The following is a 55,277-nucleotide window of genomic DNA, read 5'->3' on the forward strand; positions in this document are numbered from 1 at the left end:
TTAATCGGTAAACGTGATGTGAATTTCTTTGAAGTTCCATATACAGGATAATATAGACTGGGAACCGCCCAGTCTACACTATCCAGCACGGGGGCAAGCCCCCGAGATTTTCGCTCCGCTCGTTAAATATTCATAAAAGTACTTTGCCTTGAATTGGCTAATCGAAATAACGGAAAACACGAGATTGATTGTAAGCACACTAAAGACTGCGATCATGATTGTTTGCCAATCAATATTAATAAGATGCAGCATTTCAATATTGTTGCCACTAATATCTGGCAGTAATCGAATTAGCCAAGCGGTGCTGATTAAACCAATAACAGCAGAAAGCAAAAATAGCGGGGTATTTTCACAAAATGCCATTGCCACCAGTTTTACTTTACTACTGCCAAGGCTAACTTGAGTCGCCAACTCTTGAGTTCGTTGTTGGTAATGACTCACAAACAGATTTAACAGATTTAAACTTGCCATAAACAGCAAAATAACAACCGTAGCAAGTAAAAAAAGCAGCATATTTTTTTGTTCGAGTAACAAAGTATCACGATAGTTATCAATACCTTGTTCTCGTTGCATGGTTTTCATCATGGCTGCTGGAAACACAAACTTACCTTGTTTTCGAGTCAGCATATAGTCATTCCAAAAGGCAGTCATATCTGCATCAGTGAACATCTTATTTTTTCTTACAAATAAGGTGCTCCATTCGTTCATAAATGAATTATCTTCAACTTGATGAATATGATCGGATAAATGAAAGAATTGCCAGACTTGCTGTTGGTGCTTTTGGTGTTTTTTAAAGCTAAAAAAATTACTGATCACACCTTTGATCAAAAAAGTTTTTTTGTCCTTTCCAAGCTTTATGCTTTCTCCAATAACGCTTTTACGCCCGTTTAACACACCTTGCCATAAACGCTGCGAAATCCATACACCACCAGCCGAATTATCTTTATTTGGCAGTTCACCTAGCAATAATCGACCACCAACATCAGCGATAAAATTATCCGTGGCTTCAAGGTGAGTCACTGGATAATCAGTGCCGAATAGATTTACGTTCGATTCTGCTGCTTTAAATGAAGCAAAGCTGCCATAACCTTGATATTTTTCTGCTAAATTGGCAAAAGCCACATTACTCATAAAATTTAATGAAAATCCAGCATTCGCTTTTAGCCGAAAATGTAATTTGTATGTGTCTTTCTCATTATGAAGATCCGGCAACGGTTTAAATATCAAATTAGTGCTAATGGCAACTACAGTTAGCATTGCTGCTAGAGTTAGACTCAATGTTAGTAACACTGGCAGCGTTAATCTTGGCAAACTGAATAGACGAATAATGCCAAGACGAATAGCTCTCAAATAAAAACTCATGCTACCGCCTCCTGATGTTCGACAATGATCTCGCCATCAAACAAGCGAACTTGGCGTTTTGCCATGCGACTGTAGCGTTCATCATGAGTCACCATCACGATGGTAACTCCTTGGTTATTCAGCTCAATCAACTCCTGCATCACCAAGTCGCCATTATGGCTGTCTAAGTTCCCTGTTGGTTCATCTACCAGTAATAATTGCGGCTCACCTACTAAGGCTCTTGCTATGGCGACTCTTTGTTGCTGCCCACCAGACAGTTGATTGGGTTTATGATGCATATAGTTATGCATATTGACTGCCGTCAGTTGCTTTTCAACCTCAGCTTTAATCGCTTTAGAAGAGTCTCCTCTGTGCTCCAAAGGCAACGCCACATTTTCAAATACGGTAAGGTGGTCGATAAGATTAAAAGACTGGAAAACGTAACCCACGTATTGATTTCGAACTTTTGAGCGTTGATCAACGTTTAGACTACCAGCGTCTATATTCGCTAATTGATAATGACCTGAAGTTGGTGCGTCGAGCAAACCAAGAATACTAAGTAAAGTCGATTTACCGCAGCCTGAAGGACCTGAAATAGAAACAAACTCACCTTCATTAATCTTCAAATTGATATTTTTTAGTGCGTGGGTTTGGATTTGGCCTTTAGTATGGGTTTTATTTAAATCCCTTAATTCAACTAATGTTTTCATCTTTTATCCTTTTTATTCGATGATTATTCTAGAAAATTTTTGCGCATGAGATAAGTCATTAATGGCAATTCGATCACCTTTTTTTACACCCGATTTAATGACCAATCGATTTTTTGAAAGCTCGCCAAAGTGAATATCGCTTTTATTTAACTCTGACGAGTTATCACTCATTACAAACACCGTTTGATTACTTAACGGAATCATTCCGGGCTGCTGCTTTACAAAAAGTACATTAGGCAGTTTTTCGACAAACACATGACCATCTATTGCTTGTGCTGGACGAATATTGTTAGGTAGAGAGGAAGTGATTATGGCTTCAGCTTCTATAAAACCATTTTCAATAATGGCACTGAGTTGACTAATTTCAGCTTGAATACTTCCTGATGAGTGACGCAGTTCAACAGCTGCACCTAGATTCACTTTGCCTGATAATCGTTGTGGGATTTTAAGATTCACCATAAGCTCATCATTGGAACCAACTTTGGCAATATTGCCGTTTTGCGCTAACTGCTGTCCTAAGTCGATATAGAGATGCTGTAGCTTGCCAGATATGCCCGCTTTGATTTGTAATTGATTGATCTTATCTTTTAGTAAGGAAATGTTGCTTTGCTGCAACTTCACTAAAGCTAATTTTTGTTCAAGTTCTTTTTGATTAATTTCCCTTTGTGTATTAACTCGATAAATATGGAACTGCTTTTGATTTAAAAGCTGCTCATGCTTGAGCTGACTTTTTTCTAAATCTATTTTGGCAACAATACCATGCTGAGCAAGACGTTTATTGGCACTGAGCTCAAGTTCAGCCGCTTTTATCTGATTTTCAAATTCAGATAATCGGGCTTCACCTTCCAATTGCTTATTTTGCTGGCTAAGTTCAAAAATTTGATATTCCGATTGAATACGCTGTAGATCTGATTTTGCTTGAAGTAACTCTTGTAGTAAATCTGTGTTTTCTAGTCTAGCAATGACACTGTTTGGCTCTACATCAGCACCTGCTTTTAAAAACAATTCAACCACTTTTCCATTAGAAGGTGCACTGATCAAACGTTCATATCGAGAAGCAAACTCACCATGAATCGGCACCATCAAATTAACATTACCTTGCTCAACTTTCGTCGTTTTTAATTCTTGCTTTGAAATGGAAACTTGAGGTTGATATACCAATAAAACTAAAACGGCTAATAAAGCAAAACAAAGAACTGTTGCTTGCTTCCAATAGTGTTTTAAAAAAAAGGAATTTGATGATTCAATGTCGATTTTCATGGTTTCTTAATTTTTGGATTTTGAAACCATATAGAAAGAAATGTGCCAAGTGATATTTTATTTGATAATCATAACGTTACAGCCAATCCAAATTTTAATAAAAGAGAAAGTGTTCGAATTTGAAATGCTGCTGTTCGGTTTTAGAAGAAAGGGTTGAAGTAGTGACAGTTTCTGGATTTATCGTAACCCCTGCTAATTCTTCAATTGAACTAGAGGCCATAACGAGTTCCAATATATTCTGGATTCATTCGAAATAATTATTGTGAATCCCAAGTTTTTATATTGATAGTCAAGATAAAAAAATGGAAAGATACAGGATCTACATCTTAATGGGGGTTGAGGCTTAGATTGTGGTGGGCAAAGTAATGACAACTTTTACTCATAACTTTCCAAGTTCAGCCCCAAAATAAGGTTAAGTAATATTTTATCGGGCTACAGCTATCTGGGCTTAACAAAAAATTTATAGGTCTTCATTCCCAATTTCATAAGCCGCACAGTCTGCGCCGCCAAATGAATTAGGAATTTGGTCATTTTTTTGCTGTGTTTTTCTTTCACGCAGCAGTTCTGCAGCTGTGTTTACTCTAGACGAAGTCCTCTCTCCTAATTTTTGAGCATTCCAATCACGTTCATCTTGTTTGGCTTGCGTTACATCATCTTCATTCAATTCTTCAAATACTTCTGTACCTGCTACCAGACCTAATTTGACTTCATTTGCAAGCTCAGGTGGTTTAGCAAATAATGCTTGTATTTTTCGACCATTTTGGGTTGAACTAACACTGCTTTGAATCGTTAAGTCAAATAACAAATTTGGAATTTTTAAAGTTGGCTTTGCACCAAATCTATATAACAATTGGCACATATCGAAGTCATCATTACACACGGCCAAATACAGAGGTAATGTGGTTGGCAGTTCATTTCTATTAGCCTCAGCGCCTCCAATTAACAGAGCTTTCGCCATATCGATATTACCATTTTGACTAGCAAGGCTAAGAGGGGTATGCCCATCATTAGTCATTACACTGTTTATGGCTTCCAATCTTACTTTTAAGTCTTTGTTAAAATCTTCATATACAGCATTTGCCGTACAGCCTATACCAACACTCAACATCTGCTCCACGACTGCGGTCTTATTTAAACGGCAGGCAAGAGAAAATGCGGAATCACCATCTTTGTTTTTAACAAAAGGGTTCGCGTTATGCAGCTGTATCATTTCTAACAAAAGTTCATCTGATATTTTTTCACCTTTTAATGCAGCCGTTAACGCAGTATCCCCATGCTTATTTCTCCATGCTAAATTAATGCCTGTTTGAAGAAACTCACGTAGTTGTACATTATCACCAAGATAAGCTGATTCAATTGCCTCGGCACTCAGTTGATATCTTTCTCCAATGGCATCTACCAGCTCTTTAACCCATTCGTTTCCGGTTGCATCCAACATAGGCGCTGCAACTAACTTCTGTTGAGAGTCGTCCACACTTAGAAATTCATGAATTTTACCAGTTTCAGATACTCTACATATATATTCGACTGTTTTTGAAGGTTCATAGCTTTCAAAGTCCGCAGAAACTTTCGGTTCAGATTCAAAGGTTACAATGAAGTCCCTTCCATCAGTATCATGCATTCTGGTAAGCGTATACGTATTCAAGTTATCTGTTTTTATTGTAACTCTTTCCAATGTTCCAATTTGGCTTGAAGCAACTGCCATAACGGACTCCAAAAATATTTAATAGGCTCAATTAGTTAAATGTTAGACCAGTTGTACCCTGAATATCTCATACATTGAAAACCTTTAATCTATTGATAATCTTTAGAAAATAATCACCCCAACACATCAAAACAAATTGACATATATACTCGTGATACTTGAAGATGCAATTTTCAGGTATCACGAGTATACAGTTGAAAATAAAACTGATATCGCTATGACTGGTTTTTACACTCAAGATTCAATAAACTGCCCGCGATTCAACTTTAGAGAAGCTGTATGAAACTTTTCACCTACCAACCACCAGCCGTTCCTTGGTTGGATATTCGCTATCAAGATAATGATATAGTTGTGATTAATAAGCCTTCAGGCTTACTGTCTAACCCAGGGAAAGCATCGCATACCTTTGATAGCGCGATTACTCGTCTACAGCTGGTGTTTCCAAGTGCGATTTTAGTTCATCGGCTGGATTGTGATACTTCAGGGGTAATGGTATTTGCTCTAACCAAGCAAGCTGAATCTCATTTGAAAACTCAATTTCAAAATAAAACAACAGCAAAAGAATATATTGCAGAAATTACTGGAAAGTTGGTTAAAAAGTCAGGTGCAATTGATGCAAAGCTCGGTGCAGATAAAAACAACCCGCCGTACCAAAAAGTTAGCAAAGACGGAAAATCAGCGGTTACTCATTATGAAATTTTATCAGAACAAGAAAGGTCTTCTTTAATCAAACTCAAACCCGAAACAGGCCGTACTCATCAACTTAGAGTCCATATGCTGGCAATCGGACATCCGATTTTAGGTGATGAGTTTTATGCTGATGACAAAGTAAAATCGGAAAGAAATCGTTTAAGTCTTCATGCTCAACGCTTAACCTTTACTCACCCTGTATCAAATAAAGTGATGAGCTTTTACAGTAAACATCCGTTTTAGGGGCTTATGCTTGTATAGCTTTGAACGGAGCACTCTTTATAAAAAGGTCGATATAACATCGATAGATCTATACACAGCCGCAACACCAAATGGTTTTAAGATCTCTACAGCTCTAGAGGAAATGGGCTTAGATTATCAGGTGCATCATCTTGATTTAATGGCTAATGAGCAAAAGCAGCCTGAGTTTTTAGCCATTAATCCTAATGGTCGAATTCCAGCCATTATTGATAGAAATAATGATGATTATGCAATATTCGAATCAGGTGCAATTTTAATTTACTTAGCTGAAAAAACTGGAAAGTTTTATCCTAAAGATCCTAAAAAGCGTTCACAAGTCATACAGTGGTTGATGTTTCAAATGGGTGGTGTGGGTCCCATGATGGGGCAAGCCAATGTCTTTTATCGCTATTTTCCTGAAAAGATTCCAGCCGCTATTGAACGATACCAAAACGAAGGACGACGTTTATTTGAAGTAATGAACAGCCAACTTGCTAATAATCAATATCTAGCGGGTGATGAATATACCATTGCAGATATGGCAACATGGCCTTGGGTTCGTATTCATGAGTGGAGTGGCGTAGATATTCAAGGGCTAAATCATCTCCAACGTTGGCTAGATGAGTTAGCACAACGACCAGCTTGTCAAAAAGGGATCGTAACTCCTCCACCATCAGAGCTTTCAGATGAAGAGCGTGCCAAGCAAATCCAAAAGATGGTAACGAAATAGTTACCATCTTTTGGGGACACTTCTTATTTTGCCTAGCCTGCTTGAAGCGCTTTGATATAAGCAGGTCGATTTTGAACCTTTTCTAAATAAGCAAGAGTGTGGTGCTTTTCAACTAAAAGCCCTATTTGCTTAGCCACTTTTAAAACAAACGTCATCATGATATCTGCTGCAGTAAAATCATTACCGGCAAAATAAGGCGATGCTTTTAATGTCTCTTCAATATAAGAAAAGTCTAGCGCCACTTCTTTGGCAATATACCCGTCCATAGGTTGATTACCGTCTCGCGTTTCCATTTGCATAAATAGCGTAGAAATTACAGGTAAGCTCAACGAGCCTTCTGCAAAATGCAACCACTCTAAATAGCGATAATATTCACAAAATCCAGCGGCAGGACGAAGCATATCATCAGTATCCTTATCAAGGATGTACTCCATAATAGCCCCTGATTCACAAAGTGTTATTTCACCATCTACAATAACTGGAGCTTTTGCTAGAGGGTGGACTTTACGCAAACTTTCTGGCGCAAGTCGAGTGTTTGGATCACGTTGATGCTTTACAAGTTCGTAAGGCATATTGAGTTCTTCTAGTAACCAAATAACACGACTTGAGCGTGATTTATTAAGATGATGAACGGTAATCATGTTGTCACCTTTTATTGAGAAATGTGTTTGATAAGTTTGCTGGCCACCAACTCAGAACTTGCAGGATTCTGACCTGTTATCAGTAGACCATCTTGTACCGCGAATGGATGCCAATCGTCTACTTTCTGGAAGTCTCCACCACGCTTAATCAATTCATCTTCTAAAAGAAAAGGCACAACTTCTGTCAACTGAACAGCTTCTTCCTCAGTATTGGTAAATCCTGATACAGCCTTGCCTGCAACCACAAACTCTGTCGAGTCATTTTTTACATTTAATAATGCTGCTGTGGCATGGCATACCGCTGCAACTGGCTTATCTGTTGCTAGAAATTGCTCAATAAATAATCCCCGCAGCAAGCTGTCTTCGCTTCGCTCAGACTTTCGCAAGCGAAAGCGGGGTATTAACATTACCTCTTTTGGTTACAAACCGCAGCGAGCTGCGGGGAATTGAACCCTAAGAGATTAAATTTCAAAATCAAAACTCTGTACGTTCAGCCATTTTAGATCTCAATTTGAGCCCAACCCTTTGAGCTAGGATTTATCCATGATGAAGAAAAGAAACTCTTTTCTTGCGCTATAGTTATCACAAAGAGAATACCCTCTCAAAGAATTGTGGATAATATAAGGTGTCGTCCAGATAGAATATGTTGTTGAAAGTAAACCCCTTTTAACTTCATAAGCCTCTTTGCCACTTAGAAACCATACAAAATTTTTAAGATCTTCTTGCGTATATTTAAGAACTGTATTTGTTGAGGCTGAAGTTGAAGCTTGTGTTGCTGCGGCCATAATTTCTCCGATATTTGTTGAATAAGGCAATAATCATTCGTCACGTTCTCACCTCATACACAAGCGATAGTTTCATCCCTCACTAATTAAAACAACCGTATGCTACGATTAAAAACCATATTTAATGTTTAAGTCAGACAAACTTCATAATTCTACTGCTAAGTGAGGGTTTATAATCAACATTCCATGGCTTGATTGTAGAGTTACTTGCTTATTTGGTAGAATCCGCCCTCCAATTATATTGACCTGTGACTTGCTATGACCTCCTCTGCTTTAATTGCTGACTCTGGCATTCAGAAACGTGCATTAAGTTATGCCATAACCATTCATAAATTATTTTTTGATGTAATGGAGAGCAAGCAACCTGCGGATAATATTCTGGCCAATTATTTTCGTGAAAATAAGAAGCATGGCTCTAAAGATCGCCGCATTATTCGAGAAACGTTTTTCGGATTATTTCGATGGTGGGGTTGGATACATCAACTGCAACCGACATCTCAACAAGAGGTTGATTCTAATTGGCTAAAAGCATTGGTGCAAACTGCATCATTTGAGCAGCATGCTTGGCTGCCTATTATTAATGCTTGGGCCGAAGTGTCAGCCTTGCCTGATTCCACGCTAGAAAAAGCTCGCATTCAAGACTCTCCCTTAAGCTGCGCTAACGTATTTGCAGACAACAACGAGTTACACCTCAATCAATTACTTCCAGAATCATTTTGGCAGCACCTTGAGTATAGTACTGAACAAAGTGAATTATTGGCTAATATAATGCAAACACGGCCTCCTATCTGGGCTCGTTCACAGGGCATAAATCATCAGCAAGCCGTTGACTCACTTATTTCTGAAGGCGTGGATATAATTGATTGTCAATACTTTGCAAATGCGCTCAGCTTAGGTGAAAAGAGCTTGAACTTGACTCAGTTGACCACCTACAAACAAGGAAAACTTGAAATTCAAGATCTTGCCTCGCAAGTAATTGGCGAGATTTGCCAACCAAAACCTAATGAATTGTGGTGGGATACATGCTCTGGCGCTGGGGGCAAAGCATTACAGTTACAATCACTTCGTAATGATAAGGGCAAACTAGTTGCATCAGATATTCGTCTTAATGCTCTATCGGAACTGAAAAAGCGAGCGAATAAAGCTAAGTTTAAAAATATCAAAGTAATGCCTTGGGTAAGCGAGACTCTGCCAGTTTCATCACGATCTTTTGATGGCGTGCTTGTTGATGCTCCCTGCTCTTGCACAGGCACATGGAGACGTAACCCTGATATGCGTTGGACAGATGATTTAAGTAATTTAGATGAAATTACAGGGTTACAATTGGATATACTCACTCGTAGCGCGGAAGCCGTTAAACAAGGTGGTAAATTAGTCTATGCAACTTGCTCTTTACTTCCACAAGAAAATGAGCAAGTCATAAAAGCTTTCCTTGAGCAAAGCCCCGAATTTGAACTCATCCCCATTGTTCATCCATTTACTCAAGCCGAGCAGGATATGGTGACAATCATGCCTTACGAGGCTAACTCTGACGGAATGTTTGTGGTGGTAATGAAACGCCAAACCGAAAAAGCGTGATCCTTGTCACGCTAAACTTTTTTATAAGCCTTATACTAGAGGCGTTATAACCGATCAAAACTAAGGGAAAAACAAACTTAACATGATGTGAGTGATTATACAGACCAGTTCAAAAACTAAGGTGAATGTATATGACTTCAAAGCGTAACCAATTAGCCAAGTTTATTATTGCACTTGGCTTTGTCTCAGTATCCGTTTGGGCAAGCCCAAATACATTGCAATCAACCACCCTTCAATCAGGTGAGGGCTACCAACTCAAATCCATCACCTTTGCAACATCACTACAGAGCCAACCTCAAACTAACGAGTTTTACTTTATTACTTCACCTCAAGGTGCAATAAACGCTAGCATTCAAGCTGGTCTTCCGGCAGAAGAACGTGATGAAGTAATTCAAGAACTTAAACAGGGTTCACTATCAACTTGTAACGGTAAGCAACTTTGCCAATCACAAACAAAAGATCCATATAAACTAATAGTCATTGATAAAGGATTAGCTCAATTTGATCCCAATGCTTCTGATGAACAAATCAGCCAATACTTAAGTCAACGAGGTCTACTTCATTACCGACAACAGGGACTCGCTGTAGGCAACGCGCAATACAGTTGCAATCATACCACTCATGATCATAAGTCTTTTAAAAAGCATTTATACTTCCCTATTAGCCACTCGGACTCAGCGAACAAAGGCCCTTTCAAATTTTCGTACGATATTGATGGTAATGCAGATGTCAGTGCAAATGCTACTGTAGGTTATGACTTCAAAAGCAAACTTTGTGTGCCATACAAGGTACAAATTACTAACCTTGATGCCCAAGCTGACTTCTTGGTAAACGGTAACATTCAGTTGACTGGCCAAGCAGGAGGTTCATTACCTGGAAAAAGTCTAACTATCTTTGACGGAACCATTGCAAACGGTGTGTTTTCTGTCGGCCCTATCCCTGTTCAATACGATTTCCACCTCCCTTTCACAGCCTCTACAGGTGATCTTGATTACAACCTAACTGGTAAAGTTAGCTTTAAGAAAGATCTTAATATCACCGGAGACTACCAGTTCACTTGTACGAACTCTTCTTGCAAAAAAATAAAAGGTAATTATTCTGACCATGGTACTTTTGCTTCAAACAATATTGCTTACCAACTAAAAGCGACGGCTCAAGCAGAGCCAAATTTAGCTATTTCCGTTAAAGCGGGGATTTATGCTGACGCTATTTGGGCTAAAGTAGGTGCCAAAGGAAAAACGCCTTTAGGTTTTGAAGGTTATATAGGCAATGATTGCGGTAAAGATTCGAATTCTAACTTTGCTCACAAGCTTGGTGACTCACAATTAGTTAAGCTAGCTGTTGTGAGTGCCAAGGCGAAAGCAAGCGCCTACGCTGAGGGGCATGGATTCAATCACATGGATTGGAACTTATTAGATACACCAACCCTTTACTTTGATTTACTAAACCCTAGCAATGCGTTTTCGCCACTTCTGACCGTATCTTCATCAACTCAAGATGCCACTGTCGATGTAGGTATTCGTTCATGTGTAACTGATATCGATACAAGTTATCAAAACTTCACATATAACTGGGGGGACGGCTCAACAGGAAAAATCAGTAACGTAGATCAACATCAGATCATTAAACACACATACGATAAGCCCGGAACATATACAATGACGGTCACTCATCAAAATGGTGCTGCGACAAGTACTGCAATTACAATTAATTAATCGTATTTAAACGTTACTGCGTATAAACTAGCTCAGTCTATTTTCAATGAGCTAGTTTATTTTATGAAATCATCTATTTATCAATTCTCAGCTCCAGATATTACCGGAAAAGAAGTATCGCTTTCAGATTATTCAAATCAAGTTGTTCTAATCGTTAATACCGCCAGCAAATGTGGGTTTACCTCGCAATATCAAGGTTTGGAATCTCTCTATAAACAATTTAAGTCCCAAGGTTTTACTGTGTTAGGGTTTCCATGCAACCAGTTTGCCCAGCAAGAAAAAGGTTCAGAATCTGAAATCGCAGAATTTTGCGAACTGAACTTTGGAGTAACCTTTCCGCTTTTTTCGAAAGTTGACGTCAACGGAGAAAATGCACACCCTCTGTTCCAATTTATAAAAAAAGAAGCGAAAGGTTTGTTGGGTACAGAGAAAATAAAATGGAATTTCACTAAATTTTTAGTGAACAAGCAAGGCAAAGTAATTAAGCGTTATGCTCCTGCAACCAAGCCAGATCAGCTCATTGATGACATAAAAGCATTACTGTAGAACCCAAGACAAAATAAATTAATTTTTTTTACTTTTTTTGGGAACCTTTCTAAAAAGGTCCGGTCTTATTTAGTGAACAGATTATTTACACTGGTTAAATGCATTGTTTGTTCATCATCATTCTCCCTTTATTGATATTATTTATCAAAATCCGAATTTGGATAGGCGACCTAAATAGGTCGCTTTTTTTATGTCCATTTAAAAGTTGCAAGATCAAAAAAAGCCTCACAAGGAGGCTTTTTAATCATTTGACAGCTTGGTTTTATTTGATACCCAGTTTCTTTAGATCTTGCATAACAACAGCATTTGGAACAGAAACATAACCATCTTTATCTACTACTTTCTGACCTTGCTTAGAAAGGATGTAACGTAAAAACTCACGCTGCATTGGTTCTAATGGCTTATTTGGGTGCTTATTTACATAAAGATATAGGTAACGTGATAGTGGGTAAGTACCGTTTCCTGCATTTTCAGAAGTCGCTGCAACATAACGGTTACCACGCTTAGAAATCGCTACCGCTTTAACACCAGCAGTCTTATAACCGATACCGGAATAGCCAACAGCATTAAGTGATTGTGATACAGATTGAACAACTGAAGCTGAACCAGGTTGCTCGTTCACATTTGGCTTAAAGTCACCACGGCACAATGCTTTTTTCTTAAAGTAACCGTACGTACCTGATACTGAGTTACGACCGTACAGCTGAATGTCTTTACCAGCCCATGAACCTTTTAATCCTAGGTCCCCCCAACGTTTAACATCAGAGCCACCGCAACGGTGAGTGCTGGAGAAAATACCATCTAATTGCTCAATGCTTAATCCTTTAATTGGATTATCTTTATGAACAAATACCGCTAATGCATCGATAGCTACACGAACAGGTGTTGGCTTATAACCATATTTTTTCTCAAAAGATTCTTCTTCGTTTGGACGCATTTTACGGCTCATTGGACCAAATTGAGAAGTTCCTTCAGTCAAAGCTGGTGGTGCAGTAGAAGAACCAGCAGCTTGAATTTGAATATTTACGTTAGGGTAAACCTCTTGGAACTCTTCAGCCCAAAGAGTCATCATATTCGCCAAGGTATCAGAACCAACAGAAGATAGGTTGCCTGAAACACCACTGGTTTTTTGATACGTAGGTAATTTTGGATCGATAGCTGCAGTAGCAGCAACAGAGAATAGTCCAGCGGCAGTTAAAGTCATTGCGCCGACAAGCCTTGTCAGTTTCATGTTTTGCTCCAATTTAATCTAGCTTGTTGTCTAAAACAGTGTCAGTATCTGTTGAAAGCGTGACAAATATATTACTCGTATATTACAGATGCATTACAATCTTTCAGATTTAAGACATTAATGTTTCAATTCAATAAGATGTTGAGGGATCACAAAACTGAAGCGACTCCCCTTACCTCTTTCGCTTTCAACTTTTAGCTCACTATGATGGTGACTAAGCGCATGTTTTACTATCGACAATCCTAACCCTGTTCCACCAGTTTGCCTTGAGCGGGCATCATCAACACGATAAAAGCGCTCTGTTAGTCTCGCAATATGTTGTGGTTCTATCCCCAAACCAGTATCAGTAACGCTAAACTCCGCACCTGTTGGTACTTTCTTCCAACTAACATGAACACTCCCGCCAGGCTCGGTATATCGAATTGCATTAGATATTAAGTTAATGCAAGCACTTCTAAGCTGTAATTCATTACCATGAGGTTCTACATCGAGATCACTGTCAAATGTAACTGTGTACTCTCCTCTCGCTAGTGCTTGAGCTTCTTCTTCAAGAGAAGTTAGGAGTGCTTTGATATTTACTGTGTTTTGTAAATCAATTTCCGTTGCATCTTCGATTTTTGATAACACTAGTAACTGCTCAACCATGGACTTCATTCGTTCCGACTGTTGACTCATTAAACTCAAACTGCGTTGATTAAAGTCATCAGCAGGCATGGTTTCTTGCATCATTTCTAAATAGCCTTGAATCACTGTTAACGGCGTTTTCAGCTCATGGGAAACATTAGCAACAAACTCTTTTCTCATGCCTTCTAAGTTTCTTATTCGAGTTATGTCTCTAGCAATAAGAAGCAATTGTCTATCGCCATAACTGATCAGTCTGATTTCCAATAACCTCTGTTCAGAAACCGGAGATGCCAGTTCAAGTGGATCACCAAAATTTGCTTTTCGAAGATACGCGATAAAATCAGGGTGGCGGATCAAATTATCAATTCTTTGACCATTATCCTGAGGCCATACCAACCCTAAATTGAGTTGGGCTAACTTATTACACCAAAGAATACTTAGTTCAGAGTCCAATACCACAGCAGCATCAGGTAACGCTTCAGCCCCCTGTCTAAACCTCGCTAACAAAGCAGCTAGTTGCCCTATTCGACGACGGTTTTTCCCTTGCAAGCGATAAATGCCGTTAAATACACCTTCCCAAGTACCACTTCCTTGAGGTGGCGTTAATCGACGGTCTACCCACAGCCAGTAATTTAAGCGACTTAGCTGGCGATAGTTCCAAACAAGGATACCTATAGCACCAATAAATAAAAGTAGAATGACCTCTTGAAATATGATCCCTATTACGCCAAAAATTAGGAAATAGACAATTAAGCGGGTTAACAACCGATATCCTGAATAAGACTCGTACATATATTTGTCCGTTTATTGCTTTATGCAAACTGCTTCTTTAGTCACTCTTGCTCTATGGAGCCAGATACTGCTTATGCTTATGATTATCAATCCAAAAAAAAACTGTTTTCTTGACCGTTAAATCATAGAAAACAGCTTTGATACCCAATAAATTAGGTGTAGACCACTTTATACACGAATTGCGTTTGAGTCACTAGAATTTTACATTCTGGCTGAAAAACGATATCCCGCACCGCGAACAGTTTGAATTAATCTGTCATGCCCAGAAGGTTCAACAGCTTTTCTAAGGCGACGAATATGTACATCGACAGTTCTGTCTTCAACGTACACATTGGTTCCCCAAACATTATCAAGCAACTGCTCACGGCTATATACCCGCTCTGGATGTGTCATGAAAAAGTGCAGTAAGCGAAACTCTGTTGGTCCCATATCCAATACTTGCTCACCAACAGTTACACGATGACTAATAGGGTCTAAAGTCAGACCTTGAACATCAATGGTCTCTTCGAGTCGAGTTGGAGCCGTTCTTCTTAATACGGCTTTAATACGAGCGGTTAACTCTTTGGGTGAAAATGGCTTAGTCATATAGTCATCAGCCCCAACTTCTAGGCCTTTTACCATATCTTCTTCTTCACCGCGCGCAGTAAGCATTATGATTGGGATTTGGCGGGTAAATTCATCTTGTCTCATATGTTTAGCAAATTGGATTCCGTTTCCACCAGGAAACATCCAATCAAGCAATACAAGATCAGGGAAAGGCTCTTGTAACGCAGATACAGCAGAGTCATAGTCGGCAGCTGATATTGTGCTGAACCCATGTTGTTCAAGTACAAAGGTCAACATTTCCCTGATGGCCAATTCATCTTCTACGATCAAAATCCTTGCTGTCATAACCGAATCTCTATTTTATAGTGTTCATTCCATTTGCTCGTCAAACTCGTTCAATTATTGCTTTTAGAGGATTAGAGCAGAGGTACTAAATTTGTGGTTATATTAAATGTAATTAATATTACAGAATTATGAACGTTAAACACAAGCCTGTTATAAATGATAGTTTTTTATGACGAACAAAGAGACTTAACGGCGTAGCCATCATTATATGGAAAGCAAATTAAACAACATTTAACATATAAAAACAATATTTTACCCTATACTTGCAATACAACAAACGAAGTAGTGCAGTTTAATATGGCCGGTATAAATAGTTCCTCAACAACACCTCCTAACGAGAATATTGAGCTAACAGAACTGGCTCCAAAAGAGCCAAACTCCCCTCTGAAAGCCGAGCTTAACGAGACTACATATATTGTCAATGCGACAGAACCCACATCAAATACCCCTGAGAATACAACGGGTACAACAAGCCAGTTCTTCTCACCAGAAGTAACTTCAGCAGCCGGACCAATAGCTAAAGTTACACCTGCACCACAAATGAGCAATGCAGAGAAACAAGCTATTTTTTTAAATACAGCTTTGCACCAGCTGAAAGAAATCAAAGGTAAAAACTTAACAGGAGATGCGTTACTAGCTGAATTAAGAAGCTTTGCAAAAACGATAAACATATCATTAAGAGATGACTGTAGCATTGCCGAATTAAAGAGAAAGGTGATGATCAAACTTCACCCTGATAAATGCGAGCCAGAAAACAGGGAATTGGCTGAAGGAGTTTTTAAACTCTGCAGTAAACTTATCCAACTTAGTAATCCCCAAACTGATGAAGGCTACATGTCAGAGGATGATTTATTTAACTGCTATAAAGCCGCATATATGCCGGAGAAAGAGCAAACCGAAGTCAACCAAACAGAGGTCATGACTGGAAATTATCTCGCTAGCTGCCATAAAGCAGGCGATGTACAAAGAGTACTATCAATGCCAGCTTTTAAAGCGTTACAAGATGATGGACTATTAACAGAAGCTGATATCCATGACTGGGTTGAAGAGGATGTCATTGACTTTGATACAAAAATAAGAAAAGAACTAATCGCGAAAATTAAACTCAGCCCTACGGATTGCTTTAAAGATTATCAAGACTTTCTTATTCATTGGTCTATTAGCCGTAACAAACCCCAAATACTGCAAAGAGTCTTAACCCAACTCCCCAACAAAGTAAATTGTTGGTGTTATGACGATGACAACAACCATGGGCTTGAAACTAGTAAAATTGAAACACCTCTAATGAGAGCTGTTCGATTAAATAATCCAGAATGTGTAAGTATTTTGTTAGAAGCAAAAGCAGATACCAATTTGTGCTCTAAATATTTAGCGCGAGGAAGTAGCGGTTACATTGAATCATTTGCAATACATCTCGCGAAAAGCCCTGAAATAATACAAATGCTATGTCAAAGCGATGCCAATATTAGTGCTAAAAACCAAGACGGTAATACCTTATTACATTTAGTTGCAGGACTTGGGGTATTTGGAGAATTTAGGCATAGTGAACGTGAAAGTTTAATGCACATAAGTATGTCTCAAACACTTCTAGACTTAGGTGCAGATCCTTTAGCTCAAAATAATAAAGGCGATACACCAATCCACTTTGCAGCACAAAAAGGCACTGTGTTTATTTTAGTCGACCTAATGACAAGGAATAGCCAAGATCTCAATCGACCCGCGATTACTCATTCATCAACAGCAGATCAAGAGCAAGGTGCCAATACTCTAGCTAAAAATCGAACGCCCACCTTAAGTAACAAACAATTACTTACCCAACGAAACGCTCTAGGCTATACCGTGCTACATTGTGCAGCCAAAAGCCATCATATTATGACGCTGCAATGGCTACTATCACAAGGTGGAGAATTGTCTTCTAGAGACAAGTCAGGAGATACTATTATACAGTGCGCGATAAAAGAATCGTTACTTCCACCCTCAGAAAATGGCATTCATCGTGCAGCACAAAGAGACTTGATTGGATGGCTGATACGAAAAGCTGAAGAACAAGATATTGATGTTGAAAGTGAGTTGTGCGAATTACTCTCAGAGCCACTGAACAACCTCTCGGTTCTTGCTAGTTGGTGCGAGAATGAATCAAAAGTCAATGAAAACCTCAACCACCTTTGTAAAAGACTATCAAACCGTCCTGATAATTTATATTACGAAGATTCATTACCAGCCGAGTCCACGCCAATTCATCAATATGACGAACAATATCAAAGTGATATTCATGAATATTTAAGTGTTGCAAGAATTGGGCAGCAACTCGTAGAATCAGCAAAGACTGGTAAAGAGAAAGACAGGTTACAAGCGCTTTTAACACCACCGCAAAAACGAATAAACTCAAGCACCCAAGTCGCAATTCCTAGTGCAAAACCATCGACATTCGGCGTAAATACTGACTCACCAATGACTTTGCGTCAAGCAATTAGTTCACCAACACCAACGTCACCTCACCCCACTGTACGAGCTAAAAAAATAGGCTTTTTCTACAGCCGTTCAGCAAACAGTGATTTTGACACGCAGTTGGCTAAACTTAGTCAATGCAATGCTCATTTAGTGAATAAATGGATCGGACATTACAACGCAAGACAGGAAAGTAAAAGGTAGCAAAAAAAACGGTATCATCACTGATACCGTTTTTTTAACTAAATAATGTTTAGCTAGGTATTAAAACTTGTGTTCAATACCAACACCAACATATTGATCATCATGGTCTATACCATCAAATTTGCGATTGGTAAAAAAAGCAAACACTTTGGTTGGTTTTGCTAACTTGTAATCAGCACCTGCTGACCAAGATTTTCCTTTATCATCCATATCCTGAGCTTGTACTTTAAAGGTAATCGAGTCCATTGAGTATGCTGCACTCACCAAATAACCATTTGTGCTCTTGCTACCCTCGTCAGTTGATTCTTGCTGCTGGAACATCGCACCGAGTTTTAGGTTTCCAAGTTTAGTATGAGCCGTAGCGCGAAGCACATTGTAACCGGCAACATCTTTGTCGTACGCTAACGCAGCATAGAATTTAGATTTTTTGAGTTTAGCATCACCATACATAGCGGCTAATGAAACGCCGTTAGTGTCACCTTGTTTCATAGCAGCTTCTGCAACATATGTCGCACCAAACGTGAAACCCGAAACTGATGGCGAAACATAAGTTACGGTTTGTGATAGACGATTATCACCTTTGAATAGGTTTTTGATATCACCATCTAAATCATTAAATAGGTCTACTTTACCCTGAGATTTTTTCGTTATTGTATCGTTACGACCTACGGAAACGGAACCGAAACCACCACGAACACCAACATACTGATTACGAGCAGTAAAGGTATCTTTATCATCTGAATCAATGTTTACTTGATATTCAAGGGTATAAAACGCCTCTAAGCCGCCATCTAATTTATACTTACCTTTGACACCTAAGCGAGATGCATTGCTCTTCACTTTAGTTTCATCAGTATAATTAGTTGCGTTACCTTGCTTCTTGGCAAAGTCGCTATTTTGTACAGAAAGATTAACCTTGCCGTATACCTTTAAAGCATCCCCTGCAAGCATGGTGTCTGCGAAAGCGTTAGCTGTTGTCGCTGCAAAAATAGTAGTGGCGAGTAGTGTTTTATTAAACATCTGCATCTTTAATTTCCTTGAGATGTAAATTTTCATCAGGGTTAAGCAAAATATGTGGCAAATTTTGCCTGCATTATATTTCACTTTTATTTCATTTTAGAAATATATTTGACTTGAATTTGCAATACTGCGTTCAACAAACTGAAACAATGATAGAAAAAATGCATCACAAAAAAGGAATATTAGAGGCCGTATATGGTCTCTAGGACAATGCACTAAAGCTCGAGAAAAATAATCGTTAATTAGTAACCTTATTTTGCGTTACACTGAGTCGACTCTTTTTAATTTAATCAAAGGTTCAGTCCTCATGTGGTTTAAAAACCTTACTATTTACCGTTTCAATAAACCTTTTTCTATCGATACAGAACAACTTGAACAAGCCCTAACCTCTTTTTCATTTACCCCTTGTTCAAGCCAAGATGTTAGCAAACTTGGATTTTCAAAAGCCTTAGGAAAATTAGGCCAAACATTAGTACATAGTGCCAACGGCATTCACTTAATCAGTATGACCAAAGAGGAAAAACTTCTACCTGCTCAAGTAGTAAAAGAAGCTGTTGATGAAAAAGTGGCTCAAATTGAAGACCAAGAAAACAGAAAGGTTACAAAAAAAGAAAAAGATGCCTTTAAAGAGGATATTATTGCCACTCTTTTGCCTCGTGCGTTTTCACGCCGAAGCCAAATTAAGGCGTTAATCATGCCTGAGCAACAACTTATTGCGGTTGATAGCTCAAGCGCCACTAAAGCAGAAGAAATGCTGGCGTTATTAAGAAAAGCCATTGGTAGTTTGCCAATAGTTCCAGTGAGCTTTACTGCACCAATTGAAAACACCCTCACCTCTTGGTTAGAAACCAGTGAAATACCTGCAAGCTTTGAAGTTCAGGACGAAGCTGAATTAAAATCAATTTCAGATGAAGGTGGAATCGTTCGCTTTAAGCAACAAGAGTTGTTTGAGGAAGAAGTATTAGCCCACATTGCAAGTGGTAAGCAAGTTCATAAATTAGCCTTGCACTTTGGTCAATCCATAGCTTTTGTTTTGCAATCTGATGCTAGCTTGAAACGTTTGAAGTTCTCCGAAGAATTTAGGGCCATTAATGACGAAGTAGGTAATGAAGACCCAATGGCGAGAATGGACGCTGACTATGCTCTGATGTGCGGTGAGTTAAAGGCTTTGTTTGAATCACTATTTAAAGCTCTGGGTGGCATCGAGCAAGCCGAATAAGGGCGTATTTTCCATTTGAACGTGAGTCACCCCTATCGATCCACGTTCATTCCTCACTTCTAATTCAGTAGCCATTAAGCAAAAGTAATTAGGATTAAAACATAATCTAATTACTAAGTAGCTCTATTGAAAAAAACGACAACTGTACAGTCACCTAAAACGACATATGTAACACATTCAGTCAAACTCCCTGAATTAAACACTGCACAGCAACTAGTTTTAAAAAAACTGACATACGCTTACAAAAGAGATAAGCAATCAGTCCCCCAAAGTGAACTCTCTCTTTTTTACAAAATTTCTCATTGCCGGAACCTTTCACAAGCAAGGCCTCTTATCGAACGATTTAATCATCGAATATCCCATACAAATTATCTCTTAGGAGTTAAGCGTAACCCCCTTGATAAAAGGGATTTATGCTTACATCAGTATGTGGAAGTTCCAAATACCTGCATGTTTAAATTCACTCCAGTTTCAATCGAACATGAACAAGATGAAGCAAAACAAATAAGAAAGCCAGATGAAAAGAACTCTCCTCAGCCTCAAGAGATAGTTCCTGAACTAAGGTCGACTTCTACAGTGGCAAAAATAGCTCAAATATCGAGAGGAACGAAGATGACTCCTCCCCCAACTCCACCATCGCCTATTAAACACAGAAACCAAGGCACTCAGTTGGGACAAAAATTAGTAAGTATGTATACACAAACCCCGAAAGTCACAACTGAAGATGCCTTTATGCAAACCAGTCCACCCCAAACACCACCAAAAAAAGCAAAAGTAACCTTGCCAAAACTAAAAATAATGGACAAGCCGCCAACCCCTCTGCATCAGGTCAGGTATGTATTGAATAAAGCTGCAAGACAAAGAATGAATATGCTCCCCGAAGAGTCACTAAAGGTTAGCCCAACAAGAACATTTCCTACTGAACGTTCAGAACAGCATCGTACATCGACTCGTACAAAAAAAGGCTTTCATGTAGTTACACGGTGTACAAATCACTGAACTCTGTTTTCAATTATTAAAATGATTTCTTTTTTAGCTCAAGACCTTGAACATGGTATGATCGCAATGTGACAAACCTCACAATTTCACCCTACAAAAATAAGTCGTTAAGGAGCTTCAATGCAAGCCAAAGTTGCTGTCGTTATGGGATCTAAAAGTGATTGGCCAACCATGGAATTAGCTACGGAGATCATGGATCTACTACAAGTCCCTTACCATGTTGAAGTCGTTTCAGCCCATAGAACCCCTGATAAATTGATGCAATTTGCCGAAACCGCTGCAGACAAAGGTTTCGAAATTATTATTGGTGGAGCTGGCGGCGCGGCACATCTGCCCGGCATGATAGCTTCGAAAACTCGCTTGCCTGTGCTTGGTGTTCCTGTGCAAAGTAAAGCGCTTTCTGGTATGGATAGCTTGTTATCTATCGTACAGATGCCTAAAGGTGTAGCGGTTGGAACATTAGCTATTGGTACGGCTGGGGCATTTAATGCTGGGTTATTGGCTTGCCAAATGTTAGCAAACAACAATACAGAGCTTGCTCAGAGAATTGAGGCGTTCCGCAAACAACAAACTGATACCATCTTAGAAAATGCCGACCCAAGAGATTAAGATGAACAACAAACCAAAATTATGGGTACTTGGTAACGGCCAACTTGGTGCCATGTTAAAACAAGCAGCCAATCCTTTAGCCGTTGATGTAGAAGCCGTTGATATTGTCAATCCAAGTAACGAACAGTTACCCATCAAGCCGACTGACATCATCACTGCAGAACGTGAAATGTGGCCAATTTCAGAGACAAGCAAGCAATTAAGCGAGCATCCTAATTTCATCAATCGTGATATTTTTGCACTTTTAGCCGATCGCTACCCTCAAAAAAGCATGCTAGATCGCCTAAATATTGCTACGGCTCCATGGCAGTTAGTAACAGATGAAACCAATGAATCAGGCCTTCACAGTGCTCTTGGAGACAACGTTCTTCTTAAACGTCGAACTGGTGGCTATGATGGAAAAGGACAACATTGGTTAAGGATAAATGACAACCCTCAAATACCTGACGAATGGAACAATGAGTGCATTGCCGAACAAGGTATACCTTTTGACGAAGAGGTTTCTTTAGTTGGAGTGAGATTAAAAAATGGACGCTGCGTTTTTTATCCCCTAACCTTGAACCATCATCAAAATGGTATATTGATGATGTCTATTTCCTCACCGCCACGCCTTGAACATCTTCAATCTAAAGCTGAAGCCATGTTATCCACTATCATGAATGATCTTGATTATGTTGGTGTTATGGCCATGGAATGCTTCCGTGTTGGAGATAAACTATTGGTCAACGAGCTTGCTCCACGTGTTCATAACTCAGGACACTGGACACAAGCGGGTTGTGCTATTAGCCAATTTGAGTTACATGTTCGGGCCATGATGGAATTACCCGTTCCAGAGCTAAAGGTTAACTTCCAAAGTGCAATGGTTAACTTAATTGGTGTTGATTATGACGAGCATTGGCTTGAACTTCCAAATGCTGAGCTATATTGGTATAGAAAAGAAGTAAGATCTGGCCGTAAAGTTGGTCATATCAATTTATCTGTGCAAGACAAAGATTTATCAATCGGCTCATTAAATAAGCTCAAGACTATGCTACCGGAGCATTATCAAGCCCCCATTGATTGGTTGATTACTGAGATTAATGCATAGTATCAACTGATTAACATGCCTAAGATCAAGCCCTAGCAACTTATCTTCATTGCTAGGGCTATGACTTATAACAGCGCCACTTAAAACCCCCTTAAAAAACAATATAACGTCGGCTATTTTTCATACTCAATAATTTAATCTATCAATTAAAATAGTAAGTTCGGTAGATAATATGCGAAAATACGTTCTTTGATGTAGATCATAAAGAGCGCACCTCTTCTAAATCTACTATAGAGCTTTAGTTTTCTTCCCAGTAAACTGCATATATAGTCGTTTTAAAAAATGAATTGTGATTTCGCATTTCAATAAAAAAGTGCAGCATAAGTACTTAGTATGGATATCTAGTAGTGAAGCAAAAAGATAATTTAAAATCTAAGCAAATTGACCGTGTAGACATTCGCTACCACATTATTCTTTTAGTTTGCCCACTGCTTTTAATTATTTTCAGCTTTGAGCTACTTAACCCTTTAGGCAATAATAATTTTTTGAGCATTACGTTCATTTTTTTGATTTATGTCCTTGGCTATAGTCTCAGCTATTACCTTCATCAGAACCGCCTGCATAGGTTATGGCAACATTTAGAACGTGTACTTAGTATCAACGAGGCCACTTACGAATTAGTTAAGCTCTCAAATCAATATCATGATCAACAAGACTTTTTAGATGCTTTGTTGAATAAATCTATTCGTTCTATCAATGGTGCGGAAATGGGTAGCATCGTGGTTCTTGACCATGACACCAATAAATTAACTTATGAATCTGTTGTAGGTGTTGATCAAAGTAAGTTAAATAAGGTGGATTTCCATTTGGAAGATTCTTTCCAATATCAGCTCTCACAGGGTAAGTGTGACCGCGTAGTGGTGATTAACGACATCAATGAAATTGGGGCTAATAAAGAGCTCTCACAGCAAGCGCAAAATATATTTAAAGGGGCATGTCCAAAACCGATCCGCTCAACCCTTTCGACTCCAATCTACATTGACAACAAATTGTTTGGAATGCTGAATTTAGATAGCAGCCAATACGAAGCTTTTAATGACTACGATAGCAATTTGGTTAGCGTTCTGACTCAAGAGGCATGTAACGCACTAAGTTTGTACCAAAAAAATAAGCAAATTCATAAGTTAGCTAACTTTGATTCTTTAACCGAACTTTTTAATCGTCAAGCCTTTGAAAAAAAGCTCAAAACTTGGAAGCTCAAGCCTCATTTAGGCAGCTTTTTGATCCTCATTGATATGGACAACTTAAAAAGTATCAATGATAACCTTGGTCACCAAGCGGGTGATACTGCGATTTTGTCTTTAGCAAATGCTCTAAAAAGTAATTTATCGGACGGTGGATTATTAGGCCGATTCGGTGGAGATGAATTCGCCGTGATTATTCATGGACCTATAACTCAATTAAAGCAAAAAATTGCTCGTACCCAAAAACAGTTAGCGCACGAATCAGGGGTTGAATTTAGCTATGGTATAGCTAAATACGAAAACAACTGGCAGCTAGCTTTTAAAAAAGCAGATTCTGAAATGTACTTACAAAAGCGGGCGAAAAAAAACGCCCGCCAGTATAAAACTCAAGATACCCAAAAAGTCAGTTAACCGAAAAATAGACGCCATAACCAAGAACGGTCAAGGTCTTTCTTACATAAACTATATTGCTTAGCATATCTATGTGAGCGACTGTTTACTTTGTTAGAAACTCTCAAAAGCCATTTCTTTTTATTTTGAGTACCTCGACGATACCCGCCCCAACCTTCATGGTAATTGAGGTATTGTCGTTTAGCATCCCACTTAGAAACCCCGTTAATTTTATGAGTTTTATAGATGAACCAGGCCATAAAATCCATAGCATCGTCAAAATTTGAGCGACTTGACCAGCTATTACCTGTTTCTCTCACGTAATCATCCCAAGTCATGGTTTTAGCTTGAGCATATCCGTACGCGGAGCTTGCTCGACCTATTGGAATAAAGCCTAAAAAATATTCCATTGGTGGGGCTGCATTATGTCTGAAAGAACTTTCTTGATACATCATGGCGATTGGAACATGTACCGGAACGCCCCATTTATCACGAGCGTCTTTAGCAGCATCGTACCAGCTACGATGCTCTTTAAAGATCTCACATATATTATCAGGATTTTGTGGCGGTGGTGTTGCACAACCTACAAGAGCCAAAAGCCCAATTGAAATAATTCCTCTTTTAATCAGGCGTTCTGTTTTTATTTCCCTGTTTGTCACATGTAACCTCTTGCTTTTTCCATGTCACCACTTGCCAATAGTCCGTATTTAATACGCTTGAAGGCAGTGGTTCTTTCAATTTAGCCGCTAAATGGTAACGATAACCTGCGTCAAACGATAGACTACGAGTTTTCGGAACTCGATATTTGAGGGCTATATCAAGATCTGGTGCGTGAATGAGTGCCGCAACCTTGATTTTATGTTCACCTTTAGTCAATTGATAAACTGGCTGAGGTGGTACAGGAACACCATCAATATCAAGGATCATTACTGAGTATAAATTTTGATCCGAATCTGGCACTAAATAACTAGACACTTGGCTACAACTCTGAGGAGCTCGGCTAGAGCATGCCATAAGTGTGAGCGTTACAATTGCTATTAGTGCCAGCTTCACCCAACTATTCCTTTAAGTAGTGAAAGTAATCTTGCAAATAATCATCAAATGATTGCGTTGATGCCTGTTCTAATTGCTGTTGTTGAAGCAATGATGTCTCGGCTTGTTGTTGATAATCTGATATTTCATCATCAGTAAGTGGCATGTTAGATAACTGCTGCTGATATTTATTAGCCAATGACAACACCCAAGTTCCATGGTCTTTATTTTGATTAACAAATTCTTTCAACACTCTGCCTGACAGAGTCGATTCTGGACTGCTAATGCCTTGTTTCCATAACACTAAGGCATCATGATATTCTTGAGAACCATCATCGTCCATCAGTTCAGCTAACAGCTCCAACTGCTCAAAAATTTCTGACAACCACTGATTAACTTTTATTGCTTTTCCGTCTCGTTTCAGCTGCAAATCCGGCTTGCGACCTTGTAAAATAATTTTTTCCAAGTTGGCTGACATCTCTTTCTCATCTAAATCATTGATGTGTTCAGATGGAGACAATAAGCAATGCAGTAAAAATAAGTCTAAAAAGCGTACCTGTTCTTCACTGATACCAAACGGTGAATAAGGATTCACGTCTAACGCTCTTACCTCAATATATTCAACACCACCACGAGCTAATGCGTCAGATGGCTTTTCACCTGCATGAGCAACACGCTTCGGACGAATAGGAGCATAAAACTCATTTTCAATCTGCAAAATATTAGCGTTCAGCTGGCGATATGCGTCATCTACCCTCACCCCAATATCTGCAAATTTCTCTGAAGGTAAACGAATCGCACGTTTCATTCCTTCTAGATAATCTAACAGCGAGTTATAGCTTATCCCTAGAGTTTCTTGTTCTTTATTGGTATAGCCTAAATCGCTCATTCGAAGTGATGTGGCATAAGGTAAATACAATGTACCTAGACCTGACTTTTCAAACGTAAGATCAGTATCTAAACCTTTTAAAAATGAGCCACACAGTGCAGGTGACGCACCAAACAAATAAGGGAGTATCCACATTTGTTTGCGGTAATTTCGAATTAAACCAAAATAAGACTCAGAAATGAATTCATCTAAAGACAACGCTTTATTTGATTGCTCATACAAGATATTCCATAAATCTTGGCTGACAGAAAAATTAAAGTGAACACCTGATATGACCTGCATTTGAGCCCCATATCTATGAGTCAAACCAGTTCGATATAGAGTCTTCAGCTTGCCGACATTAGAATCACCATATTGCGCAACAGGAATTTTACTTGGCTCTTTAACAAAACAAGGCATACTCACAGGCCATAAAACCTCTGAATCGATGTTGTTAATGGTGTAAATATGAGTCTTCTTTAAATCATTAAATAAACTAGGAATATCGTCAAAAACGGGTGTAATGAACTCTAATAAGGATTCACTATAGTCTGTGGTAATACGAGAATGTGTTAGTGCAGAACCCAGTGCTTTAGAATGAGGCTTTGATGAGAGCTGTCCATCACTTTTCACTCTTAACGCTTCACGCTCAATGCCTCGACGAATACCGCTCAGCGCTCTTTTACCACATGGATTATCTAAAATGGCAAGGTTTTGACCAAATGTCTTCAAAATAGACTTCTCTCGTTAACTAATTCAGAGTCAAAGATGGGGATTATACTCCTTGACTTCAAGACCACAACAAAGCGTTTGAATAAAACGCTTTAACATGTAGCAACATCATATCTGGATGCAAGGTTGTTCAAAATAACATCAAGGAATAAAAACAACTAACTTTATTACTATATATTATAAAAAAATGACATTTGTTATTGTTAACCTAGTACCTATAGAATAAGTATTAGTAAAAATAATATTGTTACCTAAAAGTTAGAGATCTGCTGTACCGCTCGCTTTCTTTTTATCATCTTGCAATTTAATTATGGACAACTCATGTTTCTACAAAAATTAAAACAGATCCCTTTCTGGCAAAAAGTAATTGCTGGTTTCGTGCTTGGTGCCACGGTAGGTCTCATTTTTGGTGAGCAAGCAACGGTATTAAAACCTCTAGGTGATTTATTTATTAGTGCGATAAAAATGTTAGTCGCACCGCTAATTTTCTGTGCAATCGTTACCAGTATTACAGGGCACAATTCTGCTGACGGTAGCCTTAAATGGTTAACCGCCAAAACCCTTACCATGTTTATGATAACCGGTGCTTTAGCTTCTTTAATTGGATTAACCATAGGTAGCTTAATAGACATGGGGGGCACAATGCAGCTTGCGACCTCTGAAGTTCGGGAGAGAAATATCCCCGGTTTTGCACAAGTTTTATTGGATATGATCCCCGTAAATCCATTTGCTGCTTTAGCTGAAGGGAAAGTCTTACAAATTATCGTATTTGCCGCATTAATAGGTATTTCAATTAATAAGGTTGGTGAAAAAGCGCAGCCTCTGAAACAAGCCATAGATGCCGGTGCTGAGGTAATGTACAGCCTAACAAGCTTAGTGTTGAAACTGACGCCAATTGGTGTATTTGGATTAATGGCATGGGTTGTTGGTGAATACGGATTATCCACAATGTTACCGTTAGCTAAATTTATTGGCGCAATCTATTTAGCCGCTTTTATTCACATAATTTTTGTTTACGGTGGTTTTGTAACATTTGTAGCAAAATTAAACCCTATTCAGTTTTTCCGTAAAGCTCTACCAGCTCAACTCGTTGCTTTCACTACTGCGTCAAGCTTTGGTACTTTGCCAGCAAGTACCCGCTGCAGTGAATCTATGGGGGTGTCTAAAGGCTATCGCTCCTTTGTACTGCCTATGGGCGCCACCATGAATATGGATGGTTGTGGAGGAATTTATCCTGCAATCGCTGCGATTTTTATTGCTCAAATTTATGGCATCCCATTAGATACAACTGATTATGTTTTAATCGCAGTTACGGCAACCGTTGCTTCTATTGGAACCGCCGGTGTTCCAGGAAGCGCTATGGTGATGTTAACGGTAACATTAGGTGTTATTGGCTTGCCACTTGAAGGTATCGCCTTTATTGCAGCCATTGATAGAGTGATTGATATGATCCGTACTGCAACGAATGTAACCGGAGATATGATGACAGCTGTTGTTGTAGGTAAATCGGAAGGTCAATTGGATGAAGAGCAATTCTACTCAAACGTACCTCTACCTGATGACCATAAGCAAGTAGCTTGACTTTAGATCGTGTTGATCTTTCAGGATTAGATTTTGTGCTATTTGAGCGTTTTCTGTTCGAGGCGTGAGCGGTGAAGCTTAGTAATCTAAGTGAGCTGGTCACAACACAAAGCAGGAAGCGCTCAAAAGCATCGAAGACAGCGTAAATTGGCTACTTCAGCTGCGTTATCGCTTGCTCATGTGGAGTAACCACACTTCACAAGCTCCGCCTTGCATAAGATAACCAATTTATCGCTGCAAAAACTATCACGAAAGCCCAACACGCTCTAGCCTTTTATTGGGCTGAATAATGCTGTTCAGCCCACAATTTCATTAATCAAATGCCATTCTTTTCTTCAATTAACTCTCTGAGATCCCCATTAATTCAGCACTTTTTAGGTTAACAAAGTTTAAGCTGCATTTTAGAACCTCGGCTATATACTTTAGTGTACATATCAGCCAAAGCTGAATTACAATCTATATTCATGCAATGGCTTCATTTGATCATCATAATGAGGTGATAACATGTCACTTGGCGGCATAGGTGTAAATTCTGCAGCTGCTCCAGAAGCAGCCTATCAACAACCCGCAGCATCAGCTATTTCTAGCGTTTATTCACAACCAGATGGAATGCTAATGGTTTTTAATCAAATTATGGCAATTTTTGATAGCGAGCGTGACAACAGCTTCTATCAACAGCCACAACGAGATCAAGCTTATGCTCTAGTACATCAGTTAATATTAGGCACAGATCAAGGAAGTGCTTTTAGCGCATTCGGTTCAATTGCCCAAATGATTTCTGATTCTGACTCACAGGCACAATTGGTTATCAATAAACCAAAACCTCAATCACCATCAAGTACACCATCTACTGAAACTGTTATATTCGGTTTTCGCTTTGCTGATGGAACAGAAGCCGATGTGAACCGTTTCGATGATGTAGAAAACTCAGAAGTTACTAGGCTTCAAGCGCAACCTAAAGTAATCATAAATGAATTTGGTTCTGATGATAAGCAACCCAATTATCGCAAAGGTTTTGATGGAGGCTTGCGTGGTGTAGAAAATCCTATCACTCGAAAAAACTATGCACTACCAGCACAACAAAGTGGTTTAACAGATGGTAAACCTGATTCCGTTGTCGAAGCTGACGTTGTTAAAGCCAGTGAAAAAATGACTAAAGAGCAAATAGCAGCGTTAAAAAGTGCAGATGACGCAGAGAAAGCAAGAACTAAACTTGAGCAACTGCAACTTGAAAATAGTAAAACTGAAAGTAATAAAGAGCAAAATAAGAAAGAGCAAACCAGTTAACTATATTAGTTTTGTTGAAATGAACAGTAAAAGGGCAAACCTCTGGTTTGCCCTTTTTAATGCCTAAATAACCGCATCTTCCTGATTTTCAGGCAATGCCATTTTAAACGAATCTAATTGATTACAATTATCCCAAATTCGATTGATATTCGGATAATCATCTAACGGCACGTTAAATCGCTTCGCGTTATACACTTGTGGGATCAAACAGACGTCTGCAAGAGTCACTGAATCTCCAAAGCAATACTGACCACTGTGTTGCTCTAACAATACTTCTAAAGCTTTAAATCCTTTATGGATCCAGTGGTGATACCACGCTGACTTTTGTTCATCACTCACTTCTAACTCATTAGACAAGTATTGAAGAATGCCTAGATTATTTAACGGGTGCACATCACACGCCACCAGCAACGCCATACTATTGACTACAGCACGACTGGCCGCAGATTTTGGCAACAGATTAACATCCGGGGCAACTTGTTCTAGGTAATCAATAATTGCAAGGGATTGAGTAAGTTTTAACTCACTTTCAGAAGCAGTATTTTTAATAACTAAAGTAGGTACTAACTCTTGAGGATTAAGATCAATATACTCTGGTTTATGTTGCTGACCACCGTCTTTAACCAAATGTACTGAAATATGCTCAGCCTGCAACCCTTTTAAATTAAGAGCAATGCGAACACGATAAGCGGCACTTGAACGCCAATAACCATAAAGTTTCATTTTATTGTTCCCAACGTAAAACGGGGCATAAAGCCCCGTTTAAATGTCTAGTGAAAGTTAAGCTTTATACTCAACCACTTTTTGATCGATTGAACCAAAAATGCTGTTACCTTGATCATCAAACATTTCAATACGAACACGATCACCAAACTTCATAAATGAAGTGCTTGGTTTACCGTCAGCGATGGTTTCAAGCATACGTTTTTCAGCAAGACAGCTTGAGCCTGCGCTACGATCGTAGTTTGAAATTGTACCTGAACCAACGATTGCACCAGCGCCCATTGGGCGGGTTTTAGCAACGTGAGAAACCAAAGTTGCAAAATCGAACGTCATATCTACACCAGCATTTGGGCGGCCAAATAATTCTTCATTCAAGTGAGTTACAAGAGGTAAATGAACCTTGCTTTCTTGCCACTTATCACCTAACTCATCAGGAGTGATAGCTACAGGAGAAAAACTGCTTGATGGTTTCGATTGGAAGAATCCAAAGCCTTTAGCAAGTTCACCTGGAATTAACCCACGTAAAGATACGTCATTGACTAACATTAAAAGTTTGATGTGACCAGCAGCCTTTTCTGAAGTAACGCCCATAGGTACATCGTCAGTCACTACCGCAATTTCAGACTCAAAATCGATACCCCATTCTTCGCTACCTAGCTCAATATCAGCACGTGGCGCAATAAAGCTATCTGATCCACCTTGATAAACTAAAGGATCAGTCCAAAATGTTTCAGGCATTTCAGCATTACGAGCCTTACGAACAAGTTCAACATGGTTTACGTATGCACTACCATCAGCCCACTGATAAGCACGTGGGAAAGGAGAAAGGCACTGGCTTTCATCAAAATCAACTGTGTTCTCTAATTGACCATCATTTAATGCTTCATACAACTCTTTTAGTTGTGGCTCAAGCAAATCCCATGAGTCCATTAATTGTTGCATCGTGTGTGCAATAGCTGGAACTGCAACAGCTTTGGTTAAGTCTCGGCTAACCAACATCAATTGCCCATCACGGCGACCATTATTATAAGTAGCTAATTTCATGAATACTCCTAAGTAGGGTCGCTGAAACTAATTTTTCAGAGGGAGCCTGACTAGTTTCAGCCTTATTTAAATTATTTGGCATATATGAATACAGTAATTTTGAATAAAAGAAAACAGCGTGAGCTAAATCACACTGTTTTTTTTATCAAACTGCTTAAAACGTATATTGCGAGCAAGTTGAAGGTGACTTTTTATGCCATCATTTCTTCTTCGAAATTCGATAATCTCGCAGCTTATTTGCAATGGCAGTATGAGAAACGCCCAATTTTTTAGCAAGCTGACGAGTACTTGGGTAAGCTGGATACAATCGGCGAAGCAAGCTTGCTTCAAACTGTTTCATCGCTTCATCTAAGCTGCCTTCGAAATCATTATCAAAGTAGCCAAACCCTTCGGCATACGATGGAAGCTTAAGCTGCTCTGGTGTTAGTTCCACACCACCACTATGCATGGATACGGCTCTGAATATTGCATTTTTCAACTGTCGGACATTGCCCGGCCAAGCGTAATTAAGTAAAAGCTCTTTGCACGGACCAGAGAGACGACGAGTAGGACTAGAAAGCTGTTGACTGTAATGCTCAAGGAACATCTCTGTTAAAGGAATGATATCTTGTTTTCGCTCTCTTAATGCCGGAATGTGATAGCTCAATACATTAATTCGATAATACAACGCTTCTCTGAACTTCCCTTCTTGGCATAGCTCAGCCAAGTTCTTCTGAGTTGAACAAATGATTCGAACATCCGCACGAATTTCACTCGTTCCTCCCACGCGTCGGTATGACCCGTCTTGTAGTAAACGCAGAAGTTTGGCCTGAGCGCCTGAGCACATTTCTGCAACTTCATCAAAAAAGATGGTGCCGCCTTTAGCCTCATCAACAAGCCCGCGCTTTATTACTTCGCCATCTTGGTAAACACCAAATAACGACTCTTCTGCAATACTGTCAGGCAGAGCAGCACAGTTGATGGCTATAAATGGCTTTTCACGGCGTAAGCTAGCTTCGTGGCTCGCTTTGGCCATTAGCTCTTTCCCAGTACCCGTTTCACCAGTGATCAACAATGGCGCATCAAGTTGAGACATACGAGTTGCAGTCGTTAATACTTTTTTCATCAGCTCACTAACTGCAAGAACGGTTTCAAAACCAACTATTTGACTTTGCAGAGCATTAAACTGTTTACCTACTCTTGCTGGCGATTTTAATGAAACTACAGCACCTACTAATACTGGTTCGCTTTCGTCTTTTGCCTCATCAGGTAAATATATAGGAAGAACTTCGGCCAAATACTCATTGCTACCAATATGAACACGAGCGGCTTGAGAAAGGCTTTCTGGTTCGGTAAGCCAACGACCAAAGCTAAAACCGTTTACCCATGAGCTTAAAGGCTGACCTATCACTTGTTCTTCTTCAAGTTCTAGTGCGAGCAAAGCGGATTCATTGACGATACGAACATTGGATTTAATATCAATAGAGAAAACTAAGTCAGGTAAGGTTTTTAATAAGGTTTTTAAAGCATAATGCTTTTGCTCGGAAGGCATGAAAGAAGCGGTTCTAACATCAGTAACGCTTTCAATTTTTCTTAATTGTGGCATTAACTCACTGAGGGTTTCGAAACCGATTTCCGCAAATTGTAAGTAAATAAACCCAAAATTGCTGGCATCAATGGCTAATAAATTGATGCCATATTGCTCTAACACTTCTAATATATCTTTTGCCAAGCCTACACGATCATGGCAACTAATTTCCAAGCGCATAATCCACTATATCCTTTGTCGCTTCTAGGTTACATCCTCAAACTTGTGACAATATACCGATAAGAAGACTGTGGAGAGAAAAGAGGCTATAAGTTATTAGTTTATTACGTTTCTGGCAAGTCTTGTTTACACAATTTTTTCTTAAACATAAAAAAACCAGCATGCTAAACAAATAACATGCTGATTAAATTTAGCTTTTCAATTTGAACTCAAACTGACAATCAGCTTAATAAATCATCCGTTTTCGCCGCCATAATGAAGTCATTCTTATGGAGACCTTTAATAGAATGTGACCACCAAGTTACTGTCACTTTTCCCCACTCGGTAAGAATACCAGGATGATGAAAATCTTCTTCGGCTAGTGCGCCTAATTTATTGGTAAATGCTAAGGCTTCTTTGAAGTTTTTAAATTTAAATACTCGCTCAAGCTGCATAATGCCATCACGCACTTCTACACACCAGTCAGGTACCATACGAACCAATTCTGCTAATTCTTCATCTGTTACTTTTGGTGCATCTCCGTGGCAAGACACACACTTCATTTGTGATAATTCACTCATTATTGTTCTCCTAAGTAGCTTTTAACTAGCTTTAGCTTTTGGTTCAAATTTTGGTTCAAATAATCCTAGTTGACGGGCTTGCTTTACCGTCTCCATAATATCCATTTTTACGATTTCATCTAAGTAATCCATGCTCTCTATTAAATAGTAAATAGGCTGCATAATATCAATACGATAAGGTGTTCTCAGAACACTTAATAAGTCGAACGGCTGAATCTCTGGCTCATTGCTCATTGCGTACATGGTTTCCCCAGGTGAGCTTAATATGCCTCCACCATAGATGTTTAAATCACCTGATGAAGACTTCATTAGTCCAAATTCTACAGTGAACCAATACAATCGAGCTAAAAAAACTCGCTCTTCTTTACTCGCAGCCAATCCAAGTTTCCCATAGGTATGAGAAAAGTTGGCAAAAGAAGGGTTCGTTAACAGTGGACAATGGCCAAAAATTTCATGGAAAATATCGGGTTCTTGCAGATAGTCAAATTCATCTTTATTACGAATAAATGTCGCAACAGGAAATTGTTTTGTTGCCAACAATTCAAAGAAGCGTCCAAATGAAATCAGCGCGGGTACAGCAGCTGTTTTCCACCCAGTCGTTGCTTGTAAAACCGAATCAATTTCACTTAATTGAGGAATTCGATCTTTTGGCATTTGCAGTTTTTCAATGCCATCTAGATATTCTTTACAGGCTCGGCCGGGTAAATTAACTTCTTGTCGAGCATATAGTTGCTTCCAAGTATCGTGCTCTTCATCGGTATAATGGATAAAGCCATTTTCATCTGGCTCTTTTGCCAAATACTTCGTTCCTTTACTCATTGTTCTTGCTCTTTTTAGTATTGAACTCTTCTTTACATACTGTGCCAAAGTGCTTACTTTGTTAACTAGATCAAGTGTAAAATTGACAGCGATCAAGTTTTCTTTTGTAAAGGGATGATTACAACAGCCATTAAGCTTATGATTTATACACAAATATCATAGGTGATTGCTTGTATACCTATAACTGAGAATAAGTGCAAAATATGACTAGCAGAGTAAATCTGGGCCGTAGGCGATTATTTAGCCGCCGCAAAATAGACGCTAATCGACCACCTTGGGTAAAACAAGATATAGAGTTTACAGATATTTGCAGTCGTTGCGATGCTTGTATTACCGCCTGTGAAACTAAGATCATCTTCAGAGGAGATGGTGGGTTTCCCGAAGTAGACTTTAATAAGGGAGAATGCACCTTTTGCGAACAGTGCGTTAATGCTTGTAAAGAGCCCATTTTTGACATTAAACAAGCTCAGCCATGGGAAATAAAAGCGCAAGTTAAGGATAATTGTCTTGCTCATAATGGAGTTTGGTGCCAAAGCTGCCAAGATATGTGTGAACCAGAAGCGATTCGATTTGAGTTCAGAATCAATCAAGCCCCCATACCTATCATTGATACTCAAGCTTGCACTGGCTGTGGAGCCTGTGTAGAACCTTGCCCAACTAATGCGATAAAAATTACTGAGGTTTGACCACTATTACCATTAGATTGCAGATATTCTGGCTTGAACATTGTTATTGAGAAAGATACTATCAATATCAATCGAATAAAAGAGAGCAATCTAATCTAATGTTAAGTAAAAAAAATAAATCTTCGGGCTTAACTTACATCGCCGATGGCACTCAAATAACAGGTGATACTGAATTTTCAGGTGATGCTCTCGTGGGTGGGAATTTAAATGGAGCAATTAGCTCTAAGTCTACTGTGACGATAGAAAAAAGTGGAACCATCGAAGGTGAGCTCAACTGTAAAGAAGTAAGTATTTCTGGTACATTCAAAGGCAAGCTCAGTTGCGACCGATTAGTCATCACTTCGACAGGACTCTTTGATGGTGAAGCCAGAAGTGACAGCATTGAAATTTTTGAAGGCGGGCAATTTATAGGCTCTCGCTTCTCTAATCAAGCTATTGAGAATAACGATGCCTATAATGTTACCCCTATAGAAAAAGCTCAATAAAATCTGTCTATACTCGTGATACCTGAAGATGCAGGATTTCAGCGAGTATATGTTTTTTGATGTTGCTGCTGTCGCTGACGCAGCAACTTAATAAAATCGTCCAATTCTCTATCTAAGCTATCTGCCGGAATATACAAATGATAGCCAAGGTGTTCGGATAACATCAAACAGCGGCGGCCAAACATAGCCAATACACCTCGATACCTTTCGTCATTGACAGTTAATGGCATAAACTCATGGTTTAGATAAATTTCTAATGCCGTATCATCTCCAGATTGTGCACCCGCCGTCATCAATAATGGCCTTTGTTCTGTCAGTAAGCCTGTCGCTAATCGTGGTGAAATCGAATCTAACACCTGATTAATGGATTTCACCTTAATACCGACATAGGGCAGCTGAACATGTTCCATGCTCTTATAAACAGAGGGGATGTCTACACGCTGAATATTATCCCACTCTACAGCGAATTGTCCTCTGACATGGTAATAAATAAACCCTGTTTCAGTAAACTCAATGCTCACTTTTGGTTGCCGAAGTTTAGCAATGCCTAAAATAAGAGTCACGGCACCAGTAGCAAAAGCAATGAGAGCAACTGCAAACAATGTACTGGTTGCAAATAAAAGAAGCCCCGAAAATAATCCGAGGCCACCGATAAAGGTTAAACTGATTCCATTACGCTTTGAGCTAGGAGTTATGTCTGTCATTAAGTCTCACATTTTATAAGTACAAGTAGTTAGACACAGTGAAAGGTAACTGTGTCTGACTAGGGCGCGTTGATCTTTCGTGTTTATTTTTGCAGCGATAAATTGGTTATCTTATGCAAGGCAGAGTTTGTGAAGTGTGGCTTCCCCACATAAACAGACGATAACGCAGCAGAAGTGACCAATTTACGTTGTCTTCGATGCTTTTGAGCACTTCCTGTTCTTTGTTGTGAGCAGAAAAGTGCTCAAATAGCACAAAATTTAATCCTGAAAGATCAACACGCCATAATCTTAAGCAGCTTGCTCTACTGCACTGGCAATAAATTCAGCTTGTGATTGAGTAAGGTTAAAATTGGTCGACTCAACCATAACTCGAATCAAGGGCTCAGTTCCAGACTTTCTTAACAACACACGACCTTCATCACCTAATGTCTTTTCTGCTTGCTCAACAGCAGCCTGTACCGCATTTGAAGCCATCACTTCATTAGCATTATCTGCTTTAAGTCGAACATTAATGAGAACTTGAGGAAGCTTGGTCATTCCAGACTTTAATTCAGCCAAAGTTTTGTTAGATAACATCATGGCTTCAAGCACTTGAAGTGATGCCACAATACCATCACCAGTTGTAGTTTCTTCAAGACAAAGAATATGCCCTGAACCTTCGCCACCTAGGCCCCATCCAGTTTCTTTTAATTGCTCAACCACATAGCGGTCACCGACTTTGGCACGTCTAAATGGAATACCCATTTCTTTCAATGCTAACTCTAAGCCAAGGTTTGACATTAAAGTTCCAACAACACCACCTTCCAGCGTTCCTGTTTGGTGAGCTGCCTGAGCTAAGATAAATAGGATTTCGTCTCCGTCAACAACTTCACCCTGATGATCGACAAACATCACGCGATCCGCATCACCGTCTAAAGCTATACCAACATCAGCACTATGTTCAACGACAGCTTGTTGCAAACTATCTAAGTGGGTCGCGCCACACTCTTCATTAATGTTGAATCCATCAGGGTTATCATTAATACTGATCACGTCAGCACCGAGTTCGGCATAGACTTTATGCGCAATTTGATAAGCCGCTCCGTTCGCTGAATCGACAACGACTTTTAAACCATTTAACGAAAGATGTTTAGGGAAAGTACCTTTACAAAACTCAATATACCGACCTGCGGCATCATTTATTCGACGAACTTTACCGATTTGCTTGGCTTCAGCACACGGCATATCACCACGTTCAATGGCTTGCTCTAACAAGGCTTCAATTTCTAATTCTTGCCCATCTGTTAATTTTATGCCTGCGTTTGAGAAAAACTTAATACCATTATCATAATAAGGGTTGTGAGAAGCACTGATCACCACACCTGCATCTGCACGGAACGTCGATGCTAAATAAGCCACAGCAGGTGTTGGCATTGGACCAATAAGGGCTACATTGATGCCTGCAGCTGTAAAGCCAGCTTGCATCGCGGATTCCAGCATGTAACCACTAATCCGCGTGTCTTTGCCCACCAGCACTTCTTTTGTTCCACTAGAAGCTAAAACCGTACCCGCAGCCCAACCAAGCTGCATTGCGAAAGTCGGAGTGATAGGAAAGCTACCCACACGTCCACGGACGCCGTCGGTACCAAAATATTTACGAGACATGATATGTCCTTTACTGTCTTAAAGCGAAGAGCGAATACTAACACATAGTTTATTGTTGAACCTAAAACATCAGTTGGCTACGTTCTCAAGCGTAGAAACGTAGTAACGCCAGCTTTGTATGGCGATAAAAAATGAGTGCTAGTAAGGCGTAGCTTGCAGCAAGTAGTTACAACTACTTGCAAAAGTTACAACGCTGCTAGCGGGCATTTTAGCAAGCTTGTGAGCGTAGAGTGTTCCATCAATTAGATAAATGATGAAAACGTTGAAATCATCCCTAACTCAGATAGATGTTAACTTATTGAGCGTTCAACTGATGTTTTTAGGTTCAAGTAAGCGCTTCAGCTCTGTTCTAAAGGCTGGACCTAACTTTGCATCATTCAATGTATATTCTACAAAAGCAGTTACATAACCCAGTTTGTCACCACAGTCATGAGACTTACCTGACATATGAAAAGCTTCAACCGTTTCCTGTTCGATGAGCATATCAATCGCATCAGTTAACTGAATTTCATCCCCTGCCCCCATTGGCGTTTTTTCAAGTAGCGGCCAAATATTTTTCGACAACACATAACGACCGACAACGGCTAGATTTGACGGGGCTTGGTTAACTTCAGGCTTTTCTACCATTTTAACAATTTGTGTAGACTCCGAAATACTCAGAGATACACCATCGCAATCAGCTATACCGTACTTGCTTACATCTTCATTAGGTACTGGAGCAACCATAATCTGGCTCGCTTCTGATTCCTTAAACCTCGCTTTCATCGCAGCAAGATTTTCTGTTTTCTGATTTGCTGAGTATTCATCCAAAATCACATCTGGCAACACCACCATAAATGGATTATCCCCAATGCAAGGCTTAGCGCATAAAATGGCATGACCAAGGCCTTTCGCCTCACCTTGACGCACTTGCATAATGGTGACATCTTTAGGGCAAATAGATTGGATTTCTTCTAAAAGTTGTCGTTTAACCCGCTTTTCCAGCGTAGATTCTAGCTCGTAAGACTTATCAAAGTGGTTTTCAATGGCATTTTTACTGGCGTGAGTGACCAGCACGATTTCGGTAACACCGGCAGCAACGCATTCATTCACAATATATTGAATTAATGGTTTATCCACTAAAGGCAACATTTCTTTAGGGATGGCTTTGGTAGCTGGCAACATTCTGGTGCCTAGACCTGCAACGGGGATCACTGCTTTCATTTATATTCCTAGTTATACCGTTTATGACGACATACCACTTATAGCTAAATCAATATAAAATGACATGCTCAGAGCTATCTGTGGGGGCGCAATTTGAGGCACATCAATGCAATAATGTAGACACCTTATAAATTGATGTAACAAAAAAGTGTGCCTCCACAGAAGCTCCTTATAGGCTGGTTTAAAAGAAATTTATGCCGCGTCAAATCGTTTCGACGTAGAATAACTATGCCTTCACCGATTTGTCTTGCCTAAATTTCTTTTAACTCCAGCTGAGTGCGTCATTTTATATTGATTTAGCTATATGTAGTATATAAGCCATTAATTATGAATTTTTTACATTGCGAAGATTATAATTCAACAGAGTTATCTTCACACAGACTTTTACTATTTAGTGAGATAAAGCTAGAGTGCGCCGTTATAATTTAGATGCGTTACACGCTTTCTTTCCACTTTTTAAACGATAACCCTGTTTGATCTTTTTCTGATAATAGAGGAGATTCTGAATTAGGCCAGTTTATGCCTAATTCGCTATCATCCCATTGCAATGTAAACTCTGCTTCAGGATGATAATAGTCAGTACATTTATACACTAAGTCAGCGGTTTCACTCAGCACATAAAAACCATGAGCAAAGCCTTCAGGTATCCATAACTGCCGGTGATTGCTTTCAGATAAACATACTCCTACCCACTTTCCGAAATATTCAGATTGTGGCCGAATATCTACGGCTACATCAAAAATTTTTCCTGATAGCACTCGAATCAACTTTCCTTGGCTATGTGGTGATTGAAAGTGCAGGCCCCTCAAAGTACCTGCTACAGACTTTGAATAATTATCTTGCACAAACTGAGTTGGCTTTCCTGTAACTAGCTCTTCAAACTTTTGCTGCTGCCAAGTTTCCATAAAAAAACCGCGTTCATCCATGAAGACTTGAGGCTCTATGATCTTCACATCAGGTAAATCGGTATTAATCACTTTCATGTTTACTTTTTTCCTTGGCAGAAAGTACTAAATCTAACCCTTTTCGCCAATCTCTGGACAAGGAGTTGTTACTTTTAAAAAATTGGGAGGTTTGTAAACAAGCTTTTTTAGGTCTTTTAGCTAGTGACGGATACTGTTCACTAGCAATAGGCCATAATTTAGGCTGCTTCTGAATTAATCCTCTACGTTCACTTTGCTCAAATATGGTTTTAGCAAATTCGAACCAACTTACAAAAGGCTCTCCGTTAAAGTGGTAAATACCAAACGAAAATTTAGGGTTAGTAATACTCTTATTAGCAATGCTGACAATTGCGTCTGCCAAGTGCCCAGCATATGTAGGGGCACCAACTTGGTCATCGACTATTGATAACTCTTTCCTTGTCTTGGATAGGCTATGCATAGCAGAGACAAAATTGTTTTTTGAGTCGCTAAAAACCCATGAAGTTCGAATCAAAATAGGCTTATTTGCTTTTTGCAAAAGTAGCCGCTCTCCTTGCCATTTAGTTTTGCCATAAACATTTAGAGGATTTGGCAAATCTTGCTCCTTGTATGACAGGTCATTTTTTCCATCGAATACATAATCTGTAGAAATATGAATAATAACCGAATCTATTGCATTCGCTGCGTCGGCTATAAACTCTATAGCCATCGCATTTACGGCATGAGCAAGGTCAGGTTCTACCTCAGCTTTATCAACCTGTGTGTAAGCTGCAGCATTTACGATGACATCTGGTTGAAAGCTTTTCACACTGTTTAAAACGTCTGTATGGCTTCGTATATCTAGCTCAGAACTTGAAAGTGCTAGCACTTCTAAATCAGTTGTTTGAGCACAACTAATTACAAGATGAGTTCCGACTTGACCATTGGCACCCAAAATCATCACCTTCATGGTGACACCAAGCGCAACAAATACTGACCATATTCATTGTTGTTCATGGCATGGCCCTTCTTAACGAGTTGCTCTTCTGATAACCAACCATTACGCCAAGCTATTTCTTCTAAACAGGCGACTTTCATACCTTGTATATTCTCAATGGTTCTCACATAGGAAGATGCTTGGTGAAGACTGTCATGAGTGCCTGTATCTAACCAAGCAAAACCGCGCCCCAGAATTTGTACATTTAACTGGTTGGCTTTCAGATAATGTTGATTAATATCGGTAATTTCAAGCTCTCGTCTACGAGATGGTTTAAGAGACTTGGCAATATCAACCACCTGATTATCATAAAAATACAATCCGGTAATCGCATACTGTGACTTTGGATATTCAGGTTTCTCTTCAATCGAAATGGCTTTACCCTCACCATCAAACTCCACTACGCCGAAACGTTGGGCATCTTTGACTTGATAACCAAAAACAGTCGCTCCTTTTGTCCTTGATGCAGCTTGCTTTAATGTTTGAGTAAAAGATTGTCCATAAAAAATATTATCACCTAATACCAAACAAACACCCTCATCGCCAATGAATGATTCCGCTATAATAAAGGCTTGCGCTATTCCCTCGGGACGACTTTGAGTGGCATAAATTAAATTAACACCAAAATCAGAACCATCACCTAACAAACGTTTAAACAAAAACTGCTCATCTGGTGTGGTAATAATTAAAATATCCTTTATACCCGCCAACATTAGAGTAGAAAGGGAGTAGTACACCATAGGTTTATCATACACAGGCAATAACTGCTTCGAAACACCTCGAGTAATTGGATACAAACGAGTTCCTGAACCACCAGCTAAAACAATCCCTTTCATTCCTAATCTTCCGTTCTAGCTGGATGCTTCATATGGTCACATTCAATGACATTTTTACACCATTGTTGATTTTCTAAATACCAAAGGACCGTTTTTTCTATGCTAGTGGCAAATGACTCAGATGGCTTCCACCCTAATTGAGATGAAATTTTGCTGGAATCAATTGCATAACGAACATCATGACCAGGCCGATCTTTAACAAAAGTGATTAACTCTTCAAACCCTGATAAACCATTTAGTCTTTGAGGACATTGTTGATTGAGAAAATGGCAAATAGAGGTAACTACTTCAAGGTTTGTTTTCTCGTTGTTAGCTCCGATTAGGTAAGTTTCTCCGACTTCACCACTTTCCAGCACTTTTAGCATGGCTTTTACATGGTCATCTACATATAACCAGTCTCGAATTTGTTGCCCGTCACCATATACAGGAATTGCTTTACCCAATAGTGCATGATTAATCGTTAGAGGGATCAACTTCTCTGGAAACTGATATGGACCATAGTTGTTTGAACAATTGGTCAAGACTACAGGTAACCCGTAAGTTCGATGCCATGCCCTTACAAGATGATCACTCGCCGCTTTGGAGGCGGAGTATGGACTACTGGGAGAATATGCGGTGTTTTCTTTAAATGGCGCATCGCTAATAGCTAAATCACCAAACACTTCATCAGTTGATACATGCAAAAAACGAAAGTCTTCTTGTTTGTTAGAGGGTAATTGCAACCAATAGTTCTTTGCTACTTCCAACAGTGAGTATGTACCTACGATATTGGTATTAATAAAATCAGATGCAGTATCAATCGAGCGGTCTACATGGCTTTCCGCTGCTAGATGTATCAAAGCATCTGGTTCAAATTGCTCGACAATACGCTCCATGCAAGCCATATCCGTGATATCAGCTTTACAAAATTGATAATTGGGATGGTCGTGAATACTTATCAGTGACTCAAGGTTTCCAGCATAAGTAAGTTTATCTATATTCATCACTTGATGTTCAGTGTGATTCAGCAAATAACGAACCAATGCTGAACCGATAAACCCTGCACCACCTGTCACTAAAATCTTCAACTAATTGCTTCCTCTATGGAGTTATTCGTTATCTTGCACTTTGAACGTTGAAATAGATTGTATCAGTATCGGCATGATTTATTAATTTTCCCGACCTAATAACGTTGTAGGAGTCCAGAAAGTAAACGACAACTCAAAAGAATAAGCTTATTCTTTTTTAAAAATGGTTCAAAGGCGTTTTTTTATGCGGCAGGCGTGTTGATTTCAATCAAAGCGGACAAATTTAAAGCGAGCGAATATTTTTTTAATAAAAACCGTTGACTCTAATTTCCTCCTCCCTATAATACGCCCCACACAACGACGACGGTTGTCGAGTTGTTATCCCAGGTCGCTTAGCTCAGCTGGGAGAGCACCTCCCTTACAAGGAGGGGGTCACTGGTTCGAGCCCAGTAGCGACCACCATTCTTTTACTGAAGAATTAAAACATTAGTAATTATCCCAGGTCGCTTAGCTCAGCTGGGAGAGCACCTCCCTTACAAGGAGGGGGTCACTGGTTCGAGCCCAGTAGCGACCACCATTCTTTTACTAACGAATTAAAACATTAGTAATTATCCCAGGTCGCTTAGCTCAGCTGGGAGAGCACCTCCCTTACAAGGAGGGGGTCACTGGTTCGAGCCCAGTAGCGACCACCACTCCACTATCTATCATTAATTTCTAAAAATGACTTCTAGTTTATTTTCTATTTCTCAATGGAATTAAGAAAATAAGATAAAGCCACCACAAAGTACTACCGCCAGATTTCTCTTCCTCATTAGCATCTTGATTAATTGTAATTCTCTTGGTTGCACTGGCTGTCTTTCCTTTAGAATCTCTAACCGTTAAACGAACAACATAACTCCCTGCTTCAGCATAGGTATGAGTCGGAGCTTGTTCAGTGCTCGTAGTGCCATTACCGAAATCCCATTGATGACTCACTTCACCTTCATTACCGCTAACAGTCGGCGAAAAGCTCACTGTTGCATTATTAATCTCACTGTTGATATCAACTTTAAAGCTATTTATGTTTCCAAGATCATTTCGACTGATTCTTATAGTTGCTTCACTGCTATCTGGATCTTGATTAATAACTTCTATAGTCACGCCTAGTTTTGGCAAAATCATTCCACTTTGAGGCTGTTCTGGAGAAGTATAATCATCAATATCTTTAAAAAGAGGATTATGGAATAGATGAGTATCATCATCATATGAAGATTGATCGTATTGACTAAACGTAGCATCTCGAACTTGAACTTTAGAATCCTTCGAACCAATCAATACCTGATCGGCATCAATAACACCAATTAAACTTTCCCCTGGGTGCTGTTTAACGGCATTCGCTTTATTGCCACCTTCATAAATTTTATTTTCTAGCCAAATAAGTACACCTGGTTCGTAGCCTTCAAACTTTAGTCCCTGATCAATATCACTATGATTTCTAAGTTGGATCAAATAGCGCTTATCTGAAGCCGTCGTTCTTTTATCATCGATTCGGGTAAATCCTGAAAAATTAATATCTCTTACAACTTCAGCATCATCACTATAGATTTCAACTCCATTGTTTAAAATTTTAATATCGTCTAAAACGATTCCATAGCCACCGCCTGTATTGTCAGTGGTATAACGGAACTCAATATCGGCAGTTTGTCCTGCAAACTCACTAATATTAAACTCCAAGGTTACCCAAGCATCTTCACCTTCTGCACCTGCAATTTCACTGGATTTTCCGGTAATGATATTCGTTGCATTATTTTTATTATTATTTTCAACAGTATGATTACCGGGAATGGAAAGGCCGTTAATACCGAGTTGTGCAAAATCGTAATTTTTTTCAATATCCCAATGGGCTTTTGCGGTTAACTTAAGCTGATTAGACTGCGGTAGTGTGACTTCAAAAGTCATTTTATGGGAAAGATCATCTCCCTCACCAGAATAATACTGATAATCTCCAGAATAGGCTGATTTAAAAGGCTCAGGTGGATTAGGTATTGAGATTGAAAGTTGGTTAATTTCATTGTGGTTGACTGCTGAATGAAGAGTGAAATCCACTTCTTCATCGGTAATGTCATTGAAAGTGATATGACGCTCTCTTACCCAATTACCACCATACCGGTTTTGTAAATAAGATCGTGCGTATGGGCTAAATCCACTTGGAAGCGTCCCAGGTATATCGCCAGCCCATGAACCGCTAGACATAATCGACCAATAGCCAACAGGTGAGTTTGGGTCTTGTGGTGAAGCTGTAGTATCGTACTCATCAGGCAGCCCCAAATCATGCCCAAATTCATGGGAAACAACACCAATAGCCGCATCAATGGGTTGTATTGTATACCCAAATACTTTTTTATCTGTACCTGGTAATGTGTAACCTCTTGTGCTTTGATCGACAAAAAAACGGTGTGACCAGATAGCATTTTCCTTTAAAAAACCTCCCCCAGCCTCAGCCCCGATACTAGAATGAAAAACTACGACATGATCAATGATGCCGTCACTTTCATTTACGTTTCCGTCATTATCCAAATCATTTGGATCTTCAATATCATAACTAGCAAGCTCACTTGCACTCATTGTTACAGCAGCCTGTCTCACTGCTTCTTTTACTAACTCAGGTGCATTAACATCATTATTGGTTCCCGGAGCGTTTCGACCATAATATGATGCGTCGTTTTCAGCACGAAACCACCCCTTTACTTCTCCAGTAAAATTAAAACTCCCACCTGACACTGCTTTATAGTACTGACGAACGGTACGAAGTGTTTGACCACTTGGTCCAGCATAACCATTTTCTGAAAAAAGTAATCCTTCATAATGGGAAACTGGATAACTAGGGTAATACATCGGAGTGCTACCACTAGTTAATCGATTGTCGTTATATGGAAGATCAGGAAAATCAATCAGAACCGCCAATACTTTTACTGTTTTTTCCGCACTAGGATTTGAACCCAATACCAGCTGTGGAGAAAGCGATCTTTTTTGTATTTTTCGATTTAATAGCTTTTGCTGAGACTCTATTTCAAAATCAGATTGATAGTGATGGTTTCGATTTGAAAAAGGCTTAAGGTATTGCTCCAATGCCTTCTTCTTTTCAGCGTCACTGGCATCAACAGCAAGCTCGCCACGCTTTTGCATCCAATATAGAATTTGTTTTTCATTGGTGATTGCAGGATCAGCAGGAGAATAGGAAACTTCTTGAGATTGAGCATGATTAGCCAAAATCGCGAGTGGTAATAACAGAACTTTTAACACTTCCTTGTTCATAAGCACCTTCTCTTTCAATCAGAAATACAACTTGCCATCCATGACAAACGACTGATTTTCGAAAACGCTTATGAGTTGCCAGAAACCACTTTTATTTCACTTTATACTTTTAGGTATAACCACAAGCGATACTTCGAAAAAAGCATAGCTTTTTAAATATAGTCAAAGTAATACCAATTTGCGTTCAAATGTGATCTACTCAGAGCGATCACTATTGAATGCAAATTGGTATATAGAATTCAGGCACAAAAAAGGGGAAGCAAATGCTTCCCCTAAGAATTTACTGATAAAAATTAAGCTTTCAGTGCATCCAATCCTCGGCGAACTTGACCTTTAATATCTTCAATAAATAGGTAGATACAAGGTACAAGTACCAAAGTTACCACTGTCGCAAACAATACACCGTAACCTAATGATACCGCCATTGGGATCACCATTTTAGCTTGCATGCTGGTTGCACTCATGATTGGTAACAGACCAATAAATGTGGTTAAAGAAGTCAGCAGAATAGGTCTGAAACGTTTTTGCCCTGCATTCATTACCGCTTCTTTCAATGGTATGCCTTGTTTACGAGTGTTATTGATGTAATCGACCATTACCAAGGAGTCGTTCACTACAACACCAGCCGCTGCAATAATGCCAAACAGAGACAGCGCACTTAAATCAATCCCCATGATCATATGACCAAGTACCGAGCCAATAACACCAAATGGAATGACTGACATGATCATGAATGGCTGAGAGTAGGACTTTAGAGGTATCGCTAACAATGTGTATATCACCAACATTGATAACATGAAGTCTCTCAACTGAGTATTGGTGCTATCAATCTGCTCTTGGATACTCCCTGATAACTCACTTTTCACACCAGGATACTTAAGTAGTAATTCTGGTAAAAAGTTATCACGAATATCCTTAGCGACTTTAAATGGCTCTACTACATCTGCATTAACGGCAGCCCAAACATTCAAGGTACGATTACCATTTTCACGACGAATACGGCTAACACCATCTACCAGAATAATATCAGCAACTTCAGATAGCGGTACTTCAGCCCCAACTGAGGTTTTTATTAGGGTATCGCCCACTTGAGCAATAGAGTTTCTTTGTTCTTCTGGGTAACGGATCATCACTTTCACTTCTTGACCGTTACGCAAAATACGCTGAGCCTCTAGACCATAAAAGCTATTACCCACTTGTGATGCGATATCTCGTAGAGTTAACCCAAGAGCATAAGCTTGTGGTTTTAGCGCAAACTGAATCTCTTTAGTACTGGATTGGTTGCTGTCATTGACATCTCCTACCCCTTCTAGAGTCCTCAGTTTATCTGCAAGCTCTTTACCAGCCGCTTTAAGTTGCTCTTCATCTTTACCTTCTAAGCGGAAGGAAATATCACCATCATCACGGCCACCACCAATCAAGCTGTCTTGAACTCTCAACTCGTCAACGCCAGGGATAATTGGAAACTTTTCTCGCCATAAATCAGCAACAGCAAAGGTATCCATTGGTCGGTGTATTGGATCAACCAGTTTAAGCATGATATCTGCACGAGTTCGACCGCGAAGATCAACCTGCATATCGGATATCATTCTTTGCCCATACTTTTCTTCCAGTTCTTGCTCTACTGTTTCAATTGCTTTTTTGATTTCCAAAGCCGCAGCTAACGTCGCTTTGTCAGAAGCATCTTCATTCATCTCTAAGGTAACACGTGGGAAGTCATGTGGGACTTTAGGCGTACCAATAAAGCGAACAAAGCCACCAGCGTATAAGCCAGCACAGATGATCATAAAGCCAATAAATGCCATGATTACGGTATAGCGGTACTTGAGGGCAGATTTTAACGTTGGTTGATAAATGGAACTGATAAACCATTTCAACGATTTATCAACATTTCCTTGTAAGAAATTCACGCCATTACGCAGCCAGTCCAGAGGGTTCTTAGAACCAGGTTGAACGACTTTTGGTGGATTCATACATGCCAAGTGAGCAGGCAAAATCAATTTAGATTCAACTAATGAGAACAGCAAACATAAAATAACCACAAAGCCAATCGCTTGACCAAAGGCTGAGGATGGACCGGTATCAAGAGTAATAGGTAAAAATGCCGCAATAGTCGTCAATACACCAAAGGTAGCCGGCATCGCAACTCGTTTAACACCACGGATCACATTATCTAGTGACTGCCCCTTTTCTTCACATTCAGCATGAGCACTTTCGCCCATCACAATGGCGTCATCAACGACAATACCCAGTACCAAAATAAAGGCGAATAAACTGATGATATTGATAGTGACGTCAATCATACCTAATGGCATAAACAACAGAGTACCAAGGAAACAAACTGGCAGCCCCATCATTACCCAAAAAGCTAATCTCACACGAAGGAACAAAGCAAGTAGTAAGAAAACCAACAAAGCACCACTTTTCATACTATCAAGCATCAAGTCTAAACGGCCTTGAAGGTAATAGGTCATATCGACCCAAGGTTCAAACTTCACACCTTGAGGTAGTGTTTTTTGTTTATCCTTAATGAAACGCTGCATGACTTTAGCAACATCTGTGATGGATTGATCACGAGAAGCTCGAATACCAAAGGTTACTGCGTTTTTGCCATTGAATTTAGAATACTGTAGACCCTCTTGGAAACCATCATTAACCTTGGCAATATCACCTAAGCGAATATTACTGCCATCGGCTAAAGTGATTAATGGGATTTTCTCAAACTCATGACCCACATAAGCTTGGTTTTCGACACGTAAGTTGATAAAGCCGTTAGAAGTTCGGATTTGCCCTGCTGACATATTCCGAGAATAGTTTCGAACCGCGTTTGCAACGTCATTGAAACTTAAACCGTATTCTCGAAGTTTATCTTTACTCAGTTCAATTGAAACCTCATAACCTAAGCCACTATAAAACTCAGCGATATTAACAAGCGGTAACGCCAAAATTTCATCATGAATTTTTTCACCAACGTCCTTTAACTGACGATTACTTAAATCACCATAAAGGCTGACATACATCACTTCTTGAGTATATTTCTCATGTATGATTTGAGGCTTTTCCATGGTTCCAGGAAAAGTGGAGATAGTATCAATCGCTGATTTTACTTCCTCAAGTACCTGCCGAGGATCATAATCATCTTCAATTTGAATCCAGCCATTTGAGCCACCACGACGCGAGTAGGTAATCACTCGCTTCAAACCTTGTACTGACTCTAAGGCTTCTTCGACTTTAATGGTGATCCCTTCTTCTACTTCTTGTGGAGCAGCGCCTGGATAAACCGCATTAAAAGAAAGCCAGTTACTTTCTACGGCCGGAAAGAACTGCTTTCGAATAGTACCTGCCGTTAATAGACCACCAATTAAGATAATGATCATTAACAAATTTGCAGCAACACTGTTTCGGGCAAACCAAGCAATGATGCCTTTATTGGTATCAATCATTGTGTATCCCTACCTTTATTGTTTTTCTGCTAGTTGGGTTTCTACAGCATCGACTTCGTCAGTTTTATTCTGCTTGTCTTCTGGTAAGGCTAATTCCATACCTTCTAATGGATAATCCAGTGCCGAGATAATGATTTTATCGCCATCTTTTAACCCAGAAGAAATAATCGCGTTTGAGCCTGACTCACGCAGAATGGTCACAGGTGCTAATTTAAGTAAACGATCTTCACTAAGAAGGGCAACTTTACCTTCATTAATTAAGTGTCGAGGAATAACACTTACCTGACCGGCTTGGTCACCTGAAATTGTTGCTGTCACATATGAACCAAACTTAAGAGGCGCTTTGTCGCTGTTCAGCCCGTAAGGGTCGATGATTTGTGCGACTAAATATGTCATGCGGCTATTTTTATCAACTACACCTTCTGAGCGAATGATCTTTCCTTGCCAGACACGAGTCTTACCAGCCAGTTGAGTCTTAATCTCAACATCTGATAACTGTCCTTGATCGCTTAAAAAACTTAGCTCTTTATCTGCAACAGGAAGACGGATTTCAGCCGTTTCAACACTGATAATTTTTCCTAATGGATTACCAACATTGACGTATGAACCTAACCCTATGTCGCGCGCTTCAATTAACGCATCGTAAGGAGCACGAATTACGGTTCTTTCTAAATTTCGTTTTGCACGCTTTAATTGAGCTTCAGCTGACTTTAATCGAGCAATCTCTTGAGCAAGTTGAGGCTTACGAAGGCTAAGCTCTGTAGGAGTTCCATTGGTAATACGAGCCCACTCACGTTCGGCTACTTTACCTTGAGCTTTTTCTAGAATAAGCGCAGATTGAGCATTCGCTACTGAAGCTTGTGCATCAATTAATGCGGCTTCGTAATCGATAGCATCAACTTTAGCTAACACTTCACCTTTACGAATAAAGCCACCGCGCACAAACGCATCTGAAATAAACTTAATTTCTCCTGATACCTGCGCCACTAATTGAGTTTCATACTTACCAGTAACAACACCGTAAGAATTAACCTTGTGGGTATAGTCAACCATCTGATTGACTTCAATTGCCACAACAGGACGGTTGTCCATTTCCTCTTTTTCTTCTGGGGGCTTTTTCATTGATGAAAAACCAACAGCCGCTGCTACGGCAATGGTGATCACGACAATGGGTAAAATAATTTGCTTTGGGCTTGCCACACTAAAGTCCTCTTCTTGGTCCTTCTTATCTCATTTAACAATCACTTGTTTATGAGCCTGAATTTCCCTTATTCAATTATTATTGACCTTTTGTATTGTGCTTAGGTCTTATTATTGACCCTATAATAAGCAATAAAATGCTACATGAGTATGATAAAGTGTTACTACCTGTTTCAAATGTTGCAAATACTCCCCCCCCTTTTAAATTTAATAAACAATTTAATTTACTTATTAATATATCCATGACATAGTACGTTTCCTCATCAATAAAGATCGACTGAGCGTCAATGGAAAAAGAACTTCAAGCTAAATCAATTTTAGGGGTAACCTTATTCGTTACTTTGCTTAGCGTCTCAGGTATTGCACTCCCCTATCCCATACTTGCACCACTATTTAATGAGGGTACAAATCCTCTAACTCACTTCATGTCACTTCCAAAAGAAATTTTATTTGGCGTGATAATAGGTATATATCCACTTGGTGTAATTATTGGCTCAAGCTTTATTGGTTCATACTCTGACCGCTACGGACGCAAAAAAGTATTAACACTAACTATGTTCGGCTGTAGCCTAAGCTATATGCTAACCGCCATAGCTGCGATATCAGGAAGCTTTGTTTTATTTGCTCTATCACGACTTTTGACAGGTTTATTCGAAGGCAATATTGCCATTGCTCGAGCTATAGCTATCGATCTGCACCCAACAATCAATAAAACCAAAAGCTTATCTTGGATAAGTGCAATGGGATTTGGCGGTTACTTGATTGGTCCTCTGGCGGGAGGTCACCTAGCACCATATGGAATTGATGTTCTGTTCTTTATTGCTGGCTTAGTATGTTTAGTTGCCACCCTATGCTGCCAATTGCTCTTACCAAATTCGATAAATAGGGTGATAGAGCAAGAAGATAAAGGGTCTAGTTTAGTTTTATTGAAAGATAGATCACTGCGACAATTTTTTATTCTGTATCTTTTTTTGATGCTCGGAATAAACATTTATTACGAATTTTACCCTCTATGGCTAGTAGAGAAGTTTGCTTACAACCCTGCTCAAATTGGCTGGGCTACGGTATTAATTACCAGTTGTATGATTTTCAGTAGCACCATGCTGAACAGCAAAATCGAAAAAAAGATGACAACCGCTCAAGCAGGACTGGTAGGTATGTTAGTAGTCACAATGGCTTTAACTATTGTACCTATTACTTCGGAGAATAACTTTTGGATGACATTCGCATTAGTAGGCTTTGGAGTCGGCATCTATAACGGTTTTCTCACCAGCTATATTTCGACGGCTTATGAGCACAAAGCACAAGGACAGCTGATGGGAATGCTCGTAACTATCTTTTGTGTCGGAAATTTAATAGCAGCAGGAATAGGAAGTTTAATTTCATTAGTTCAAGTCAGTTATTCGATTTGGACTGCAGCTCTGTGTATAGCAGCAGCTTCAATACTCTTTTTTAGAGGCCATTTTAAGTTGGCTTTGTGGGAAAAATAACTTTGAGCCACTAACTCAGATTTGATTTAAGTTAGTGGCATTTTGTTGAGAAAGGTTCTATTTAATTGATTTTAACTTTTCTCTTACTAAAGGCTCTAGTCGCGTTAATCCCCAACGCTTACCTACTGCTATTGCAACTTCAGCATCATTACCATTAGTTTGATATGTATCTATAGCTTTTAAAGCACCGACACGGTTCCCTGAAGCACAATGCACAAAGACACCTTTACCTTTTATTGATAAAAGCGTCTTCGATAGATTATCCGCATTGGCAACGGAGACATCTTTAGCTCCAGCAACAGGTATTGAGATATAAGTTAAACCAAGCGATTCAACAAATTGCTTTTCATTCCAGTTCTGCTCGGACTTTGGTCTTAAGTTGATGACATACTCAACACCCGCTTTTTTCAAACCCTCTAGCTGTGTTTTAGTTGGCTGCCCGCCTGTATAAACCGTAGCTTGTGGATGTTTGAGTTTTTTTAAACCTAATTGCTGTATATCCGCATCAGTAGTTTTTGCAATAGATGCTGCCGAAAAAACGGCTAAACACAGTAACAAGCACTTTGTGATCGTTTTTTTAATCATGATTCATTACCTCTTAAATTAGATTTTACTAATATACCAAAGATAACATTAAATAACACGCCCAGACTAAATCCCTGTTTGCTTGCCAGAAATTTTGGACAACTTAGGTGTCGTTTTTCCATGCCCTTGTGAAGTTACATTTCCATCAATATTGACTAACTCCACCAGCCCAGACTTACTTTTAAACTTTACGTTTCCTTTTACATTTTTGATACTTAGCTTCCCGCTGCCATCTTTAACCTTTACAAAGCCTCTTACTTTATTCAGAGCGATATCTCCTGAAGTATCAGTCAACCTGACGGCGCCTTTGTTATCTAGTATTGTAATATCACCACTTTTATCATTTATCGCAACCGAGCCTTGTCGATGTGCGATTTTTATATCACCACTGCCATCATTGATTTTTAATTTACCTTTACCACCAGAGATTTTAATATCACCGGCTCTATCATTAATGATGATTTTTCCATTATTATTAGAAAGTAAGATATTCCCTTCCCCATTCGTTACTTTCAAACCTTTACGCAATCCAGAAATATCAACAGTTCCTCCAAGATCTCGTAAATCTAGGTACATATTCTTGGGCATTAAAATATGGACATCGACCTTTGCAAGCTTTTTAGAGCTTGGTATTCCCTTTTTGTAGCCTACTTTTAAGGTTAATTTTTTTTGATTTGGTTTAAGGTAGATTTGCATGTAGTCATCAAAATGAGACTTTGCGGATTGCATATCACCGGGGATCTGCACATTCAACAGAGCTTTAACTTTTTGAGAAGAAGATAGCTTTACTTTAGTACTTCCATTTCCAGTAAAAGCGAGAAGTTTAGTGATTGATTGAGCGTCAGCTTCAAGTGTTTGCTGCCAGCTTGCCGCTTGAGTGAAAAGTGACACACTCGATAACAACAATATGCCCAATAATTTGTTAGCTAACCTTGCCATAAATCATCCTGATTTTATGTGAGAAGCATATAGGATGGCAAAATTAGAGTAAAAAGTCTATAAATTGAGTCAAATCTAAATTTCAGATACAAAAAACCACCGAATGGTGGTTGATGGTGGAGCTAGACGGGATCGAACCGTCGACCTCTTGCATGCCATGCAAGTGCTCTCCCAGCTGAGCTATAGCCCCGATTTAGACAAGCAATAATACTTAACTGGATAAATAATAACAAGATGATACTTCTATTAATCTTCTGATTATAAGAAGTGATATCTGTTCCAGATTCCATTTTACAACTAAAGTTATAAAAGGTGGTATCCCATAGGGGATTCGAACCCCTGTTACCGCCGTGAAAGGGCGGTGTCCTAGGCCTCTAGACGAATGGGACACAATAGGACTAATAATTTTATTTCTACTCAAAATTACTAAATGAGTTTGTTTACTATCTAATAAAAGATAGTGGTATCTGTTCCCAGATTCCATTTTATAACCAAAGTTATAAGAATTGGTATCCCATAGGGGATTCGAACCCCTGTTACCGCCGTGAAAGGGCGGTGTCCTAGGCCTCTAGACGAATGGGACACAATAGGACTAATAATTTTATTTCTACTCAAAATTACTAAAAGAGCTTATTTACTATCTAATAAAAGATAGTGGTATCTGTTTCCAGATTCCCCTCTTATAATCTTACGATTATAAGAAGTGGTATCCCATAGGGGATTCGAACCCCTGTTACCGCCGTGAAAGGGCGGTGTCCTAGGCCTCTAGACGAATGGGACACAATAGGACTAATAATTTTATTTCTACTCAAAATTACTAAAAGAGCTTA

At 39.3% G+C, this 55,277-nt stretch carries 47 protein-coding genes, 7 tRNA genes and 1 pseudogene; 19 read left to right on the forward strand and 36 right to left on the reverse strand.

Translation table 11 applies throughout. From position 1 onward, the window contains the following. Positions 1-78: 78 nt before the first annotated feature. The 5 genes from D5018_RS01210 to D5018_RS01225 all read right to left on the reverse strand — a co-directional run bounded on the left by D5018_RS01210 (position 79) and on the right by D5018_RS01225 (position 5,016). A complete protein-coding gene (locus D5018_RS01210; protein WP_121837169.1) occupies positions 79-1,362 on the reverse strand; it encodes an FtsX-like permease family protein in 1,284 nt (427 codons plus the stop codon). Continuing rightward, positions 1,359-2,051 (reverse strand): ABC transporter ATP-binding protein, encoded by a 693-nt coding sequence (locus D5018_RS01215; RefSeq protein WP_121837170.1) that lies wholly within the window; start codon positions 2,049-2,051, stop codon positions 1,359-1,361. Before D5018_RS01215 ends, D5018_RS01210 begins: the two co-directional genes overlap by 4 nt. A 12-nt stretch (positions 2,052-2,063) precedes the next feature. Then, positions 2,064-3,311, reverse strand: a complete 1,248-nt coding sequence (locus D5018_RS01220; protein ID WP_121837171.1) for an efflux RND transporter periplasmic adaptor subunit — start codon at positions 3,309-3,311, stop codon at positions 2,064-2,066. Positions 3,312-3,405: 94 nt separating this feature from the next. Then, entirely contained in the window at positions 3,406-3,531 is a 126-nt protein-coding gene (locus tag D5018_RS22225; RefSeq protein WP_279386874.1) for a hypothetical protein, read from the reverse strand. Between the two features lie 240 nt (positions 3,532-3,771). Next, entirely contained in the window at positions 3,772-5,016 is a 1,245-nt protein-coding gene (locus D5018_RS01225; protein WP_121837172.1) for an ankyrin repeat domain-containing protein, read from the reverse strand. A 279-nt stretch (positions 5,017-5,295) separates the two neighbouring features. On the opposite strand from D5018_RS01225, the gene D5018_RS01230 reads away from it, so the two are divergent. Both D5018_RS01230 and D5018_RS01235 read left to right on the forward strand, forming a co-directional pair. Continuing rightward, on the forward strand, positions 5,296-5,949 hold the full coding sequence (locus tag D5018_RS01230; RefSeq protein ID WP_121837173.1) for an RluA family pseudouridine synthase: 654 nt from the start codon (positions 5,296-5,298) through the stop codon (positions 5,947-5,949). A gap of 61 nt (positions 5,950-6,010) precedes the next feature. Next, a complete protein-coding gene (locus D5018_RS01235) occupies positions 6,011-6,676 on the forward strand; it encodes a glutathione S-transferase family protein (protein ID WP_121837311.1) in 666 nt (221 codons plus the stop codon). Positions 6,677-6,708: 32 nt separating this feature from the next. Here D5018_RS01235 and D5018_RS01240 read toward each other — a convergent pair whose 3' ends face one another. The 3 genes and pseudogenes from D5018_RS01240 to D5018_RS01250 form a co-directional block, all read right to left on the reverse strand. Then, positions 6,709-7,317, reverse strand: coding sequence for a glutathione S-transferase family protein (locus tag D5018_RS01240; protein ID WP_121837174.1), 609 nt, complete (start codon positions 7,315-7,317; stop codon positions 6,709-6,711). An 11-nt stretch (positions 7,318-7,328) separates the two neighbouring features. Continuing rightward, a pseudogene (locus tag D5018_RS01245) lies at positions 7,329-7,655 on the reverse strand (type 1 glutamine amidotransferase family protein); the annotation flags it as partial. Between the two features lie 192 nt (positions 7,656-7,847). Next, a complete protein-coding gene (locus D5018_RS01250; protein WP_121837175.1) occupies positions 7,848-8,102 on the reverse strand; it encodes a hypothetical protein in 255 nt (84 codons plus the stop codon). A gap of 258 nt (positions 8,103-8,360) precedes the next feature. On the opposite strand from D5018_RS01250, the gene D5018_RS01255 reads away from it, so the two are divergent. The 3 genes from D5018_RS01255 to D5018_RS01265 all read left to right on the forward strand — a co-directional run bounded on the left by D5018_RS01255 (position 8,361) and on the right by D5018_RS01265 (position 11,941). Next, positions 8,361-9,680 carry an RsmB/NOP family class I SAM-dependent RNA methyltransferase gene (locus D5018_RS01255; protein WP_121837176.1) on the forward strand — a complete coding sequence of 440 codons (1,320 nt, stop codon included), beginning with the start codon at positions 8,361-8,363 and terminating at the stop codon, positions 9,678-9,680. 131 nt (positions 9,681-9,811) lie between these two features. Further along, complete coding sequence (locus D5018_RS01260) at positions 9,812-11,395, forward strand: PKD domain-containing protein (RefSeq protein WP_121837177.1); 1,584 nt, start codon at positions 9,812-9,814, stop codon at positions 11,393-11,395. Positions 11,396-11,458: 63 nt separating this feature from the next. Further along, the gene (locus D5018_RS01265) at positions 11,459-11,941 is read left to right on the forward strand and encodes a glutathione peroxidase (RefSeq protein WP_121837178.1); all 483 of its coding nucleotides are present in this window, start codon (positions 11,459-11,461) and stop codon (positions 11,939-11,941) included. Positions 11,942-12,203: 262 nt separating this feature from the next. Here the strand turns inward: D5018_RS01265 and D5018_RS01270 are convergent, their stop codons facing one another. The 3 genes from D5018_RS01270 to phoB all read right to left on the reverse strand — a co-directional run bounded on the left by D5018_RS01270 (position 12,204) and on the right by phoB (position 15,479). After that, the gene (locus D5018_RS01270; protein WP_121837179.1) at positions 12,204-13,172 is read right to left on the reverse strand and encodes a PstS family phosphate ABC transporter substrate-binding protein; all 969 of its coding nucleotides are present in this window, start codon (positions 13,170-13,172) and stop codon (positions 12,204-12,206) included. A gap of 117 nt (positions 13,173-13,289) precedes the next feature. Continuing rightward, a complete protein-coding gene (phoR, locus tag D5018_RS01275; RefSeq protein ID WP_121837180.1) occupies positions 13,290-14,588 on the reverse strand; it encodes a phosphate regulon sensor histidine kinase PhoR in 1,299 nt (432 codons plus the stop codon). A gap of 201 nt (positions 14,589-14,789) precedes the next feature. Further along, complete coding sequence (gene phoB / locus D5018_RS01280) at positions 14,790-15,479, reverse strand: phosphate regulon transcriptional regulator PhoB (RefSeq protein ID WP_121837181.1); 690 nt, start codon at positions 15,477-15,479, stop codon at positions 14,790-14,792. Positions 15,480-15,776: 297 nt separating this feature from the next. Here phoB and D5018_RS01285 point away from each other — a divergent pair, with 297 nt between their 5' ends. Continuing rightward, positions 15,777-18,131, forward strand: a complete 2,355-nt coding sequence (locus tag D5018_RS01285; RefSeq protein ID WP_121837182.1) for an ankyrin repeat domain-containing protein — start codon at positions 15,777-15,779, stop codon at positions 18,129-18,131. Positions 18,132-18,191: 60 nt separating this feature from the next. On the opposite strand, the gene D5018_RS01290 is transcribed toward D5018_RS01285, so the two are convergent. Beyond that, the gene (locus tag D5018_RS01290; protein WP_121837183.1) at positions 18,192-19,157 is read right to left on the reverse strand and encodes a porin; all 966 of its coding nucleotides are present in this window, start codon (positions 19,155-19,157) and stop codon (positions 18,192-18,194) included. A gap of 301 nt (positions 19,158-19,458) precedes the next feature. Here D5018_RS01290 and rdgC point away from each other — a divergent pair, with 301 nt between their 5' ends. The 5 genes from rdgC to D5018_RS01315 all read left to right on the forward strand — a co-directional run bounded on the left by rdgC (position 19,459) and on the right by D5018_RS01315 (position 24,660). Next, on the forward strand, positions 19,459-20,370 hold the full coding sequence (rdgC, locus tag D5018_RS01295; RefSeq protein ID WP_121837184.1) for a recombination-associated protein RdgC: 912 nt from the start codon (positions 19,459-19,461) through the stop codon (positions 20,368-20,370). A gap of 126 nt (positions 20,371-20,496) precedes the next feature. After that, on the forward strand, positions 20,497-21,369 hold the full coding sequence (locus tag D5018_RS21535; RefSeq protein WP_133309214.1) for a hypothetical protein: 873 nt from the start codon (positions 20,497-20,499) through the stop codon (positions 21,367-21,369). 120 nt (positions 21,370-21,489) lie between these two features. Further along, entirely contained in the window at positions 21,490-21,978 is a 489-nt protein-coding gene (gene purE / locus D5018_RS01305; RefSeq protein ID WP_121837186.1) for a 5-(carboxyamino)imidazole ribonucleotide mutase, read from the forward strand. A 1-nt stretch (position 21,979) separates the two neighbouring features. After that, entirely contained in the window at positions 21,980-23,065 is a 1,086-nt protein-coding gene (gene purK / locus D5018_RS01310) for a 5-(carboxyamino)imidazole ribonucleotide synthase (RefSeq protein ID WP_121837187.1), read from the forward strand. Between the two features lie 347 nt (positions 23,066-23,412). Further along, positions 23,413-24,660: a sensor domain-containing diguanylate cyclase gene (locus tag D5018_RS01315; RefSeq protein ID WP_121837188.1), complete on the forward strand. Its 1,248-nt coding sequence runs from the start codon at positions 23,413-23,415 to the stop codon at positions 24,658-24,660. Here D5018_RS01315 and D5018_RS01320 read toward each other — a convergent pair. Genes D5018_RS01320 through gshA form a run of 3 tightly spaced genes read right to left on the reverse strand, consistent with a single transcriptional unit; the run spans position 24,657 to position 27,271 of the window. Continuing rightward, positions 24,657-25,268 carry a transglycosylase SLT domain-containing protein gene (locus D5018_RS01320; RefSeq protein ID WP_121837312.1) on the reverse strand — a complete coding sequence of 204 codons (612 nt, stop codon included), beginning with the start codon at positions 25,266-25,268 and terminating at the stop codon, positions 24,657-24,659. The genes D5018_RS01315 and D5018_RS01320 overlap by 4 nt on opposite strands. Continuing rightward, positions 25,261-25,692: a hypothetical protein gene (locus tag D5018_RS01325; RefSeq protein ID WP_121837189.1), complete on the reverse strand. Its 432-nt coding sequence runs from the start codon at positions 25,690-25,692 to the stop codon at positions 25,261-25,263. Before D5018_RS01325 ends, D5018_RS01320 begins: the two co-directional genes overlap by 8 nt. A 4-nt stretch (positions 25,693-25,696) precedes the next feature. After that, positions 25,697-27,271 carry a glutamate--cysteine ligase gene (gene gshA / locus D5018_RS01330; RefSeq protein ID WP_121837190.1) on the reverse strand — a complete coding sequence of 525 codons (1,575 nt, stop codon included), beginning with the start codon at positions 27,269-27,271 and terminating at the stop codon, positions 25,697-25,699. A 321-nt stretch (positions 27,272-27,592) separates the two neighbouring features. Between gshA and D5018_RS01335 the strand changes: the two genes are divergently transcribed. Together D5018_RS01335 and D5018_RS01340 are read left to right on the forward strand one after the other, a co-directional pair. Then, positions 27,593-28,852 carry a dicarboxylate/amino acid:cation symporter gene (locus tag D5018_RS01335; protein ID WP_121837191.1) on the forward strand — a complete coding sequence of 420 codons (1,260 nt, stop codon included), beginning with the start codon at positions 27,593-27,595 and terminating at the stop codon, positions 28,850-28,852. Positions 28,853-29,356: 504 nt separating this feature from the next. Then, positions 29,357-30,139, forward strand: coding sequence for a hypothetical protein (locus D5018_RS01340; protein ID WP_121837192.1), 783 nt, complete (start codon positions 29,357-29,359; stop codon positions 30,137-30,139). A 63-nt stretch (positions 30,140-30,202) separates the two neighbouring features. Here D5018_RS01340 and maiA read toward each other — a convergent pair whose 3' ends face one another. The 5 genes from maiA to phhA form a co-directional block, all read right to left on the reverse strand. Further along, the gene (maiA, locus tag D5018_RS01345; RefSeq protein ID WP_121837193.1) at positions 30,203-30,862 is read right to left on the reverse strand and encodes a maleylacetoacetate isomerase; all 660 of its coding nucleotides are present in this window, start codon (positions 30,860-30,862) and stop codon (positions 30,203-30,205) included. 57 nt (positions 30,863-30,919) lie between these two features. After that, positions 30,920-31,906, reverse strand: a complete 987-nt coding sequence (locus tag D5018_RS01350; protein WP_121837194.1) for a fumarylacetoacetate hydrolase family protein — start codon at positions 31,904-31,906, stop codon at positions 30,920-30,922. Between the two features lie 199 nt (positions 31,907-32,105). After that, a complete protein-coding gene (gene tyrR, locus D5018_RS01355) occupies positions 32,106-33,653 on the reverse strand; it encodes a transcriptional regulator TyrR (protein WP_121837195.1) in 1,548 nt (515 codons plus the stop codon). A gap of 221 nt (positions 33,654-33,874) precedes the next feature. Next, complete coding sequence (locus D5018_RS01360; protein ID WP_121837196.1) at positions 33,875-34,213, reverse strand: 4a-hydroxytetrahydrobiopterin dehydratase; 339 nt, start codon at positions 34,211-34,213, stop codon at positions 33,875-33,877. 21 nt (positions 34,214-34,234) lie between these two features. Then, positions 34,235-35,032, reverse strand: a complete 798-nt coding sequence (phhA, locus tag D5018_RS01365; RefSeq protein WP_121837197.1) for a phenylalanine 4-monooxygenase — start codon at positions 35,030-35,032, stop codon at positions 34,235-34,237. Between the two features lie 203 nt (positions 35,033-35,235). Between phhA and napF the strand changes: the two genes are divergently transcribed. Both napF and D5018_RS01375 read left to right on the forward strand, forming a co-directional pair. After that, the gene (gene napF / locus D5018_RS01370; protein ID WP_121837198.1) at positions 35,236-35,718 is read left to right on the forward strand and encodes a ferredoxin-type protein NapF; all 483 of its coding nucleotides are present in this window, start codon (positions 35,236-35,238) and stop codon (positions 35,716-35,718) included. A gap of 98 nt (positions 35,719-35,816) precedes the next feature. Continuing rightward, positions 35,817-36,203 (forward strand): bactofilin family protein, encoded by a 387-nt coding sequence (locus tag D5018_RS01375; RefSeq protein WP_121837199.1) that lies wholly within the window; start codon positions 35,817-35,819, stop codon positions 36,201-36,203. 38 nt (positions 36,204-36,241) lie between these two features. Here the strand turns inward: D5018_RS01375 and D5018_RS01380 are convergent, their stop codons facing one another. The 7 genes from D5018_RS01380 to rfbB form a co-directional block, all read right to left on the reverse strand. After that, positions 36,242-36,907 (reverse strand): DUF2982 domain-containing protein, encoded by a 666-nt coding sequence (locus D5018_RS01380; RefSeq protein ID WP_121837200.1) that lies wholly within the window; start codon positions 36,905-36,907, stop codon positions 36,242-36,244. Positions 36,908-37,195: 288 nt separating this feature from the next. Then, positions 37,196-38,551 (reverse strand): phosphoglucosamine mutase, encoded by a 1,356-nt coding sequence (gene glmM / locus D5018_RS01385; protein ID WP_121837201.1) that lies wholly within the window; start codon positions 38,549-38,551, stop codon positions 37,196-37,198. Positions 38,552-38,857: 306 nt separating this feature from the next. Next, on the reverse strand, positions 38,858-39,754 hold the full coding sequence (gene galU / locus D5018_RS01390; protein ID WP_121837202.1) for a UTP--glucose-1-phosphate uridylyltransferase GalU: 897 nt from the start codon (positions 39,752-39,754) through the stop codon (positions 38,858-38,860). Between the two features lie 434 nt (positions 39,755-40,188). Next, positions 40,189-40,737: a dTDP-4-dehydrorhamnose 3,5-epimerase gene (rfbC, locus tag D5018_RS01395; protein WP_121837203.1), complete on the reverse strand. Its 549-nt coding sequence runs from the start codon at positions 40,735-40,737 to the stop codon at positions 40,189-40,191. Then, positions 40,724-41,626: a dTDP-4-dehydrorhamnose reductase gene (gene rfbD, locus D5018_RS01400; protein ID WP_121837204.1), complete on the reverse strand. Its 903-nt coding sequence runs from the start codon at positions 41,624-41,626 to the stop codon at positions 40,724-40,726. The genes rfbC and rfbD overlap by 14 nt, the downstream gene beginning before the upstream one ends. Beyond that, entirely contained in the window at positions 41,623-42,489 is an 867-nt protein-coding gene (rfbA, locus tag D5018_RS01405; RefSeq protein WP_121837205.1) for a glucose-1-phosphate thymidylyltransferase RfbA, read from the reverse strand. The genes rfbD and rfbA overlap by 4 nt, the downstream gene beginning before the upstream one ends. Before the next feature lie 2 nt (positions 42,490-42,491). Beyond that, positions 42,492-43,556 carry a dTDP-glucose 4,6-dehydratase gene (gene rfbB / locus D5018_RS01410; protein ID WP_121837206.1) on the reverse strand — a complete coding sequence of 355 codons (1,065 nt, stop codon included), beginning with the start codon at positions 43,554-43,556 and terminating at the stop codon, positions 42,492-42,494. A gap of 326 nt (positions 43,557-43,882) precedes the next feature. Between rfbB and D5018_RS01415 the strand changes: the two genes are divergently transcribed. The 3 genes from D5018_RS01415 to D5018_RS01425 all read left to right on the forward strand — a co-directional run bounded on the left by D5018_RS01415 (position 43,883) and on the right by D5018_RS01425 (position 44,188). Continuing rightward, positions 43,883-43,958: transfer RNA gene (locus D5018_RS01415), tRNA-Val, on the forward strand. 39 nt (positions 43,959-43,997) lie between these two features. Further along, a tRNA-Val gene (locus D5018_RS01420) sits at positions 43,998-44,073 on the forward strand. 39 nt (positions 44,074-44,112) lie between these two features. Then, positions 44,113-44,188 (forward strand) — tRNA-Val (locus tag D5018_RS01425). 40 nt (positions 44,189-44,228) lie between these two features. Here the strand turns inward: D5018_RS01425 and D5018_RS01430 are convergent. From D5018_RS01430 to D5018_RS01440, 3 genes are all read right to left on the reverse strand, one after another. Next, a complete protein-coding gene (locus D5018_RS01430) occupies positions 44,229-46,790 on the reverse strand; it encodes an immune inhibitor A domain-containing protein (RefSeq protein ID WP_121837207.1) in 2,562 nt (853 codons plus the stop codon). A 293-nt stretch (positions 46,791-47,083) separates the two neighbouring features. After that, the gene (locus D5018_RS01435; RefSeq protein WP_121837208.1) at positions 47,084-50,233 is read right to left on the reverse strand and encodes an efflux RND transporter permease subunit; all 3,150 of its coding nucleotides are present in this window, start codon (positions 50,231-50,233) and stop codon (positions 47,084-47,086) included. A 15-nt stretch (positions 50,234-50,248) separates the two neighbouring features. After that, positions 50,249-51,433, reverse strand: a complete 1,185-nt coding sequence (locus D5018_RS01440) for an efflux RND transporter periplasmic adaptor subunit (RefSeq protein WP_121837209.1) — start codon at positions 51,431-51,433, stop codon at positions 50,249-50,251. 287 nt (positions 51,434-51,720) lie between these two features. Here D5018_RS01440 and D5018_RS01445 point away from each other — a divergent pair, with 287 nt between their 5' ends. Then, entirely contained in the window at positions 51,721-52,923 is a 1,203-nt protein-coding gene (locus D5018_RS01445; protein ID WP_121837210.1) for an MFS transporter, read from the forward strand. 57 nt (positions 52,924-52,980) lie between these two features. Here the strand turns inward: D5018_RS01445 and D5018_RS01450 are convergent, their stop codons facing one another. The 6 genes from D5018_RS01450 to D5018_RS01475 form a co-directional block, all read right to left on the reverse strand. Continuing rightward, the gene (locus D5018_RS01450) at positions 52,981-53,508 is read right to left on the reverse strand and encodes a fused DSP-PTPase phosphatase/NAD kinase-like protein (RefSeq protein ID WP_121837211.1); all 528 of its coding nucleotides are present in this window, start codon (positions 53,506-53,508) and stop codon (positions 52,981-52,983) included. Positions 53,509-53,574: 66 nt separating this feature from the next. Beyond that, positions 53,575-54,447, reverse strand: a complete 873-nt coding sequence (locus tag D5018_RS01455) for a DUF4097 family beta strand repeat-containing protein (RefSeq protein ID WP_121837212.1) — start codon at positions 54,445-54,447, stop codon at positions 53,575-53,577. Positions 54,448-54,561: 114 nt separating this feature from the next. Then, positions 54,562-54,637, reverse strand: a tRNA-Ala gene (locus tag D5018_RS01460). A 123-nt stretch (positions 54,638-54,760) separates the two neighbouring features. Beyond that, positions 54,761-54,836: transfer RNA gene (locus D5018_RS01465), tRNA-Glu, on the reverse strand. A 118-nt stretch (positions 54,837-54,954) separates the two neighbouring features. Beyond that, positions 54,955-55,030, reverse strand: a tRNA-Glu gene (locus D5018_RS01470). 121 nt (positions 55,031-55,151) lie between these two features. Then, positions 55,152-55,227: transfer RNA gene (locus tag D5018_RS01475), tRNA-Glu, on the reverse strand. Between the last annotated feature and the right edge of the window lie 50 nt (positions 55,228-55,277).

The sequence above is a fragment of the Parashewanella curva genome (genome assembly GCF_003675895.1).
GTDB lineage: Bacteria > Pseudomonadota > Gammaproteobacteria > Enterobacterales > Shewanellaceae > Parashewanella > Parashewanella curva.

Excerpts from the sequence above, each read along its gene's own strand:
- D5018_RS01210 (WP_121837169.1), bottom strand. The coding sequence starts at position 1,362 with ATGAGTTTTTATTTGAGAGCTATTCGTCTTGGCATTATTCGTCTATTC.
- D5018_RS01215 (WP_121837170.1), bottom strand. The coding sequence starts at position 2,051 with ATGAAAACATTAGTTGAATTAAGGGATTTAAATAAAACCCATACTAAA.
- D5018_RS01220 (WP_121837171.1), bottom strand. The coding sequence starts at position 3,311 with ATGAAAATCGACATTGAATCATCAAATTCCTTTTTTTTAAAACACTAT.
- D5018_RS22225 (WP_279386874.1), bottom strand. The coding sequence starts at position 3,531 with ATGGCCTCTAGTTCAATTGAAGAATTAGCAGGGGTTACGATAAATCCA.
- D5018_RS01225 (WP_121837172.1), bottom strand. The coding sequence starts at position 5,016 with ATGGCAGTTGCTTCAAGCCAAATTGGAACATTGGAAAGAGTTACAATA.
- D5018_RS01230 (WP_121837173.1), top strand. The coding sequence starts at position 5,296 with ATGAAACTTTTCACCTACCAACCACCAGCCGTTCCTTGGTTGGATATT.
- D5018_RS01240 (WP_121837174.1), bottom strand. The coding sequence starts at position 7,317 with ATGATTACCGTTCATCATCTTAATAAATCACGCTCAAGTCGTGTTATT.
- D5018_RS01250 (WP_121837175.1), bottom strand. The coding sequence starts at position 8,102 with ATGGCCGCAGCAACACAAGCTTCAACTTCAGCCTCAACAAATACAGTT.
- D5018_RS01255 (WP_121837176.1), top strand. The coding sequence starts at position 8,361 with ATGACCTCCTCTGCTTTAATTGCTGACTCTGGCATTCAGAAACGTGCA.
- D5018_RS01260 (WP_121837177.1), top strand. The coding sequence starts at position 9,812 with ATGACTTCAAAGCGTAACCAATTAGCCAAGTTTATTATTGCACTTGGC.
- D5018_RS01265 (WP_121837178.1), top strand. The coding sequence starts at position 11,459 with ATGAAATCATCTATTTATCAATTCTCAGCTCCAGATATTACCGGAAAA.
- D5018_RS01270 (WP_121837179.1), bottom strand. The coding sequence starts at position 13,172 with ATGAAACTGACAAGGCTTGTCGGCGCAATGACTTTAACTGCCGCTGGA.
- phoR (WP_121837180.1), bottom strand. The coding sequence starts at position 14,588 with ATGTACGAGTCTTATTCAGGATATCGGTTGTTAACCCGCTTAATTGTC.
- phoB (WP_121837181.1), bottom strand. The coding sequence starts at position 15,479 with ATGACAGCAAGGATTTTGATCGTAGAAGATGAATTGGCCATCAGGGAA.
- D5018_RS01285 (WP_121837182.1), top strand. The coding sequence starts at position 15,777 with ATGGCCGGTATAAATAGTTCCTCAACAACACCTCCTAACGAGAATATT.
- D5018_RS01290 (WP_121837183.1), bottom strand. The coding sequence starts at position 19,157 with ATGCAGATGTTTAATAAAACACTACTCGCCACTACTATTTTTGCAGCG.
- rdgC (WP_121837184.1), top strand. The coding sequence starts at position 19,459 with ATGTGGTTTAAAAACCTTACTATTTACCGTTTCAATAAACCTTTTTCT.
- purE (WP_121837186.1), top strand. The coding sequence starts at position 21,490 with ATGCAAGCCAAAGTTGCTGTCGTTATGGGATCTAAAAGTGATTGGCCA.
- purK (WP_121837187.1), top strand. The coding sequence starts at position 21,980 with ATGAACAACAAACCAAAATTATGGGTACTTGGTAACGGCCAACTTGGT.
- D5018_RS01335 (WP_121837191.1), top strand. The coding sequence starts at position 27,593 with ATGTTTCTACAAAAATTAAAACAGATCCCTTTCTGGCAAAAAGTAATT.
- D5018_RS01340 (WP_121837192.1), top strand. The coding sequence starts at position 29,357 with ATGTCACTTGGCGGCATAGGTGTAAATTCTGCAGCTGCTCCAGAAGCA.
- maiA (WP_121837193.1), bottom strand. The coding sequence starts at position 30,862 with ATGAAACTTTATGGTTATTGGCGTTCAAGTGCCGCTTATCGTGTTCGC.
- D5018_RS01350 (WP_121837194.1), bottom strand. The coding sequence starts at position 31,906 with ATGAAATTAGCTACTTATAATAATGGTCGCCGTGATGGGCAATTGATG.
- tyrR (WP_121837195.1), bottom strand. The coding sequence starts at position 33,653 with ATGCGCTTGGAAATTAGTTGCCATGATCGTGTAGGCTTGGCAAAAGAT.
- D5018_RS01360 (WP_121837196.1), bottom strand. The coding sequence starts at position 34,213 with ATGAGTGAATTATCACAAATGAAGTGTGTGTCTTGCCACGGAGATGCA.
- phhA (WP_121837197.1), bottom strand. The coding sequence starts at position 35,032 with ATGAGTAAAGGAACGAAGTATTTGGCAAAAGAGCCAGATGAAAATGGC.
- napF (WP_121837198.1), top strand. The coding sequence starts at position 35,236 with ATGACTAGCAGAGTAAATCTGGGCCGTAGGCGATTATTTAGCCGCCGC.
- D5018_RS01375 (WP_121837199.1), top strand. The coding sequence starts at position 35,817 with ATGTTAAGTAAAAAAAATAAATCTTCGGGCTTAACTTACATCGCCGAT.
- D5018_RS01380 (WP_121837200.1), bottom strand. The coding sequence starts at position 36,907 with ATGACAGACATAACTCCTAGCTCAAAGCGTAATGGAATCAGTTTAACC.
- glmM (WP_121837201.1), bottom strand. The coding sequence starts at position 38,551 with ATGTCTCGTAAATATTTTGGTACCGACGGCGTCCGTGGACGTGTGGGT.
- galU (WP_121837202.1), bottom strand. The coding sequence starts at position 39,754 with ATGAAAGCAGTGATCCCCGTTGCAGGTCTAGGCACCAGAATGTTGCCA.
- rfbC (WP_121837203.1), bottom strand. The coding sequence starts at position 40,737 with ATGAAAGTGATTAATACCGATTTACCTGATGTGAAGATCATAGAGCCT.
- rfbD (WP_121837204.1), bottom strand. The coding sequence starts at position 41,626 with ATGAAGGTGATGATTTTGGGTGCCAATGGTCAAGTCGGAACTCATCTT.
- rfbA (WP_121837205.1), bottom strand. The coding sequence starts at position 42,489 with ATGAAAGGGATTGTTTTAGCTGGTGGTTCAGGAACTCGTTTGTATCCA.
- D5018_RS01430 (WP_121837207.1), bottom strand. The coding sequence starts at position 46,790 with ATGAACAAGGAAGTGTTAAAAGTTCTGTTATTACCACTCGCGATTTTG.
- D5018_RS01435 (WP_121837208.1), bottom strand. The coding sequence starts at position 50,233 with ATGATTGATACCAATAAAGGCATCATTGCTTGGTTTGCCCGAAACAGT.
- D5018_RS01445 (WP_121837210.1), top strand. The coding sequence starts at position 51,721 with ATGGAAAAAGAACTTCAAGCTAAATCAATTTTAGGGGTAACCTTATTC.
- D5018_RS01450 (WP_121837211.1), bottom strand. The coding sequence starts at position 53,508 with ATGATTAAAAAAACGATCACAAAGTGCTTGTTACTGTGTTTAGCCGTT.
- D5018_RS01455 (WP_121837212.1), bottom strand. The coding sequence starts at position 54,447 with ATGGCAAGGTTAGCTAACAAATTATTGGGCATATTGTTGTTATCGAGT.